Source organism: Natrinema thermotolerans, from assembly GCF_031165565.1.
Classification (GTDB): domain Archaea; phylum Halobacteriota; class Halobacteria; order Halobacteriales; family Natrialbaceae; genus Natrinema; species Natrinema thermotolerans.
Genome location: NZ_CP101873.1, coordinates 3,905,472 through 3,960,765, shown reverse-complemented (window position 1 = coordinate 3,960,765; position 55,294 = coordinate 3,905,472). Strand labels below are relative to the sequence as shown.

Annotated in this window: 52 protein-coding genes, 1 tRNA gene and 3 rRNA genes (1 of these 56 running past the window's edge); 33 read left to right on the top strand and 23 right to left on the bottom strand. The window is 65.8% G+C overall.

Annotated features, from left to right (window positions below):
* Positions 1 to 70 precede the first annotated feature (70 nt).
* The 4 genes from NP511_RS20340 to rrf all read left to right on the top strand — a co-directional run bounded on the left by NP511_RS20340 (position 71) and on the right by rrf (position 5,167).
* A 16S ribosomal RNA gene (locus tag NP511_RS20340) occupies positions 71 to 1,543 on the top strand.
* A gap of 155 nt (positions 1,544 to 1,698) precedes the next feature.
* Positions 1,699 to 1,770 (top strand) — tRNA-Ala (locus tag NP511_RS20335).
* Positions 1,771 to 1,994: 224 nt separating this feature from the next.
* A 23S ribosomal RNA gene (locus NP511_RS20330) occupies positions 1,995 to 4,916 on the top strand.
* 129 nt (positions 4,917 to 5,045) lie between these two features.
* Positions 5,046 to 5,167, top strand: a 5S ribosomal RNA gene (rrf, locus tag NP511_RS20325).
* The 16S, 23S and 5S rRNA genes sit together here with 1 tRNA gene alongside, the layout of an rRNA operon.
* Positions 5,168 to 5,628: 461 nt before the next feature.
* Here the strand turns inward: rrf and coxB are convergent.
* Entirely contained in the window at positions 5,629 to 6,396 is a 768-nt protein-coding gene (gene coxB, locus NP511_RS20320) for a cytochrome c oxidase subunit II (protein ID WP_049966876.1), read from the bottom strand.
* Between the two features lie 219 nt (positions 6,397 to 6,615).
* Here coxB and NP511_RS20315 point away from each other — a divergent pair, with 219 nt between their 5' ends.
* Together NP511_RS20315 and NP511_RS20310 are read left to right on the top strand one after the other, a co-directional pair.
* Positions 6,616 to 8,898: a DUF6789 family protein gene (locus NP511_RS20315; protein WP_049966875.1), complete on the top strand. Its 2,283-nt coding sequence runs from the start codon at positions 6,616 to 6,618 to the stop codon at positions 8,896 to 8,898.
* Positions 8,895 to 9,479, top strand: coding sequence for a DUF7979 domain-containing protein (locus tag NP511_RS20310; protein ID WP_049966874.1), 585 nt, complete (start codon positions 8,895 to 8,897; stop codon positions 9,477 to 9,479). Before NP511_RS20315 ends, NP511_RS20310 begins: the two co-directional genes overlap by 4 nt.
* 42 nt (positions 9,480 to 9,521) lie before the next feature.
* Here NP511_RS20310 and NP511_RS20305 read toward each other — a convergent pair whose 3' ends face one another.
* Entirely contained in the window at positions 9,522 to 10,346 is an 825-nt protein-coding gene (locus NP511_RS20305) for a manganese catalase family protein (RefSeq protein ID WP_049966873.1), read from the bottom strand.
* A gap of 323 nt (positions 10,347 to 10,669) precedes the next feature.
* On the opposite strand from NP511_RS20305, the gene NP511_RS20300 reads away from it, so the two are divergent.
* The gene (locus NP511_RS20300; RefSeq protein ID WP_162834905.1) at positions 10,670 to 10,846 is read left to right on the top strand and encodes a hypothetical protein; all 177 of its coding nucleotides are present in this window, start codon (positions 10,670 to 10,672) and stop codon (positions 10,844 to 10,846) included.
* A gap of 18 nt (positions 10,847 to 10,864) precedes the next feature.
* On the opposite strand, the gene NP511_RS20295 is transcribed toward NP511_RS20300, so the two are convergent.
* The 3 genes from NP511_RS20295 to NP511_RS20285 form a co-directional block, all read right to left on the bottom strand.
* Entirely contained in the window at positions 10,865 to 11,773 is a 909-nt protein-coding gene (locus NP511_RS20295; protein ID WP_049966872.1) for a cytochrome c oxidase subunit 3, read from the bottom strand.
* Between the two features lie 78 nt (positions 11,774 to 11,851).
* Positions 11,852 to 13,243: an NAD(P)/FAD-dependent oxidoreductase gene (locus tag NP511_RS20290; protein ID WP_049966871.1), complete on the bottom strand. Its 1,392-nt coding sequence runs from the start codon at positions 13,241 to 13,243 to the stop codon at positions 11,852 to 11,854.
* 71 nt (positions 13,244 to 13,314) lie between these two features.
* The gene (locus NP511_RS20285) at positions 13,315 to 13,443 is read right to left on the bottom strand and encodes a hypothetical protein (RefSeq protein WP_006180473.1); all 129 of its coding nucleotides are present in this window, start codon (positions 13,441 to 13,443) and stop codon (positions 13,315 to 13,317) included.
* A gap of 155 nt (positions 13,444 to 13,598) precedes the next feature.
* Here NP511_RS20285 and NP511_RS20280 point away from each other — a divergent pair, with 155 nt between their 5' ends.
* Entirely contained in the window at positions 13,599 to 14,567 is a 969-nt protein-coding gene (locus NP511_RS20280) for a D-2-hydroxyacid dehydrogenase (RefSeq protein ID WP_084158328.1), read from the top strand.
* A 132-nt stretch (positions 14,568 to 14,699) separates the two neighbouring features.
* Positions 14,700 to 15,131 (top strand): universal stress protein, encoded by a 432-nt coding sequence (locus tag NP511_RS20275; RefSeq protein ID WP_006651272.1) that lies wholly within the window; start codon positions 14,700 to 14,702, stop codon positions 15,129 to 15,131.
* 18 nt (positions 15,132 to 15,149) lie between these two features.
* Here the strand turns inward: NP511_RS20275 and NP511_RS20270 are convergent, their stop codons facing one another.
* From NP511_RS20270 to asd, 3 genes are all read right to left on the bottom strand, one after another.
* On the bottom strand, positions 15,150 to 15,458 hold the full coding sequence (locus NP511_RS20270; RefSeq protein ID WP_049966869.1) for a HalOD1 output domain-containing protein: 309 nt from the start codon (positions 15,456 to 15,458) through the stop codon (positions 15,150 to 15,152).
* A 53-nt stretch (positions 15,459 to 15,511) separates the two neighbouring features.
* Positions 15,512 to 16,156, bottom strand: coding sequence for a helix-turn-helix domain-containing protein (locus NP511_RS20265; protein ID WP_006651270.1), 645 nt, complete (start codon positions 16,154 to 16,156; stop codon positions 15,512 to 15,514).
* A gap of 124 nt (positions 16,157 to 16,280) precedes the next feature.
* The gene (gene asd, locus NP511_RS20260) at positions 16,281 to 17,315 is read right to left on the bottom strand and encodes an aspartate-semialdehyde dehydrogenase (protein ID WP_006651269.1); all 1,035 of its coding nucleotides are present in this window, start codon (positions 17,313 to 17,315) and stop codon (positions 16,281 to 16,283) included.
* Positions 17,316 to 17,521: 206 nt separating this feature from the next.
* Between asd and NP511_RS20255 the strand changes: the two genes are divergently transcribed.
* Positions 17,522 to 17,803 (top strand): hypothetical protein, encoded by a 282-nt coding sequence (locus NP511_RS20255; RefSeq protein ID WP_006651268.1) that lies wholly within the window; start codon positions 17,522 to 17,524, stop codon positions 17,801 to 17,803.
* A gap of 154 nt (positions 17,804 to 17,957) precedes the next feature.
* Here the strand turns inward: NP511_RS20255 and NP511_RS20250 are convergent, their stop codons facing one another.
* From NP511_RS20250 to NP511_RS20240, 3 genes are all read right to left on the bottom strand, one after another.
* Entirely contained in the window at positions 17,958 to 18,149 is a 192-nt protein-coding gene (locus NP511_RS20250; RefSeq protein ID WP_006651267.1) for a 30S ribosomal protein S17e, read from the bottom strand.
* Between the two features lie 110 nt (positions 18,150 to 18,259).
* Positions 18,260 to 18,856 carry a DUF447 domain-containing protein gene (locus NP511_RS20245; RefSeq protein ID WP_049966868.1) on the bottom strand — a complete coding sequence of 199 codons (597 nt, stop codon included), beginning with the start codon at positions 18,854 to 18,856 and terminating at the stop codon, positions 18,260 to 18,262.
* A complete protein-coding gene (locus NP511_RS20240) occupies positions 18,853 to 19,704 on the bottom strand; it encodes a triphosphoribosyl-dephospho-CoA synthase (protein WP_049966867.1) in 852 nt (283 codons plus the stop codon). Before NP511_RS20240 ends, NP511_RS20245 begins: the two co-directional genes overlap by 4 nt.
* Before the next feature lie 141 nt (positions 19,705 to 19,845).
* Between NP511_RS20240 and NP511_RS20235 the strand changes: the two genes are divergently transcribed.
* A complete protein-coding gene (locus NP511_RS20235; protein ID WP_049966866.1) occupies positions 19,846 to 20,190 on the top strand; it encodes a cupin domain-containing protein in 345 nt (114 codons plus the stop codon).
* Positions 20,191 to 20,196: 6 nt separating this feature from the next.
* Here NP511_RS20235 and NP511_RS20230 read toward each other — a convergent pair whose 3' ends face one another.
* From NP511_RS20230 to NP511_RS20215, 4 genes are all read right to left on the bottom strand, one after another.
* Positions 20,197 to 21,459: an NRAMP family divalent metal transporter gene (locus NP511_RS20230; RefSeq protein ID WP_049966865.1), complete on the bottom strand. Its 1,263-nt coding sequence runs from the start codon at positions 21,457 to 21,459 to the stop codon at positions 20,197 to 20,199.
* A gap of 338 nt (positions 21,460 to 21,797) precedes the next feature.
* Positions 21,798 to 22,559 (bottom strand): tRNA-dihydrouridine synthase, encoded by a 762-nt coding sequence (locus NP511_RS20225; RefSeq protein WP_049966863.1) that lies wholly within the window; start codon positions 22,557 to 22,559, stop codon positions 21,798 to 21,800.
* The gene (gene cofD / locus NP511_RS20220; RefSeq protein ID WP_049966862.1) at positions 22,556 to 23,548 is read right to left on the bottom strand and encodes a 2-phospho-L-lactate transferase; all 993 of its coding nucleotides are present in this window, start codon (positions 23,546 to 23,548) and stop codon (positions 22,556 to 22,558) included. The genes NP511_RS20225 and cofD overlap by 4 nt, the downstream gene beginning before the upstream one ends.
* A gap of 99 nt (positions 23,549 to 23,647) precedes the next feature.
* Entirely contained in the window at positions 23,648 to 26,104 is a 2,457-nt protein-coding gene (locus tag NP511_RS20215; RefSeq protein WP_049966861.1) for a DUF5059 domain-containing protein, read from the bottom strand.
* Positions 26,105 to 26,413: 309 nt separating this feature from the next.
* Here NP511_RS20215 and NP511_RS20210 point away from each other — a divergent pair, with 309 nt between their 5' ends.
* Positions 26,414 to 27,811 carry an FAD-binding oxidoreductase gene (locus tag NP511_RS20210; protein WP_049966860.1) on the top strand — a complete coding sequence of 466 codons (1,398 nt, stop codon included), beginning with the start codon at positions 26,414 to 26,416 and terminating at the stop codon, positions 27,809 to 27,811.
* A 35-nt stretch (positions 27,812 to 27,846) separates the two neighbouring features.
* Here the strand turns inward: NP511_RS20210 and NP511_RS20205 are convergent, their stop codons facing one another.
* Positions 27,847 to 29,400 carry a glutamate-cysteine ligase family protein gene (locus NP511_RS20205; protein ID WP_049966859.1) on the bottom strand — a complete coding sequence of 518 codons (1,554 nt, stop codon included), beginning with the start codon at positions 29,398 to 29,400 and terminating at the stop codon, positions 27,847 to 27,849.
* A gap of 132 nt (positions 29,401 to 29,532) precedes the next feature.
* Between NP511_RS20205 and NP511_RS20200 the strand changes: the two genes are divergently transcribed.
* The 9 genes from NP511_RS20200 to NP511_RS20160 all read left to right on the top strand — a co-directional run bounded on the left by NP511_RS20200 (position 29,533) and on the right by NP511_RS20160 (position 37,929).
* Complete coding sequence (locus NP511_RS20200; protein ID WP_084158327.1) at positions 29,533 to 32,289, top strand: ATP-dependent DNA ligase; 2,757 nt, start codon at positions 29,533 to 29,535, stop codon at positions 32,287 to 32,289.
* Between the two features lie 161 nt (positions 32,290 to 32,450).
* Entirely contained in the window at positions 32,451 to 32,870 is a 420-nt protein-coding gene (locus tag NP511_RS20195) for a hypothetical protein (protein WP_049966858.1), read from the top strand.
* A gap of 116 nt (positions 32,871 to 32,986) precedes the next feature.
* On the top strand, positions 32,987 to 34,132 hold the full coding sequence (gene hisC, locus NP511_RS20190) for a histidinol-phosphate transaminase (protein ID WP_049966857.1): 1,146 nt from the start codon (positions 32,987 to 32,989) through the stop codon (positions 34,130 to 34,132).
* Positions 34,129 to 34,701: an adenylate kinase family protein gene (locus NP511_RS20185; protein ID WP_049966856.1), complete on the top strand. Its 573-nt coding sequence runs from the start codon at positions 34,129 to 34,131 to the stop codon at positions 34,699 to 34,701. Before hisC ends, NP511_RS20185 begins: the two co-directional genes overlap by 4 nt.
* On the top strand, positions 34,698 to 35,312 hold the full coding sequence (locus NP511_RS20180) for a CDP-alcohol phosphatidyltransferase family protein (RefSeq protein WP_006180493.1): 615 nt from the start codon (positions 34,698 to 34,700) through the stop codon (positions 35,310 to 35,312). Before NP511_RS20185 ends, NP511_RS20180 begins: the two co-directional genes overlap by 4 nt.
* Before the next feature lie 84 nt (positions 35,313 to 35,396).
* Positions 35,397 to 35,939 (top strand): multiprotein bridging factor aMBF1, encoded by a 543-nt coding sequence (locus tag NP511_RS20175; protein WP_015299030.1) that lies wholly within the window; start codon positions 35,397 to 35,399, stop codon positions 35,937 to 35,939.
* Between the two features lie 78 nt (positions 35,940 to 36,017).
* Complete coding sequence (gene tpiA / locus NP511_RS20170) at positions 36,018 to 36,662, top strand: triose-phosphate isomerase (RefSeq protein WP_049966855.1); 645 nt, start codon at positions 36,018 to 36,020, stop codon at positions 36,660 to 36,662.
* A gap of 129 nt (positions 36,663 to 36,791) precedes the next feature.
* On the top strand, positions 36,792 to 37,232 hold the full coding sequence (locus NP511_RS20165; protein WP_049966854.1) for a DUF8159 domain-containing protein: 441 nt from the start codon (positions 36,792 to 36,794) through the stop codon (positions 37,230 to 37,232).
* Between the two features lie 58 nt (positions 37,233 to 37,290).
* A complete protein-coding gene (locus NP511_RS20160) occupies positions 37,291 to 37,929 on the top strand; it encodes a toll/interleukin-1 receptor domain-containing protein (RefSeq protein ID WP_006651252.1) in 639 nt (212 codons plus the stop codon).
* On the opposite strand, the gene NP511_RS20155 is transcribed toward NP511_RS20160, so the two are convergent.
* On the bottom strand, positions 37,902 to 38,582 hold the full coding sequence (locus NP511_RS20155) for a J domain-containing protein (protein ID WP_049966853.1): 681 nt from the start codon (positions 38,580 to 38,582) through the stop codon (positions 37,902 to 37,904). The genes NP511_RS20160 and NP511_RS20155 overlap by 28 nt on opposite strands.
* Positions 38,583 to 38,930: 348 nt before the next feature.
* Between NP511_RS20155 and NP511_RS20150 the strand changes: the two genes are divergently transcribed.
* The 3 genes from NP511_RS20150 to NP511_RS20140 all read left to right on the top strand — a co-directional run bounded on the left by NP511_RS20150 (position 38,931) and on the right by NP511_RS20140 (position 40,920).
* Positions 38,931 to 39,356 (top strand): DUF3054 domain-containing protein, encoded by a 426-nt coding sequence (locus NP511_RS20150; protein ID WP_006651250.1) that lies wholly within the window; start codon positions 38,931 to 38,933, stop codon positions 39,354 to 39,356.
* 296 nt (positions 39,357 to 39,652) lie between these two features.
* Positions 39,653 to 39,868, top strand: coding sequence for a DUF8015 family protein (locus NP511_RS20145; protein ID WP_049966852.1), 216 nt, complete (start codon positions 39,653 to 39,655; stop codon positions 39,866 to 39,868).
* 53 nt (positions 39,869 to 39,921) lie between these two features.
* Positions 39,922 to 40,920: an ornithine cyclodeaminase family protein gene (locus tag NP511_RS20140; RefSeq protein ID WP_049966851.1), complete on the top strand. Its 999-nt coding sequence runs from the start codon at positions 39,922 to 39,924 to the stop codon at positions 40,918 to 40,920.
* 428 nt (positions 40,921 to 41,348) lie between these two features.
* On the opposite strand, the gene NP511_RS20135 is transcribed toward NP511_RS20140, so the two are convergent.
* From NP511_RS20135 to NP511_RS20125, 3 genes are all read right to left on the bottom strand, one after another.
* Positions 41,349 to 42,776, bottom strand: a complete 1,428-nt coding sequence (locus NP511_RS20135; protein WP_049966850.1) for a zinc ribbon domain-containing protein — start codon at positions 42,774 to 42,776, stop codon at positions 41,349 to 41,351.
* Positions 42,776 to 43,954 carry a thiolase domain-containing protein gene (locus NP511_RS20130; protein WP_049966849.1) on the bottom strand — a complete coding sequence of 393 codons (1,179 nt, stop codon included), beginning with the start codon at positions 43,952 to 43,954 and terminating at the stop codon, positions 42,776 to 42,778. Before NP511_RS20130 ends, NP511_RS20135 begins: the two co-directional genes overlap by 1 nt.
* Before the next feature lie 78 nt (positions 43,955 to 44,032).
* Entirely contained in the window at positions 44,033 to 44,404 is a 372-nt protein-coding gene (locus NP511_RS20125; protein WP_006180505.1) for a helix-turn-helix domain-containing protein, read from the bottom strand.
* A 425-nt stretch (positions 44,405 to 44,829) separates the two neighbouring features.
* Here NP511_RS20125 and NP511_RS20120 point away from each other — a divergent pair, with 425 nt between their 5' ends.
* Positions 44,830 to 45,828 carry a DHH family phosphoesterase gene (locus NP511_RS20120; protein WP_049966848.1) on the top strand — a complete coding sequence of 333 codons (999 nt, stop codon included), beginning with the start codon at positions 44,830 to 44,832 and terminating at the stop codon, positions 45,826 to 45,828.
* Between the two features lie 182 nt (positions 45,829 to 46,010).
* Here the strand turns inward: NP511_RS20120 and NP511_RS22995 are convergent, their stop codons facing one another.
* Both NP511_RS22995 and NP511_RS20115 read right to left on the bottom strand, forming a co-directional pair.
* Positions 46,011 to 46,376: a DUF8070 family membrane protein gene (locus NP511_RS22995; RefSeq protein WP_084158326.1), complete on the bottom strand. Its 366-nt coding sequence runs from the start codon at positions 46,374 to 46,376 to the stop codon at positions 46,011 to 46,013.
* A gap of 209 nt (positions 46,377 to 46,585) precedes the next feature.
* Positions 46,586 to 47,056, bottom strand: a complete 471-nt coding sequence (locus NP511_RS20115; RefSeq protein WP_049966847.1) for an Hsp20/alpha crystallin family protein — start codon at positions 47,054 to 47,056, stop codon at positions 46,586 to 46,588.
* A gap of 153 nt (positions 47,057 to 47,209) precedes the next feature.
* Here NP511_RS20115 and NP511_RS20110 point away from each other — a divergent pair, with 153 nt between their 5' ends.
* From NP511_RS20110 to NP511_RS20075, 8 genes are all read left to right on the top strand, one after another.
* Positions 47,210 to 47,899 carry a type 1 glutamine amidotransferase domain-containing protein gene (locus tag NP511_RS20110; protein ID WP_006651240.1) on the top strand — a complete coding sequence of 230 codons (690 nt, stop codon included), beginning with the start codon at positions 47,210 to 47,212 and terminating at the stop codon, positions 47,897 to 47,899.
* Between the two features lie 446 nt (positions 47,900 to 48,345).
* The gene (locus tag NP511_RS20105; RefSeq protein ID WP_006651239.1) at positions 48,346 to 48,522 is read left to right on the top strand and encodes a hypothetical protein; all 177 of its coding nucleotides are present in this window, start codon (positions 48,346 to 48,348) and stop codon (positions 48,520 to 48,522) included.
* Positions 48,523 to 48,639: 117 nt separating this feature from the next.
* A complete protein-coding gene (locus NP511_RS20100; RefSeq protein ID WP_006651238.1) occupies positions 48,640 to 48,840 on the top strand; it encodes a hypothetical protein in 201 nt (66 codons plus the stop codon).
* A 90-nt stretch (positions 48,841 to 48,930) separates the two neighbouring features.
* On the top strand, positions 48,931 to 49,383 hold the full coding sequence (locus NP511_RS20095) for an RNA-binding protein (RefSeq protein ID WP_006651237.1): 453 nt from the start codon (positions 48,931 to 48,933) through the stop codon (positions 49,381 to 49,383).
* Positions 49,384 to 49,510: 127 nt separating this feature from the next.
* Positions 49,511 to 50,140 (top strand): TetR/AcrR family transcriptional regulator, encoded by a 630-nt coding sequence (locus tag NP511_RS20090; RefSeq protein ID WP_084158325.1) that lies wholly within the window; start codon positions 49,511 to 49,513, stop codon positions 50,138 to 50,140.
* Positions 50,137 to 51,621, top strand: a complete 1,485-nt coding sequence (locus NP511_RS20085) for an MATE family efflux transporter (protein ID WP_049966844.1) — start codon at positions 50,137 to 50,139, stop codon at positions 51,619 to 51,621. The genes NP511_RS20090 and NP511_RS20085 overlap by 4 nt, the downstream gene beginning before the upstream one ends.
* A gap of 125 nt (positions 51,622 to 51,746) precedes the next feature.
* Complete coding sequence (locus NP511_RS20080; RefSeq protein WP_049966843.1) at positions 51,747 to 52,985, top strand: cation:proton antiporter; 1,239 nt, start codon at positions 51,747 to 51,749, stop codon at positions 52,983 to 52,985.
* Positions 52,986 to 53,049: 64 nt separating this feature from the next.
* Positions 53,050 to 54,813, top strand: coding sequence for a YcaO-like family protein (locus NP511_RS20075; protein ID WP_049966842.1), 1,764 nt, complete (start codon positions 53,050 to 53,052; stop codon positions 54,811 to 54,813).
* 57 nt (positions 54,814 to 54,870) lie between these two features.
* On the opposite strand, the gene NP511_RS20070 is transcribed toward NP511_RS20075, so the two are convergent.
* Positions 54,871 to 55,294, bottom strand: the 3' portion of a protein-coding gene (locus NP511_RS20070; RefSeq protein ID WP_371827953.1) for a hypothetical protein. It continues 110 nt past the right edge of the window; the window shows 424 of its 534 coding nt (coding positions 111-534); its start codon lies off the right edge, out of view — the gene reads right to left on this strand; its stop codon occupies positions 54,871 to 54,873.

Here is a 55,294-nt window from a genome sequence, read left to right as displayed (position 1 = left end):
GACCCATGTGTGAGTGTGTACTAACATTCACCGCCAAACAGACCCTCCCCAACTGGGGAGATCATATAGCATTCCGGTTGATCCTGCCGGAGGTCATTGCTATTGGAGTCCGATTTAGCCATGCTAGTTGCACGAGTTTAGACTCGTAGCAGATAGCTCAGTAACACGTGGCCAAACTACCCTATGGATCCGAATAACCTCGGGAAACTGAGGCTAATTCGGAATACGATTCACCACCTGGAGTGGTGTGAATCCGAAACGCTCCGGCGCCATAGGATGTGGCTGCGGCCGATTAGGTAGACGGTGGGGTAACGGCCCACCGTGCCCATAATCGGTACGGGTTGTGAGAGCAAGAGCCCGGAGACGGTATCTGAGACAAGATACCGGGCCCTACGGGGCGCAGCAGGCGCGAAACCTTTACACTGCACGAAAGTGCGATAAGGGGACTCCAAGTGCGAGGGCATATAGTCCTCGCTTTTTGCGACCGTAAGGTGGTCGCGGAATAAGTGCTGGGCAAGACCGGTGCCAGCCGCCGCGGTAATACCGGCAGCACGAGTGATGACCGCTATTATTGGGCCTAAAGCGTCCGTAGCTGGCCATGCAAGTCCATCGGGAAATCCGCGCGCTTAACGCGCGGGCGTCCGGTGGAAACTGCATGGCTTGGGACCGGAAGACCAGAGGGGTACGTCCGGGGTAGGAGTGAAATCCCGTAATCCTGGACGGACCACCGGTGGCGAAAGCGCCTCTGGAAGACGGATCCGACGGTGAGGGACGAAAGCTCGGGTCACGAACCGGATTAGATACCCGGGTAGTCCGAGCTGTAAACGATGTCTGCTAGGTGTGGCACAGGCTACGAGCCTGTGCTGTGCCGCAGGGAAGCCGTGAAGCAGACCGCCTGGGAAGTACGTCCGCAAGGATGAAACTTAAAGGAATTGGCGGGGGAGCACTACAACCGGAGGAGCCTGCGGTTTAATTGGACTCAACGCCGGACATCTCACCAGCATCGACAATGTGCAGTGAAAGTCAGGTTGATGACCTTACTGGAGCCATTGAGAGGAGGTGCATGGCCGCCGTCAGCTCGTACCGTGAGGCGTCCTGTTAAGTCAGGCAACGAGCGAGACCCGCACTCCTAATTGCCAGCAACACCTAGCGGTGGTTGGGTACATTAGGAGGACTGCCAGTGCCAAACTGGAGGAAGGAACGGGCAACGGTAGGTCAGTATGCCCCGAATGTGCTGGGCGACACGCGGGCTACAATGGCCGAGACAGTGGGATGCAACCCCGAGAGGGGGCGCTAATCTCCGAAACTCGGTCGTAGTTCGGATTGAGGGCTGAAACTCGCCCTCATGAAGCTGGATTCGGTAGTAATCGCGCCTCAGAAGGGCGCGGTGAATACGTCCCTGCTCCTTGCACACACCGCCCGTCAAAGCACCCGAGTGGGGTCCGGATGAGGCCGACGCAACGTCGGTCGAATCTGGGCTCCGCAAGGGGGCTTAAGTCGTAACAAGGTAGCCGTAGGGGAATCTGCGGCTGGATCACCTCCACAGACCGGGACCGGGGCGCTGCCCCGGCCCACCTTAACTCGTGGCGCTTTGCGCCACGTGGTTTCACGTTCGATCGAGCCACGTCGTGGCCGATCGGGCACCTTTGAACTACCAAGGCTAACGTTTCACGCTCTGTCCGCCCTCGTGGCGGACGTGGGCCCATAGCTCAGTGGTAGAGTGCCTCCTTTGCAAGGAGGATGCCCAGGGTTCGAATCCCTGTGGGTCCATGTCTCGGAGGAAATCTCGGATCGTGCCCCTTAAGTGGGAGACGACCCGAGGATTGAATCCGAACGAACCGATGCACCACCCCGCGCAAGTGCGGGTGGGAAGGGTTAATGCAGGCCGGCCGTCTACCGGCGTGCAGATGAGACCGTGTGTACGTGTAGTCCAGGCGTCCACTGGACCCGTTCCCGGGTCACGATGTTGCGACTCTGTCGCAACGCCGATCCGATGAACGTGGCTACTGTGCCAGCTGGTGGATCGCTCGGCTTGAGAGCTGAAGAAGGACGTGCCAAGCTGCGATAAGCCCAAGGGAGCCGCACGGAGGCGAAGAACTTGGGATCTCCGAATGGGAATCCCCACCGCAATTGCTTCGCGCAATGGGGAACGTCGAGAATTGAAACATCTTAGTATCGACAGGAAAAGAAAGCAAACGCGATGTCGTTAGTAATGGCGAATAAACGCGACACAGTCCAAACCGAAGCCCTCACGGGCAATGTGGTGTTCGGACTGACGATCACTTCCCGAACGGCGACGCGAAGTCTCTTGGAATAGAGTACGAGACAGGGTGACAGTCCCGTACCGTCGACAAGTAAGGAACGAGTCAGCTCCAGAGTATCGGGGGTTGGATATCCCTCGTGAATATCGCGGGCATCGACCGCGAAGACTAAACACTCCTCAAGACCGATAGCGAACAAGTAGCGTGAGCGAACGCTGAAAAGCACCCCACGAAGGGAGGTGCAATAGGGCGTGAAATCAGTTGGCGATGGAGCGACAGGGCACACAAGGTCCCGGACAAAATGAATCAGGTGCGAACCTGTAGTAAGAAGTTTGGGAAGCCGGTGTTCTGTCGTACGTTTTGAAAAACGAACCAGGGAGTGTGCCTGTTTGACGAGTCTAACTCGATCATCGAGGAAGGCGAAGGGAAACCGACATGGCCGCAGTGCTTTGCACGAGGGCCGCCGTGTTCAAGCGCGGGGAGTCAAACGGACACGACCCGAAACCGGACGATCTAGGCGTGGGCAAGGCGAAGCGTGCCGAAAGGCACGTGGAGGCCTGTTAGAGTTGGTGTCCTACAATACCCTCTCGTGACCTACGTCTAGGGGTGAAAGGCCCATCGAGTCCGGAAACAGCTGGTTCCAACCGAAACATGTCGAAGCATGACCTCTGCCGAGATAGTTCATGGGGTAGAGCGACGGATTGGGGGACCGCACTCCGAGAGGAGTGTGCCCCCCTGTCCAACTCCGAACCTATGAACGTCGTTTGACGCAGGGAGTCCGGTGCACGGGGTAAGCCTGTGTACCGTGAGGGAGACAACCCAGAGCTGGGTTAAGGTCCCCAAGTGTAGACTAAGTGCGATCGAAGGTGGTCTCAAGCCCTAGACAGCCGGGAGGTGAGCTTAGAAGCAGCTACCCTCTAAGAAAAGCGTAACAGCTTACCGGCCGAGGTTTGAGGCGCCCAAAATGATCGGGGCTCAAGTCTACCACCGAGACCTAGCAGCACCACTCAGACTGGTGATCTCGTAGGTTGGCGTTCTGTTCGGGTGGAAGCACGGTCGAGAGATCGTGTGGACCGTTCAGTAACGAAAATCCTGGTCATAGTAGCAGCGTTAGTCGGGTTAGAACCCCGACGGCCGAACGAGTAAGGGTTCCTCAGCAATGCTGATCAGCTGAGGGTTAGCCGGTCCTAAGTCAGCCCGTAAGTCGAAGCTGACAACAGGGAAATAGGTTAATATTCCTATGCCAGTGTGTACTCAAAGCCAACGCTTTGGGGCCGCCTCTGCCGGGCTTTCGCCCGGTCGAACAGTCGAAGTTCGTGGAAGCCGTAATGGCACGAAGCGACCGAATGGCTGGATAGCGTAAGAGAGGTCAACCTAGAGCCCGTGAAAAGGCAAACACACTGTCCGTACCGAGATCCGACACAGGTACTCGTGGCGGCGAAAGCCAAGGTCTGTCGGGAGCAACCGACGTTAGGGAATTCGGCAAGTTAGTCCCGTACGTTCGCAATAAGGGATGCCTGCCCTGCAATGGGGCAGGTCGCAGTGACTCGGGCGCTCCGACTGTCTAGTAACAACATAGGTGACCGCAAATCCGCAAGGACTCGTACGGTCACTGAATCCTGCCCAGTGCAGGTATCTGAACACCCCGTACAAGGGGACGAAGGACCTGTTAACGGCGGGGGTAACTATGACCCTCTTAAGGTAGCGTAGTACCTTGCCGCTTCAGTAGCGGCTTGCATGAATGGATCAACGAGAGCGCCACTGTCCCAACGTTGGGCCCGGTGAACTGTACGTTCCAGTGCGGAGTCTGGAGACCCCCAAGGGGAAGCGAAGACCCTATAGAGCTTTACTGCAGGCTGTCACTGAGACGTGGTCGCCATTGTGCAGCATAGGTAGGAGGCATTACACAGGTACCCGCGCTAGCGGGCCACCGAGCCAGCATTGAAATACTACCCGATGGTGACTGCGACTCTCACTCCTGGCGGAGGACACTGGTAGCCGGGCAGTTTGACTGGGGCGGTACGCGCCTGAAAAGATATCGGGCGCGCCCCAAGATTTCCTCATCCGCGTCGGAGACGCGGAAAAGAGCGCAAGAGCAAACGGAAGTCTGACAGTGTCCGGCACAACGACGGACGCTGACGCGAAAGCGTGGTCTAGCGAACCAATTAGGCTGCTTGATGCGGCCAATTGCTGACAGAAAAGCTACCTTAGGGATAACAGAGTCGTCACCCGCAAGAGCACATATCGACCGGGTGGCTTGCTACCTCGATGTCGGTTCCCTCCATCCTGCCCGTGCAGAAGCGGGCAAGGGTGAGGTTGTTCGCCTATTAAAGGAGGTCGTGAGCTGGGTTTAGACCGTCGTGAGACAGGTCGGCTGCTATCTATTGGGGGTGTTACGGTATCTGACGGGAACGTTCGTATAGTACGAGAGGAACTACGAATGGGTGCCACTCGTGTACCAGCTGTCCGAAAGGGCACGTGCTGGGCAGCGACGCACCACGGGGTAAGAGCTGAACGCATCTAAGCTCGAAACCCACCTGAAAAAGAGATACCACCGAGGCCACTCGTAGAAGACGAGATCGATAGACTCGGGGTGTACGCACCAAGGCAACGAGGTGTTGAGCCCGCGAGAACTAATCGGCCAAGCCACACACTCATACACTACATCGCATTGGATCCGTGACGCGCGAACGGGTCCGGACGCAAACTGGACTACACGTACACTCGGTCTTGGACACACCACCGATATTGGCATGATCGCGGTTCGATTCCGTGAATCGGCGTTACGGCGGCCATAGCGGCGAGGTGCCTCCCGTACCCATCCCGAACACGGAAGATAAGCTCGCCTGCGTTTCGGTCAGTACTGGAGTGGGCGACCCTCTGGGAAATCTGATTCGCCGCCACCATTCATACTCACTTTCACCCCCGAGCAGCCACTGCTATCCAGTGGCCGTCGGGGGTTTCTGTATTTATCAGAAACCGAGACAGTTCCGATACTTCGATCGGTGCTATTAGAAATCGGGTAGCTACTGCACCGGACTGAGTACCGAAAATTGATTCCCGCCTATTACATGCCCGTTCTTTCCTGCAGTCGGTAGCGAAGGATCTCAGTAGTAGTGGAAATGTCGCCCGGAACACTAACGTCCAGCCTCATCCCGTGGCGGCGTGCCGCGTCGGCTGGCTAACCCTCGTGCCGGGCGGAAGGACTCGAGGAGCCCTCCAGTAACTGACTGTCGCGTGCCCGGGTTCGCCGTGCTGTCATCGCACCCGAAACGGGTTTGCTCGGACGGGGACTGAAGGCACGCACCGGACCTATGCGCGTGGCCCGTTTAACTCTTGTAGCTCAGTCCCGTCCGCGAACGGAGGGTCAACCGGGGTCGGGTGCGTCCGTGATGGTGCCCTCGTTCGCTGCCAGCCATTCGTCGTAGGTGTCGCGCTCGACGACGACGATGGAGCCGTCCATCCGGGAGTGACCGGCCCCACAGAACTCGGCACAGACGGCGTCGTAGCGGCCGGGTTCGGAGACGGTCGTGCGGGCGCGAGTGTAGTCGCCCGGGAAGGCGTCCTGTTTGACACCCAGATCGGGGACGAAAAGCGAGTGGACGACGTCGTCGCTGGTGAGCCAGAACGTGACGTCCGTGTCGGCAGGGATCACGATCTCGGATTCGGTCGTGACGTTGGCCTCTGGGTAGGTGGCCTGCCACTCCCACTGGTAGCCCCGGACGTGAACCTCTTCGTCGTCGGTGTCGGGGAGGTCCGCGAACGAGTCGAACCCGTCCTGACTTGTGTCCTCGCCCTCGAGGGCCTGCGACGGGGAGACGTAGGGGTTGACGAGGACGCTGTAGCCCGAGAGGCCGACGAACAGGAGGATGAGCGCGGTCGCGACGGTCCAGGTGATCTCGAGGGCGGGATCCTCGGTGGTCGGTTGGGGGTCGTCGTTGTCGTGGAACTTGACGGCCGCGTAGACGAGGATCAGGAGGACGAAGAGCGTGAGCGGCAGGGCGACGTAGAGCAGTTGGTACTCGAGGCCGTCGATGAGGTCACGGTTTTCGGACTGGGCGGCGACCGTGCCCATCGCGAGAAGCAGCGAGAGCGCCGCGACGACGAGCGCGACGAGCGTGCGTCGACGGTCCATTGACGGGGCTTCGACGACTGGCGGGATATACGGCCTTCGTGGTTCGGTAAACTGTCACGACCGCGTAGTGGTCGTAAGCGGTGAATACTCCCAAACGGCGTATTACGGGCGGTGACAGTCAGGGAAACGCCGGCCCATATTTATTGGAACCGATGGTGAGGCAACCGCTATGTGCGGCCGAGAGCGGGGCGCTCGAGCGATGGGGGGTGACCGGTGGCGATGAACCGTGCGCTCGCGGAGGTGTCGCTGTTCGGCCTCGTCCTCGCGGGCTGTCTGCTGACGGTCGCGCTCGCCAGCCGGTGGCGAGCGGAGACGTCGCCGGACGGCGGGTACGTCCGGGAGCAGCGGCGACGGATTTCGCTGGCCGACGCGAAGGCGGCGGCCGTTCGTTGGACGACGACGACGAATCATCGCGAGATCGGACTGCTCTACATCGCGTTCGGTACCGTCGCGGCGATCTGGGGCGGGATCGACGGGATGATGATCCGGACCCATCTGCTGACGCCCGAGGCGACTCTCTGGACGGAAGGGACGTACAACGAGCTGTTCACGATGCATGGGCTCACGATGTTGATCTTCTTCGTGACGCCGGTGTTCTTCGGGATCGGGAACTACTTCCTGCCGCTGTTGATCGGGGCAGACGACATGGCGTTTCCGCGGCTCAACGCCGTCGGGTTCTGGCTGTTGCCGCCGTCGCTGTTGCTCGCTCGGTTCGGTATCATCGCCGAGGTGACGGGGGCGCTACTCGCGGTCGTGGTCCCGGCGGATCGGTTGTCGGTCTTGTTCGCGTTCAAGGAGCCGGCGATCGGCTGGACGGTGTATCCGCCCTTGTCGCTGGCACCGAACCCGCAGACGAACTTCCTGCTGCTAGGACTGCATCTGAGCGGGATCGCAACCACGATCGGCGCGCTCAACTTCATCACGACGGTCGTCTACGAGCGCGACGAGTCGATCGGGTGGGCGAACCTCGATATCTTTTCGTGGAATATGCTCGTCACGAGTGCGATCATCATCTTCGCGTTCCCGTTGCTCGGCACCGCCCTGTTGATGCTGTTGTTCGATCGTAACTTCGGGACGACCTTCTTCGCGGTCGAGGGCGGGGGACCGATCCTCTGGCAACACCTATTCTGGTTCTGGGGTCATCCGGAGGTGTACATCATCTTCCTCCCGGCGACTGGGCTGATGAGTCTGATCTTGCCGAAGTTCGTCGGCCGCAAGCTGTTCGGGTTCAAGTTCATCGTCTACTCGACGATCGCCATCGGCGTCCTCTCCTTTGGTGTTTGGGCCCACCACATGTTCGTCACCGGCGTCGACCCTCGAGTCCGGGCGAGTTTCATGGCGACGTCGATCGCCATCGCCGTCCCCAGCGCGATCAAGGTCTTCAACTGGATTACGACGATGTGGAACGGTGACGTTCGACTGGCCGCGCCGACGATCCTCTGTGTCGGCTCGATCGGCCTGTTTATCGTCGGCGGCGTCACCGGTATCTTCCTCGCGGTGATCCCGATCGACGTGGTCTATCACGGCACCTACTACGTCGTCGGTCACTTCCATCTCATCCTCATGGGGATCATCCCGCTCATGATGTTCGCCGCCAGCTACTACTGGTATCCCCTGCTTACGGGTCGGATGTACGACCGCCGACTCGCAATCTTCCAGTCGTCGCTTTTGGTCGTCGGGTCCGCGCTCACGTTCATGACGCTGATGGCGCTCGGTTTCCTCGAGTTACCTCGCCGGTACGCAACCTATCCGGCCGAGTACTCGGGGCTGCAGGTCGTCGCGACGGTCGGTGCCTTCCTCATCGGCATCAGCGTCCTCATGTGGCTGTACAACATGCTCTGGTCGTACTTCCAGGGAACGCCGGTCGAGACGGCGGATCCCTGGGACCTGAAAGCGACCGAGCAGTTCACCCCCGAGTGGCAGTGGTTCGAGGACCGCCTCGAGCGCGAGCGCGGCGTCCCGCCCAGCGAACCCGAGGCGGTCCGGCCATCGTACGTTCCGGCACAGGGGGAGCGCCCGCTGTCGCTGTACGGCCGGATCGTCCCGGTGGCAAAGCGGGTGGCGAACGACGCCGGGACGGGCGCAGCCGGTGGGTTCGTCGGCACGATGTTGTTGACGGGTACCCTTCTCGTGGCAGTAGCCTTGGGATCGTTCGATCTCGAGGCGTTCGCGACGCTGGCGACGTTCGTCGGGCTGCCGGCGAACCTCGCGCTCGGCTACGGCCTGTTCCTCCTCGGGGGGATGACGGTCTGGCCGCTGCTCTTTCTCTCGCTGGGCGAGTACCTGCCCGGCGAGTTGACCCTGGTGACGGGGCTGTGGTACGCGACGGTCATTGCCTCGGGCTTCGCGCTTGCCTTCTACACCGGCCAGTCCGGCCTCGAGCTGGTGACCTACGTCCTGTTCGTGATCGTCGCCCACTGGGTCTACGGGCTGGGTCTGGCCGGGACGATCGCGGTCTTGGGCGGCCGCCAGCGCCGTCCGTCGACGGGGGACGACGGATGAGTGCGGACGACGAGCGGGCGGCCGACGGGACGGAGACCCCTGCCACCGACGAGACGGGGCCGCTCGAGCCCACGGCGGCCGCGGAGTCGCTGGTGTTGACCTACGCTGTGCCCTTTCTCGGTGTCGTCCTGATCGCAGTAGGACTGCCGCTGGCGATCGTCGGCGGCTACGTCGTGGTTCAGGACGGGATCGGACTCTGTGGCGAACCGACGATCTCGGCGACGTCGGTCGACGAACGCGAGGGCTCGCCCTCGACCGTCGAAGAACTGCCCGCCGCGGCGCTTTCAACGGCCGAGCAACGGGCCCTCGAGGAGGCGATCGACAGCCCGCTTCGGGAGGCGAAAGTCGACGGCGAGGTGAGAAACCGGGCGGCGCTGCTCGAGGGGGCGATCGTCGAGTACGAGGGGCAGCGCTACTACGTCCGGATCACGTCCCAAAACAGCTGTCTCGAGGTCGCGCCGCTTTTGTTCCCGATCGGGGCGATCGCGATCCTGATCGGGATCGTGAGCGTGTTGACGCCGCCGATCTATCGGAAGATGGCTGGCTTCGAGGAGCGGGTCGGCCGCGACCGGTCGGACTGAGATGACGCTCGCGTTCGGCGGCGGTCACTCGGCGGGGCGGCGCTACTGATCCGTCCGGTTCGGGTCGTCGTTTGTCATCGGATCCGGATCGGGGGCGGCGACGTCGCCGTCACCCGGCTGCTCGGCGGCATAGGAGAACTGGCCTTTCCCGTCGGGAGCCTCACCCTCCGTCCAGGGGTAGCCGGGGTCGGGCTGTTCCTCACGGCGGGTCGACATGAACGTGTAGTTGACGTCCTGATTCTCCTGTTCTTGCGGGAAGCTTGCGGGAACTGGAACCGGGTCGTCGAGGGTCTCGAGGGCCTGAAGCCACTGGTTCTGGTGCATCGTGTCCCGGGCGATGAGATAGGAGAGCATGTCCTTCATCCCGGGGTCGTCGGTGTAGTTCCAGAGCCGCGTCGCGAGGGTACGGCCGGTCGCCTCGGCCATCACGTTCGCGTAGAGGTCGCCGGCGAGGTTGCCGGAGGCGACGATGTAGTTGCCGGTAAAGGGCGCGCCGTTGCTGTCGGCCGGCATCGCCGACTCGCCCGCCGAGAGGAACTGTCGCGGGCCCTGCGCGGTCATCGACTCGGCCATGTCTGCGGTCTCTCGGACCTCCTCGCTCATGCTCTTGGCGGACCCTCTGAGGTTCTTCGTGACTGCCGTCGCGAGCATCTCGATGTGGCCGAGTTCCTCCGCGGCGGTTTCCATCAGCAGGTTCCGATACTCCTCGTGCTGTTCCGGCACCGCCCACGCCTGAAACATGTACTGGAGCGCGACGCGCATCTCGCCTTCCTGTCCGCCGATCGCTTGCTGGAGGAGCTTCGCGAAGTGGGGGTCCGGTTCTTCGACGGTGACCTCGTACTGGAGTTCCGGTTCTTGGAAGAACATCCACTGGTCCTGCCCACGACCGAGGTGATAAACCACTGTTACGACCGGTGCTGAACGTGTAACCGACTGGTAACTAATCGATACGAACCACTCGGATGGCGTGGCAGACGGATCGAAGGCGGCAATCTCGAGCCACGCCTCGTCGCCGACTCGCCGCGGGGGAGATCGCTCGAGCCTCAGTGTCGGGGGGCGACACGGCCGTGAACTCGCCGGGCCCGAGTCTCGATACGCGTTCGTCGAGACGACGCGGTCCCCCGTTACGGAACGGCGGCCGGGGTTTTTTCAACGGTGGCTGTGGTACGGTTCGCCGCGAGGTGACCCCGGTGGCTAACACCGATGAGAAACACAGAGCCGCCGCGACGTGTCCGCGTTGCGGGGAGATCGGTATCGTGCAGGTCTGGCCCGACGGAACGCTTCAACCGCTCGGCCAGTCGGACTTCTGTGAGTGTCCCTCGTCGACGCTCCGGGTCCTCGAGACCGACGCCGACGAACTCCCGTAGTACGGCAGCTCCTGCCGATCAGACCGACGCCCCGACGTAGAGGACGGCCACGAGGACGAGCCAGACGAGATCGACGAAGTGCCAGTACAGCGAGACGGTCGCGACGGAGGTGTCCCGGTCCGGCCCGTAATGACCCCGCAGCGCCCGCCAACACAGGACCGCGATGGCCCCGACGCCGAGGGCGACGTGAAAACCGTGGAGCCCGGTCAGGCCGTAGAAGGCGGTTCCGAAGACGCCGCTGGTGAGCGAAAAGCCCTCCCCGGCGACGAACTCGTAGTACTCGTAGGCCTGCCCGGCGAGGAAGACGAGCCCGAGGACCAGCGTCGTCCCGAGTAATCCGAGGAAGCGCCGACGGTTCCCCGACTCGAGGGCCGCGTGCGCGTAGTGAACAGTGACGCTGCTGGCGAGCAGGATCGCGGTGTTGACGGCGACGAGCGAGCCCACGAGCGGCGGGAGTTCCGCGGGCGGCCACGCGCCGACTCTGACGAAGGCGTAGTAGACGAACAGCGCCCCGAACGTCGAGACGTCGGTCGCCAGGAAGAGTACGGTCGTCGAGACGTACGACTCGCGGGACTCGGGGGACGCCGTCGCGTCGTGGTCGCGGGCCGGCACCAGAAACGCCTCCCGGAGCCAGCCGCCGACGCCGGACAGCAAGAGGCCCGCCCCGAGGACGGCGAGGGCGACGCCGACGAGCGGTGGCACGAGCCCGGTTTCGGTGCCGAGAACCGCGATCGCGACCCCGCCGTAGAGCCCGGCGGCTCCGGCGGCGGCGATCAGCGGCCACCGGCTTCGATGCTCGTGGTCGTCGCCGTCACCGTGTCCGCGGTGGTCGCCGTACTCCTCGGGTGCCTGCCCCTCGGGGACGTGATGGCCGGAGCCGTCGGCTCGAGGGGGCGGAGTGCGGTCGGAGCCGTCACCGGTTCCCATAGGCGCGCTTCCACGTCGACGCCGAAAAAGGGTCGCTGCGGACGCGTGGGTAGGGTCGGCGTACGGCGACGGTGCCGATCAGTAGAAGTAGTCGTCCTCGGCGAGCTGGACGTAGCCCCCGTCGCGGTACGTGAACTTCGTGCGCTTGTAGGTCGCGGCGATCTTCGCGGCGTCGAACCCGGCAGTGTACTTCCGCGCGATCAGGCCGTCGTCGGTGCCGTTGCCCTGCATGTCGTTGACGGTCGAGAACGCCCAGTCCCAGTCGTCGGGGCCGTAGTCCGCGACGATGTCGGCGAAGGCGACGTTGCGGAGGATCTCGTCGCCGATGGCGTCTTTCCAGATATCGTTGTAGTTCTCGAGCGAGTCCGTTCCGGCGAGCCGGCCGGCGATCTTGCCGGTGCGGACGGCGACGTGGTAACCGCCCTCGTGGAAAGCCGAGGTAGTGCCCATCGCGCCGCCGGCGACGGCGATGTTCGCGCCGACGGGCGAGTCGATCGGCCGCGTCGAGGAGATCGGGTAGGTCTCGGTCCCCTTGGACTTGCCACGGTCCTCGACGCGGGGGATGTCTTCCTCGATATCGTACTCGTCGCCGTACTCCTGCTCGAGTAGGCGGCTGATGTACTCGGCACCGGAGGGGATCCGGTCGTCGTCCGGCCGCAGGAGCTTGTAGGAGCCGGGATCCTCGACGTCCTCGAGCGTCATCCCGATCGGCATCGTCAGCCCGACGCGGGCGACAGTACCGTCGTTGGGGAAGACCCACGGGTAGGCGGTTTCGCCGGGCATGTATCCCCACCAGAACTTGAGTCGGTCCTCGAACTCCGCGAACAGTTCTTCCGGGAACTCCCGGTACTCCTGATAGGCGATGTGATTCGTCTCCGGCGGCGAGAGGTGGTCGGAGACGCTGCGGCCGGGCGCGGTGAACTGATCGAGGGCGTCGAGCGTGATCCGGCGCTGCGGGCCGTCGGCCAGCACGACGTACTGGGCCTCGATCTCGTCGCCGTTCGACAGCGTCAGCGTGTGGGTCGGCCCCTTCGGGCTCGAGGCCCGGAGATCCGTCTCGAGGTCCTTGACGCTGACGCCGACCCGGAGATCGGCCCCGGCGTCGGTCGCACGCTCGTGGAGCCAGTCGTCCATGCGGGCGCGATGGAAGGTGTAGCCGAACTTCGGATAGCTGGCGTCCATCCCGGTCGAGGTCAGTTCGACGGCGCTGTTCGGGCCGATGAACTCGGTGCCCTCGAGTTCCCGGTGGATGACGTTGTCGGGAATCTCGCGGTAGTCGAACTCCATGAGGTCGATCCAGTAGTCGAGCATTCCGGCGGCGTCGGTCGAGTCGGGACCCACTCCTTCCCGATCCTCTCGGGGGACCCCCTGCTCGAAGAGCACGGTTTCCGCGCCGTGGGCTGCCGCTTGCTCGGCCGCGGACGCACCGGCGGGGCCGCCGCCGACGATCGCGACGTCTACGCGTTCCATACGACGTTCGGACTCAGCGCGTCATTATAAAAACTGCGAGGCGGACTGTCCGTCGAACGGACCGGTCGCAGTTAGAAGAGGCCTCTGGCCAGGACGAGCAAGACGCCGGAACCGATGATGAACCCGAGAAAGCCCGCGAAGATGATCGCCGCCTGTCGTCCGGTGAGCGATTCGCCGTCGAGAAACTCGTCTGAAGGCATACTGTCGGCGTTCGTGGCTCGCTCGCTTAAACGTGATGGTCACGTCATTTGATGGGTGGGACGCTGCCAGCGACTCGACCCCTCGAGGGGCGGCCCCGACCACCCGCAGTGCCGCGAGACGAACGCTTTTGATCGCACTGGACGAGGATGGGGACATGAGTGAGCCCGACGCGCCGGACGTGCTGGTCCTCCGGCGTGGCACCCACGGGATGCCGGTCGAACAGTATGCCGACGCGATCCGCGAGCGGCTCCCCGACCGCAGCGTCGAACTCGCGCGGACCCCTGCCGCGGAACGCGAGGCGATCCGGTCGGCGACGTTCGCGACCGGTATGACACTCGAGCGCGATCTCCTCGAGTCGGCCGACGCGCTCGAGGTCTTCGCCTGTGCCTACGCGGGGACGGGCCATCTCCCCCTCGAGGAACTCGAAGAGCGGGCCGTCGCGGTGACCAACGCTTCGGGCGTCCACGGACCGAACATCGGCGAACACGTGCTGGGCGCGATCCTGGGGTTCGTCCGGCGGTTTCACGTCGGTCGGCGGCGACAGGATCGCCGGGAGTGGCGCCACTATCAGGCCCACGAACTGCAGGGGTCGACGGTGACGATCGTCGGTCTCGGCGCGATCGGGGAGGCGGTCGCCGAGCGGCTCGAGCCGTTCGGCGTCGAGACGATCGGGGTTCGATACACCCCCGAGAAGGGTGGGCCGACCGACGAGGTGATCGGGTTCGAGAGCGAGGCGTTCGACGACGCGCTCGCGCGGACGGACTATCTCGTCCTCGCGTGTCCGCTCACCGAAACGACGCGGGGGCTGATCGACCGCGAGGCGCTGGTTACGATCGACCCCGAGGCAGTGCTGGTCAACGTCGCCCGCGGCCCCGTCGTCGACACCGACGCGCTGGTCGCGGCGCTGCGCTCGAACCGGCTCCGCGGGGCCGCGCTGGACGTTACCGACCCCGAACCGCTGCCGGAGGACCACCCGCTGTGGACCTTCGAAAACGTACGGATTACGCCCCACAACGCGGGCCACACGCCCGAGTACTACGAGCGACTCGCGGATATCGTCGCCGAGAACGTCCGTCGGCACGCGAACGGCGACGACGCCCTCGAGAATCAGGTCCGTCCCTGAGACGCGCCGGCCGTGCCGTCCGCCGCCAGTCGATTCGACGCACCTTTTTGCCCCTTTGCGACGAACGGCGCGTATGGACAGCACAGACTGTGTGACTCGAGCGAACGCGTCCGTGTGGACGGGAGGCGGACGATGGTACTGACGTTCGACGGCCGGGTCCTCGTGCCCGTCGCCGACCCCGACGACGGCGAACGAACGGCGGCGGCGCTGGCACCGTATCTCGGCCCCGAGAGTTCGGTACTCTTCGTCAATGTCATCGAGAAGGCGGGCGGTGCGCCGGACAAGGCCTCGGTCGAACAGCGCGAGGACTACGCCGAGGAGATCTTCGAGCGTGCCCGCGGGCCGCTCGCGGATCGAGCGGCCTCGGTCGAAACGGCGATCCTCTTCGGGACGGACGTCGTCGAAACGATCTTCGACGCGGCCGAGGAGCGCGATGTCGAAGCCGTCGTCTTCGAGCCTCGCGAAGGGAACCGGTTCGTGGAGCTACTTACCGGTGACGTGGCTCGGCGACTGGTCAAACAGGCCACGATTCCGGTGGTCGCGCTCCCGCGAACGGACGACTGACGGAGCAACGTGAAACACTCACTCGAGGGCGGCGAGTTCGACGCGGCCGGTCTGGTCGACGCCGACCCGGTAGCCCGCGTACTCGAACGTGACCGACCCGACGCAGCGGTCGGCCCCCACCGTCGACTGGAAGAGCGAATCGAGCGCGGACGGGTCGATCACGTCGTACAGCGGGCCGAACTCGTCGGCGAGTTCGAGGGCGTCGAACGACGAGTCGGCCGCGATCGCGTCGATGACGGCCTCGCTCGGGGGCGTGTCCGGGTCGGCCTGGTGCGTACTGGCAGATTCGTGAAGCGTCAACCGGTCGGTGGTAGGCTCAGTTTCCATACACACGATACCGGCCGGCCGCGGGAAGCAACCACGATTGGAGGGCCAACCCTTCAAGTGGGGGCCGGTCCGCCGATCGTGTTCCGCAGGAGGTTGGCCTGCCCCCGCCGGAGGCGGGCGGACAGCGCCTGATCCGAGATGTCGAGTTTCGCGGCGACCGCGGAGAGCGTCGTCTCGCGGGGTACGTCGAAGTAGCCCTCCTCGAGGGCGACGATCAGTGCCTTCCGCTGGCGTTCGGTGATCCCGTACCGGTCCCCGGCGGCGGCCGATTCCTCGAAGATACGCTGGATCCGGAACGGAATCTCTTTCTCACGACAGACGTCCCGATATGCGAACAGCGCCTCTCGGGTCGGTACGCGGGCCCGAATGCTCGTCTCCTCGGTGACGGTGATCTCCTGATACCCGATGTCGTACTTCGCCGCCGTCGGATACGTCAGATGGGCCTGTCCCCGCTCCGACAGCGTGACGCTGTAGAGACGGCGATCGCCTGGATCCTCGAGCAGCGAGACGGCCGCGACGGTGGTGTCGTCGGCGAGCGCGGGTTCGACGCTCTCGAGGTCGTCGCCGTACATCCAGCAGACGAGTTTCGTCGACCCCGTCTCCGACTGATAGATCTCCTCGACGTCGATCCGGGAGACGGCGTCGACGGTCCGTCGGAGGATCGGCGTCCCGATTTCGAACTCGACGATGAGTACCATGGGGCCTTCGCTCGAGGTACGTCGCCGGGACTGTTATACTACGGCACTAACTGGGTTGGTGCGTGTCGACGAGAGAATCGATCGGCCACTCGGCGGACGATCGAGGGGGAACGGCGTGTGCCGTTCAGATGTAGCCGTGTTCGAGCAGCAGTTCGCCGTTGAGAACGCTCGCGCCGGCGGCACCGCGGATCGTATTGTGGGCCAGACAGTTGTACTGCAGGCCGAAGGGCGACTCCTGCAGCCCGCCCGCGGCGATGGCCATGCCGTCGCCCAGCGTGCGGTCCATCCGGGGCTGGGGTCGGTCGGGCTCCTCGAAGACGTGGATGAGCGGCTCGGGGGAGGAGCGGAGATCGAGCGACGGATACTCCCGCATGGCCTCGGCGGCCGCGTCGGCGGTCAGGTCGTCCGCGGTCTCGACCCACACGTTCTCGAGGTGGCCGTCGATGGTCGGGATGCGGTTGCAGGAGGCCGCGACCGACATGTCGTTGTGCGATAGTTCGGCCCCGTCGAACTCGCCCAGCAGTTTGCGGGACTCGGTCTCGAGTTTGTCCTCCTCGCCGCCGATGTAGGGGATGGCGTTGTCGATGATCTCCATCGAGGACACGCCGTCGTAGCCCGCGCCGGAGACCGCCTGCAGCGTCGAGACGTGAACCTTCTCGAGGCCGAAGTCGGTCAGGGCGGCGAGCGTGGGGACGAAGGTGATCGTCGAGCAGTTGGGGTTTTTGACCATTGCGCCGTCCCAGCCGCGCTCGTCGCGCTGGACCTCGAGCAAGTCGAGGTGGTCGGCGTTGACCTCCGGAATCACGAGGGGGATGTCGTCGTCCATCCGGCCGTTCGAAGAGTTCGAGGAGACGACGTAGCCGGCCTCACAGAAGCCGGGTTCGACTTCCGCACCGACGCTCGACGGGAGCGACGAGAAGATCAGGTCGACGTCGTTGGGGACCTCGTCGGGGTCGGTCGCCGTGACGGTCGTCTCGGCGACGTCCTCGGGAATGGGGCTGTCGACGCGCCACTTCGATGCCTGTCGATACGTCTTGCCGGCGCTTGCGTCGCTCGCGGTCAGGGCCGCGATCTCGAACTCCGGATGGGGGTCGAGCAATTGAATCAGTCGCTGTCCAACCGCACCGGTCGCACCGAGTACGCCTACTCGTACTGCCATTTTCCGGCACTCCGAGTCGTGTCCGCAAAACCGTTTGGGTTTTCGGTAGCGAGTGTCAATCGTCGAAGTTGCACACGTCGCCAACGCCGGCCGCCGACCGGCCGCGAGGATGGCGCTCCGAACGGATAGAAGATATTAAGAAAACGGAGCGGTACCTATCGATCGATGTACGACCGACAGGACCGACTCGAGGCGGCAGGCCAGAGGTGGTTCCGATGACGAGTTCGACCGCGAGTACCGGCGGGCTGTTCGACACGCCCTTTAGTATCGGTGCGACGGTGCTTGCGGCCGTCGCGGCGCTGGTCGGCGTCCTCTTCGCGTGGACGGGCTACTCCGCCGCGGGCACCGACGAGGCGACGGCGGCGCTCCCGCTTTTGGGCTTCGAACTGAACATTCTGACCGGCTTCGTCGGGCTGCTGTTCGCCTTCGGCATCGCCTTGGTGGCGCTTGTCGCCGCGCTCTACATGGAACCCGGCTTCGGCGAGTAACTCGGGTTTGCCGGCCCGGCCGTCGACCACCGAGCGGCCCGGTCACAACGCGCGACGACAGCGTTACGATGACTCACAGTAGCCGCGACAGCGGTCGCGGCGGAGACGCGTTGCTTCTCGGCTTGTGCGATCGATCTCGAGGTGAGAAAGCGAGTTATGCGGGGACTTCCGAGCCCTTCTTCCGGGTGACGTAGCCGGCGATCCGGTTGCGAACGCCCTTGGACTCGACGTTGGTGAGCTTTGCGACGCTTTCCTTGTTCTGTTCGAAGTCGGTCGTGAACGCCTCCGGGTACCGCTCGAGGAGGAGGGTCCCCGTCTTCTTGACGTAGGCCGGCTTGATTGCCATATCGAGTGGTTCATGGAGCGCGCCCTAAAGCCATTCGTTCTGCGGCGGCGACCGGTCGCCCACGGCCCCGCCACGACCGCGGTCGTCCGCATCGGTTCCACACCGTACCCTCACCACTGCGACTGGTCGCGAACCTGTTTGAGAGCCTCCCGCTCTCGGGGGCCGCCGGCCCGCTCGACGACCGCGGCACAGTACTCGAGGCGGTCGCGTAACTCGCCCTCGTCGTATTCGTCGACCCCGAGCCGCGAGGCGGCGACGGTCGCCTCGACGACGGCCCCGAACCCGCGGTCGATCGTCGGGACCGTCTCGCGCTCGATCGCCGACTCGACGGGGCGAAGCGTCCACTCCTCCCACTCGGTGCCGCCTTCGCTGCCCGCGTCGATCCGCTCGACGGTGACCCGCGCCCAGGCGCTGGCCGACTCGAGGATCGGGTCCTCGCGCTCGAGGATCGAGCAGGCGGCGTCGGCGAAGACGACGGGGTCGTCGACGAACTGGACGTAGGCCTCGCCTTGTCGGTGGAAGTTCCGCCGGGTGCGGGTGTTCCCCCACGTCCGCGCGGTGACGGGATCGCCCGCGTGGAGCCCGAGCGCTGCGGCGTTCCACAGCCCGTTCGGGCCGAGCGTGGTCACGACGGTTTCGGTGACGCCGGCGAGGTCGACGGGCCACGTCGCGGCGTCGCCGCTCTCTGATCCGCGCTCGCCGCTCATACCGTGATCGACCCCCGCTCGAGCGCGACGAACAGTCCCGCGGCCGTGATATCGGCCGTGGTCCCGGGGTTGATTCCCCGCTCGACCAGGTCGTCGGCGAACCGGTCGACGGTCCGGCGATCGGTCTCGAGGGCGCCGTCGGCGACCAGTGCCGCGGCCCGGTCGGTGACCTCGCGGGCGGTCGCCTCGCCGTGACGCGTCGCGACGAGGGTATCGGGTCGCCCGGCGAGCAGGGAGAGAAAGACCGCGGCGGTCCGGCCCGAAAGCGGGCCCTCGGCCGCGGCGAGTCGGTCGGCGGCCGCGAACGACCGCTCGAACCCCTCGACCCACTCGCGGGCGACGCCGTCGCCGGGAACGCTGCGTTCCATGATCTCCAGCAGCGTCAGCCCGCGTTCCTCGAGGGCCGGCACCGCGTCCGATCCGCGACGTACGTCGAGGGCGTCCATGTCCGCCGGCGGGTCGTCGACGGCGACGTCGACGCGGTCGAACGCCCGGTAGAACCCCGCCGCGTCGGCGACGGTCGTCTCGCGGACGACGGCCTCGGCGGCCGATCGATCGAGGTCGTCGCCGGCGGCCCGGACCAGCGGCACGAGCAACAGCAGGGCCCCGAACTGCGTGTTCCCGCCCTCCTGTGTGGCCATCCCCTCGACGGCTCGCTCGAAGGCGGGCCCGATCGCCGCGCCCGATGCCGCCCGCTCGAGTCCGTCCCGAGCGCCGACGGCCCCGGCGAGGAAGTGTTCGAACCGCAGGTCCGCGAGGTCGCGCTCGCGGTCGACGTTGCCCGGCTTGGGCGTCCCCGCGACCTCGAGGAGCAAGGCCAGTTCCGCGTTCTGGGCCGACGTTCGCATACGGATCGCTGTGTGCCGAGGCGGCTTAGGGGTGGGGGTTCGCGGCGACTCGAGTCGCGTCGATCGACGGGGCGAGGGCCGTTCCCTGCAACGGGTTCGCCGTCCCATCGATTTAAGCCTCGAGGCAAGCATTCATCGCGTATGGGCTACGACACCGTCGCCAAGACCGATCCGGACTCAGTCATCGACGAGGAGTGGGGCGGCATGTGGTTCCTCAAGGAGCCACTCGCCACCGAGGAGCTGGGGATCTCGATCCTCGAACTCGAGCCCGGCGGCAAGGGGATGGAACACGCCGAGGCGGAGTCGGGACAGGAGGAAGTCTACTACGTTGTCGAGGGACGGGTCGACGTCGACCTGACCGACGCGGGCGAGACCGTGCCCCTCGAGACAGACGAGGCGATCCGGCTCGACCCCGAGGAGTCGCGCCAGATCCTGAACCAGTACGACGAGCGAGCGAAGCTCGTGTTGGTCGGCGCGCCGCTGTAGTCCCCGTCAGAAACCGCCGCCGGTGAACAGGTCGAGGAATCCCTGCATGGCGAGCGCGCCCAGAGTGATCGCCAGCACCACCAGCGAGGCGTTGACGACGTTCAGCCACCGGGAGTTCCGGTACTCGCCCATGGTCTCGCGGTCGTTGACCGCCCAGAACAGCAGGGTGGCCGCGACCGGGAGGCCGAAGATGCCGTTGACCGTCGGGAACAGGATCGCCATATCGATGACCGAGAGATCGAGCACTCGACTGAATACCGGCGAGAAGACGCCGATCCCCGTTAGGGTCACGAAGACAATCGTGAATCGCCGGTCGCCCTTGTTGACTTCGTAGCCGGCGGCCTGCGGAATCATGTAGGCGGGCGTCCACATAATCGGGATGATACTGTTGAACGCGGCCACGATGACGCCGATGACGAAAAGAACCATCGCCCACACGCCGAGGACCTCGACCAGCGCCTTTCCGGGGGTGATGAACGTGTCGAGTTGCGTAAAGCCCATCGGACGCAGCAGCGCCGCGGCGGTGATCAGGATCGCGAGCGTCGTCAGCCCGCCGACGGCGTAGCCGATCGCCAGATCGGCCCGCGCGCCGGGCAGGTCGCTCTGGTCGGTCCACCCCTTCTCGTGGACGAGGATCGACTCGAGGAAGAAGTTGGGCCACAGCGCGGTCGTGCCGAGCAAGCCGGCGGCCATCGGGAGCGCGCCGAACGTTTCCGTCGTCGGGATGAACCCGAGGGCGACGGCATTCAAATCCGCGCCGCTGGGAACGGCGACGATGACGTACATGACCATCAACGAGAGCATCATGGCGATCATCAGGGTCTCGACGGTGTCGTAGTTCAGCAGTCCGACGCCGATCGCCGCCAGCGTCGCCACGACGGCGATCGGTTGCCAGCCGATCGCGCCGCCGACCAGGAACGAGAAGCCGGCCCCAACGGCCGCGACCAGTCCGATCGTCCACGCCACACAGCCGATCGACAGGAACAGTGCGATCGCCATCGCCGCGGGCCGGCCGACCTTTTCGCGGACGAACACCATCAGCGAGGTCCCGTGAATGCCCAGTCTGGCGCTCATATCCTGTGCCATGAACCCGAGCAGTGCAGCGCCGACGACGGCCCACAGCAGGGTGTAGCCGTGGATGACCCCCGCCTGACTGGCGATGAATATCGACCCGGAGCCGAAGTAGCTCGCGACCATCACGAACGCCAACCCGTACTGCTGTGCCTGCCCGGCAAGATAGTCGACTGCGGACAGGTTCCGGATACTCATTCGTGCGCCTCCGTTTTCAGGCGGTCGATTCGGCGGAGTGGCCGAACCCTGACGGACGACCAGATGCGTTCGAACGGCTGTGCGTCGGGCGGTGTCGTGATCGTGCTAGTACTGATCGGTAACTCGGTTCTGTCGCGGCCACTGTTCGACGGCGAAACGACGCCCGGCGTTCGGTTCAGCGCCCCCATAATAGTCCGGCTACAGACAACGCTCCCATCGGGGAGAGGGCAGCGCCGGATACTTCAACCCGCTTTATCCATCGGGCCTCGCAGCGACCCGTTCACCGGGACCTGCAGAGCGGGCTCACGCGGCCCCGGCGCTCGGCGGCCGCGCCGTCGCTATCGGCTCGCCTCGAGCCCCAGTCGCCGGTCCACGGCGTCGTTGACCCGCTCGAGGACGGCGGGGGTGTCGCTTGGGCGGCCGACGCTGACCGCGTCCGCGCCGTAGTCGACGTACTCGCGGACGGTCTCGTCGTCGCGGACGCCGTTGTTGGCGATGACGAACAGATCGGTGGCGTCGACCACGTCGGCGACGACGGACTCGCTGTCCATCGCATCGACGTGGACGAAAGCTGCCCCGGCGTCCTCGAGTCGGGCGGCGAGCTCCGGGAGGTCGACGGCGGGGACTTCCGCACGGACCTTCACGCCGACGGTCGCGCCGGTGTCGGCCGCCCGGTCGACGTAGGTCGCGAGGCGCTCGCCGTCTTTCAGCAGCGTCTCGCCGCAGCCGACGGCACACAGCTCGTCCTGTCGGCAGTGGGCGTTGATCTCGAGGTACGCGTCCCGATCGCGACAGCGCCGGGCGGCGTCGACGACCGGTTCGATCGTGGTGCTGCGGACGTTGAACGCCGGCCGGATCGGGACGTCCGCGAGCGCGTCGAGTTCGCCCTCGAGAAAGGCGAGCGGATCGTCGGGGAGGAACTCCGTCCGATCGCGGGCGACGAGTTCGCGCGCGGCCGCACGCGAGTCGTCGTCGAGTGCGATCCCGCCGAGGAACGCGGCCCCCGCGTACTCGGCCCCGGCCCGCGCCCAGTCGGCGTCGGCCTCGCCGCTGAGGCTGGCCAGCGCGAGCGGCGGTGTGAACGATAGCTCGTGGCTCATGCCACGCGCTCGATCGCCGCCTCGATCGCGCGGATCACGCGGGCGGCGTCCTCTCGGGAGTCGATCCCGATGTCGGTCCTGACCGCCGGAGCTTCGAAGGTGGCGTCGTCGCCCTCGTCGATCACGAAGGCGTCGGCGAAGGGATAGGCGGTCGCCAACCCCGCAGTGCTTGGCTTTGCGTTGACCGCCGCCATGAGGTCGCCGGCGGGCCCGGAGAACGCGTCGTCCCCGAGGAACGGCGAGACGGCGACGACCGTGGTCTCGGCGAGCGCCTCGGCGACGCCCGGCAACGCGAGCATCGGTCCGATACTGGTGACCGGATTCGAGGGGCCGATGACGACGGTGTCGTCGAGCGCCTCGAGGACGCCCGGTGCGGGCTCGGCCTGTGAGGAGCCCCGAAACTCGACGGTGTCGACGGTCGGCTCGCCCCGGTGGGCGACCCAGTACTCCTGAAAGTGCATCAGCCCCTCGTCCGTGTGGACGAGGCTGGCGACGGGATCGTCGCTCATCGGGAACAGGTCGATCGTGAGTCCGAACCCGTCGGCGAGTTGCCGGGTCGCCTCGCTCAGCGTGTACCCCTCGTCAAGGAGGCTGGTCCGCGTGATGTGGACGGCCCGGTCGCGATCGCCGATCGTCATGAACTCGGCGACCCCCGAAAAGCGCCGCCAGTTCGCGAGGTCGCGGCCGTCGGTCTGTTTCTCCCCGGGGAGGTACTGCGGGCCGTCGGGGAGGTCCGCGGCCGACGCGATGTCTTTCAGCGCCGAGTTCGTTCGATGCGTATCGCCCTCGATGCCCCACCACGTCTCCCGGTCGAGGATCCCACCGCCCTGAAACAACAGCGTATCGACGTCCGGCGAGACGAAGAGTCCGCCGAGTTCGATGTCGTCGCCCGTGTTGGCGACGACCGTGGTCTCCTCCGGCGAGAACGCGGCGGCAGCGCCGTCTAACAGCTTCGGCGTGCCGGTGCCCCCGGAGAGGAAGGTTACCATACCCGCAACTCTCGAGCGAGGGTACTTAATCGCTTTCGGCCGACCGCGGGCGTGGCCGGTGACGGAGTGTACGTGGTCGGATCGACGCGACTCGGCCAGTCACTCGACGACGACGGTCCCGACCATCCCGGCCTTCTCGTGAGGAACACAGACGTACTCGTGTTCGCCGGTCGTCTCAAAGGTGTGGACGTAGGACTCGCCCGACTGAACCGCGCCCTTGCCGTTCTCCCAGCCCTCGCGGGCGGCGTCCTCGCCATCGAACCCACCCGAGGCCCAGTAGTCGGCGTCGTCCGGAATCCGGTCCTCGTAGGCCGTGACGGAGTGGGGTTCGCCGGCCGCGTGTTTCCAGGCGACGGTGTCGCCCTGTGCGACGGTAAGCGTCTCCGGCTCGAACGCGACGGCCTGCATATCGACGACGTGGTCGGCGTCGTCCGGAACGCCTTCGACGACGTTCGGCCCGCCCCCGAGGTCGGTCTCCGAACCGGACCCCTCGCCGGAGTCGCCCGTTCCGTCGCCGCTCGGGGCGGCGTCGGGCGCGCCGGCGACCGCGAACTGCGCTCGCAGTGCCGCCGTCGCGAACGTCTCGGCGGCCGCCTCGACGTCCGACCCGTCCTCGAGCGCACCGATGTAGTCCTCGAGCGCCGCCTCGAAGCCCTCGTAGATATCGCGGTCAGCCTCCTCGAGGAGTTCGTGGGCCCGTGCTTCCTCGAACGCCGCGAACACGTCCGATGCGAGCGACGCGGCGGCGTCACCGAACGAGCCGCCCGCGTCCGCGACGACGGTATAGGTCGCTTCGATCGCCTGCTCGTTGAACGCCCGGGCCGCCGCGCTCACGTCCCCGCCCTCGGCGGCGGCGTTTCTGGCATCGCCGAGGGCCGCTTCGAACGATTCGTAGCGATCGTGGTCGGCCTCCTCGAGCGCCTCGTGGAAGCCGCCGGCACCGCGTTCGAAGTCCTCGAAGATCTCTTGCAGCACGGTTTCCGCACGATCCGCCGCACCGAGGACGTCCAGTGCGCCCGCGTCGAACGCCCGAGCTGCCATCGCGGCGCTCTCGACGGCGCTGACCTGTGCGGTCGTCCCCGCCGTCGTCTCGAACTCGAGCAGCGTCGCCGCGAGGCCGTCGGCGTGGTCGGCGACGGCCGCGTCGTCCTCGTTCTCGAACGCGTCGATCAGTCCGTTCAGGTGTTCGTCCTCGAACGTCTCGTAGAGGTCGTGGTCGGTCTCCTCGAGCGTCTCGTGGAAGTCGGCCTCGTTCGCTTCGAAGGTCTCGAACAGCCCGCTGGCGATTTCGGCGGCGACCTCGCTCTCGCCGAGCCGGTACCGTTCGACGGCGTCGCCGAGCCGGGCCCTGAAGAAGCTCGCCTCGAGCAGGGCGGGTTCGACGCCGGTTCCCAGCGCCTCGATCCCGGTCACGAGCCCCTCGTCGACGGCGGTGACGGCACTCTCGACGCCTTCGGGGTCGTCGTTTTCGATAGCCGTCGCGAGCGCGTCGAGTCCGTCCTCCTCGAACCGGTGGTAGGCGTCCTCGCTGGCTTCCTCGAGGGCCTCGTGTGCGCGAGCGCCCTCGAAGTGGGCGAAGGCGTTCTCGACGACTCGCCCGGCCGCGTCTCCGTGTCCGCGCTCGAAGAGCCAGACGGCGTCGTGGGCCCGTGCCCGATAGCCGGTCAGTGCGGCCGCGTGTGCGAACGCCGTCGACGGCCCGCCCAGACCCGAAAGCGCCGCGGCGTCCCAGCCACGGGCCTGATAGGTAGCGATCTGACCGGCACCCGCTGCCGACTCGGACGGTGCGAGGGCGTACGCGCCCTCGTTGGCCGCCGCGAGCGTGTCCGTCGCGCTCGAGCGGACGCCCTCGAGGTCTTCTTCTCCCGCGGCCGCCGCGACAGCCTCGAGGGCGCTCTCGAACCGCTCGTAGATCTCGCTGTCGGCCTCCTCGATCGCGTCGTGGACCGCGGCCTCCTCGAACCGCTCGAGCGCGTCGGTCGCGACCGTTTCGGCGGCGTCGAAGGCACCGGCCTCGGCGGCGACGACGGCGTCAGCCGTCGACGTACCGATCGACTGGAGGTCGAGCGCCTGTGCCGTCTCCTCGCCGACGAGCGCCGTTTGGGCCTGGCCGAGTTCGTCACTGCCGATGACGGTCTCCTCGCGTGCCCGGCCGATGTCCCCGCGATCGAGGCCCTCCGTCCGGAGTTCGCCGAGGGCTTCCTCGAACGCCTCGTAGCGGTCGTGATCCGTCTCCTCGAGGAGTTCGTGGGCGTTGTACTCGCCGCTTGCGGTCTCGAACCGTTCGAACGTGTCGCCGGCGATGGCGGCCCCGGTCCCCGACTTCCCGGCTTCGCCCGCCGCGAGCGCGTCCCACAGGCGCGCCCGCATCGCGTTCCACTCGGCGGCGACGGCCCGCTCGGCCGGCTCGACCGTCACCGACTCCTCGTCGCTGCTCGGGCCCTCGTCGTCCGTCGACCCGTCGTCCCCGTCGCCGTCGCCGGAACAACCGGCGAGACCGAGAGTTACGAGTGCAGCGCCGCTCCCCTTCAACCACGTCCGTCGTGTCTGTCGCATATTTTTAGGCTGGCCTAAAAGTATAAATGGTCTTCGATACTTTCCGGACAGAGAGGCAGAATAATAGTGCAGGCGGCGCTCTCAATTCCTCGTCCGCGATCGGGACGGCGGATCCTTCTCCGAATATTTAGGTCTACCTAAATAACCTATCGGAAGAATTGCCGGTAGCAACATGAACGTTTTCCCGAATATGTTGTGAGAATCGCGTCGTCGGGGTCATGTACGAGTCTCTCCCGCCGGCGGACTTACCTTAATTATTAATAATGCACAACCACATGTCCAAGCGAGGCGTATAGATACCGAGGGACAATGGCAGTAACAACCACTCCCGTAGACGACGGTGCAATAGACGGATTCAGCGAGGGGCTTCACGGCGAGTTGCTCCGTCCCGGGGATCCGAACTACGACGAGACTCGAGCGATCTGGAACGGCATGATCGACAGGCGGCCAGCGCTCATCCTCCGCGCGATGGGCGTATCGGACGTGATCGCGGCGGTGAACTTCGCCCGCGACCACGACGTGGTACTCGCGGTCCGCGGCGGCGGACACAACATCGCGGGGAACGCGGTCTGTGACGACGGACTAATGCTCGACCTCTCGGTGATGCGGTCGGTTCGCGTAGATCCGACAGAGCGGACGGCTCGAGTCGAGGCGGGGGCGACCCTCGCGGACGTCGATCACGAGACGCAAGCGTTCGGACTGGCGACGCCGTTTGGGATCAATTCGACGACCGGCGTCGCGGGGCTCACGCTCGGCGGCGGCTTCGGCTGGCTGACTCGCAGGTACGGAATGACGGTGGATAACCTGCGGTCCGTGGACATCGTCACTGCCGACGGCGAACTGCGTCACGCAAGCGAGACGGAAAACGCGGATCTCTTCTGGGGGATTCGGGGCGGTGGCGGCAACTTCGGCGTCGTCACCTCCTTCGAGTTCGACCTCCACGAAGTCGGTCCCGAGATTCTGTCGGGACCGATCGTCTACGCGGGCGAGGACGCACGGGACGTCATCCGGCACGTCCGGGATTTCAACGAGGACGCACCGGAGGAAGCCGCTGTCTGGATCGTCCTCCGGAAGGCACCGCCCCTGCCGTTCCTCCCCGAAGACGTCCACGGCGTCGGCGTCGTCCTCGTCGTGACGTTCTACGCCGGTGACATGGCGGAGGGAGCGGCGGTCTTGGCCCCGCTCCGGGAGTACGGCGACCCGATCGCGGACGCCGTCGGGCCACACCAGTACGCGGCCTTCCAGCAGGCGTTCGATCCGCTACTCACCGAGGGGTCCCGGAACTACTGGAAGTCACACAACTTCAGTGAACTCTCCGACGACGCCATCGATACAGCAGTCGAGTACGCAGCCGATCTCCCGTCGCCCCTGTCCGAGATCTTCTTCGCACAGCTCGGCGGCGCGATGGCCCGCGTCCCGTCGGACGCGACGGCGTACCCCCACCGGGACGCCGAGTACGCGATGAACGTCCACACGCGCTGGGAGGATCCGGCGATGGACGACGAGTGCATCGCCTGGTCGCGGGCGTTCTTCGACGCGATGGCACCGCACGCGACCGGCGGCGTCTACGCGAACTTCATCAGCGAGGCGACGGGCGAAGAGGACCTCGCTTACGGGCGGAACGGGGACCGGCTGGCCGAGGTCAAGGCCGAGTACGATCCGGAGAACCTGTTCCGGCTGAACCAGAACGTCGAACCGGCCCGGTAACCCTTTTTCGTCCGCGACCACCGCGCTTCGAGTCGCTACTCGCCGATCCAGTCCGCGAAGCTCCCCTCGAGCAGCGTCTCCGACTGGCGGGCGACGTACGTCTGCTGCATCGTCTCGATCGCCGCCTCGAGGTCGGCTCCGTCCGCGAGCGCGGTCTCGACCTGCTCGCGCTTCCAACTGGCCGGGGTCACGCCCTGTCGGACGCGTCGCCGGAGCGGGTAGAGGTACTTGGCGGCGTCTTCCTCGCTCAGCCCGCGGTTGGTCAGCCCGTCCTCGGCGTGAGCCAGCAGGTCCTCGTAGAGTGCGAGGCTATCCGACGTTTCCTTGCCGTCGTTCGTGATCCAGGTGAGATCGGCCTCGAGCCCGTCGACCATCGCGGCGTAGAAGTTTTCCCGGGCGAGCTGCCAGTCGAGTTCGACGACGGGATGCTCGAGTCGGGTGAGACTCTCCATCAGGCCGGCGAAGGCCGCGAGGAACGCGACCGAATCGCGGACCGTCGGCTGGGCGGGAATGGGGCGGAACTCGATGCGGGCGTTGGCCGCCGAGCGCGTCGGACCGCCGAAGACCGGGCGGATCCACCGCCAGTAGGTGCCGTGTTTCCGGCTGAAGTGGGGGAACTGGTCGTCGAAGCGTTCGCCGGGCTCGACCGGCATCGGGACCATGGTGTCGTCGGCGGCGATCCGATCGATCGCCTCGTCGACGGACGCGAGATCGCGCGGGAACCGGACCTTCCCCTCGCCCGTCGTCGGATCGTTGAGGACGGTCTCGAAGACGCTGATACGGTGTTCCATCCAGCCGTCCCGGAGGATCGCCTCGGGGCTCGCGTCCTCGTCGTAGAGATCGGCGGGGAAAAACGGCGAGTTGACTCCCAGCGCGAGCAGCGGGCCCGCGACTCGCAGCGCGTAGTTGAAGTAGTCGGGCAGGTCGGGGGCGTGGGGTACCTGGTAGTGGGGCTGGATCGACGTGATCAGGCTCTCGGGCATGACGGTGTCGCCCTGCAGCGAGACGTGGGGCGCTTCGATTCGCATCCCCGCGGCCTCGGCTCGGTCCGTGTTCGCCATCGCGTGATACCGGGCCGAGTCGCTCATGTTCGTCGCGACCCGGACCGCGCGTTCGGTTCCATCGTCGTCCGTCGTCGTCCGCTCGACGCTGTCGGTGAGATAGGTCGCCGCGTCTTCGCCTTCCGGCGGGAGCGTCCAGAGCGCGTCGCTGACCAATCGCATCCGCTCGGACTGGGTCACGTCGAGTGCCGTCCGCAGACGGGCCTTGACCTCCGCCTCCTGGGCCGTCAGCCCGTCGGCGTTCAGCGGCTGCGGGCTCGTCGTCATCTCGGCGTTGTGCAGCCCCAACTCCTTCTCGAAGCCGATCAACTCGAGCAGCCGGCGCGGAACCCGCCGTAGGGCGCAATCGTCGGCCTTGACCGCGTAAAACTCGTACTCGAGGCCGACGATCGCCTGCGGATTGTCGAAGACTCCCTCCTCGACGCCCTCTTTGATCACCTCGGCGTCCGCTTCGGCCGACCGGCGGAAGTCGTCGGCATCGACCGACAGGACGTCCGCGACCCGCGCGGCGAGTTCCTCCTCTGACATACCACCGAGTGCGTACCCGATCACCTTTAAAGGCGGCCATCGGGCTCCTCTCCGCTGCCGCGCGTCGGTCCGGTCCCGACGCTCCGTCCGGTCTCAGAACCGTTTTACTCCCCCCGGCGATACACACCGCCGATGGAGTTCGCCACGTTCGCCGACCGTGCCGGGACGATCGACGCCGAACCCGCCGACCTCGAGATCGTCGCCCACGTCAGGGACCTGCTCGCGGCGGCTGACGACGAGATCGAGGTCGTCGCGCGGTTCGTCCAGGGGCGGGTATTCCCCGCCTGGGACTCGACGACGCTCGATATCGGCCCGAGCGCGTGTTACGAGGCGATCGCCCGCGCAGCGGGACAAAACGTCAGCGGCGACGACGTCGAGGAGCGACTCGCCGACGTGGGCGAGATCGGCGACGTGGCGGCCAGCTACGAGTTCGGCGGTCAGCAGGGCCTCGGTGCGTTCACGGACGACGCCGGCGGCACCGATGACGATCTCACTGTCCGCGAGGTCGCCGATACTCTCACCGAACTGGCCGCCGCCGAGGGATCGGGCAGCCACGACCGGAAGGTCGACCTCCTCTTTGGCCTGTTCAACCGCGCCTCGAGCGAGGAAGCCCGATATCTCGCTCGGCTCGTCCTCTCGGAGATGCGCATCGGCGTCGGCGAGGGGACGGTCCGAGACGCCATCGCCGCGGCCTTCGAGGTCCCCGAGGACCGCGTCGAACGCGCCCTGCAGGTGTCGAACGACTACGGACGGGTCGCCCGAATCGCACGAGACGAGGGCGTCGCGGGGCTCGACGCCATGGACCTCGCGGTCGGCCGCCCCGTCCAGGCGATGCTCGCACAGGCCGGGACCGTGACCGACGCCCTCGAGGAGTGGGACGAGGCGGCGGTCGAGTGGAAATACGACGGCGCTCGTTGCATTTCTGGGTATACGCCGATTTACACTCGCGAACGAGGACAAATCGCCGTTCGTGACGTCGAAGTCGGGGACAGCGTTCTCACACACGAGGGTCGCTTCAGGGAGATCGTAGCAAAAAATAGACGAAGCATAGATAGCAAGGAGAAAGTGTTTGAGTTCTCAACGTATTTCGGTACAGAGTTTAAAATAACAGAGGGACACGAGATGTTGGTTTATGATTCAGGTGATACCGAGTGGGTTCCGATCGAAGATGTTTCCGAGAATGAGACTCTCGCCTTTCCGGTCCCTACCATCCGTCCTACTTCGACACCTCCCGACCGCCTGCAACTCAGTACCATCGATAATTACACGAAGGAGTTCGAACTATCGCCGTCTTTCTACCGGTTTCTCGGCTATTGGGTCGGCGACGGCTCTACGAACGACTACAACGGCAACAACCGAATCGGATTGATGTTTAGTAACACCGATGCGGATTTATTAGAAGAATACCGGTCGATTGTCGTCGATGCTCTCGGAATCTCTCCTGAGAACGTCCACACCTATGACCACGGTAGTGCGACAGATATATATTGGACAGACGGTCCGCTATTTAAATGGCTATGCGAAAATTTCAGAAAAAATTACCAAGATGGATGGAGAGACAAAACAGTACCTGACTGGTTTTGGAACTTGTCGGAGGACCAGTTTGATGCATTTCTCACGGGTTGGGAGGAAGCAGACGGATACGAAGACCCACAAGGGAGACGGTATATCACCACGAAGGAGCGATATCTCGCGTCCGTAATACAGCTTATCGGATTGACGTTCGGACGAATTTTCGGAATTCGACGAGTGAGAAAGAACGACAAAACGTACTATCGACTGACGATATCTCAGTCCGACCGGTATGCACGAATCGAGGACGACTTCGTTGTCGTCGATATACTCTCTAAAACGGAACTCTCTCGAAAGAACCCACGAGAGGTAGACCCGCGCCAAAAGGTATACAATCTACAGGTCGCAGAAGACGAAAGTTACTGCGTTCCGCTCACCGCGGTACACAACTGTCAACTCCATTTCGATGGTGAGTCGGTCAGCGTCTTCTCGAGAAACATGGAGGAGGTCACCGACGCCCTCCCCGAGGTCGTCGAGTTCGCCGACGAGACGCTCGAGGCCCCCGCAATCCTCGACGGCGAGGTCGTCGCCGTCGACGACGACGGCTCACCGCTGCCGTTCCAGGAAGTCCTCAAGCGGTTCCGCCGGAAACACGACGTCGCGAAGGCCCGCGAGGACGTCTCGGTGCGCCCGGTCTTTTTCGACTGCCTGCACGCCGGTGGCGAGGACCTGCTCGCGGAACCCCTGACGACCCGCCACGACCGGCTCCGGTCGGTACTCGCGGCCGCCGATTCCGACGGCGACGACGGCACCGATGGGACGGCAGACGCCGACATCGAGGGCCTCTCCCTGCTCCGACTGACCGACGATCCCGACGAGATCGAGTCGATCGACGCCGACGCCCTCGAGGCCGGCCACGAGGGGATCATGCTCAAGGATCCCGAGTCGACCTACTCGCCGGGCCGACGGGGGAAACACTGGCGCAAGCGCAAGCCGGACGTGGAGACGATCGACTGCGTCGTCACTGGTGCCGAGTGGGGCGAGGGGCGACGGGCGACCTTCCTCGGGACCTTCGAACTCGCCGTGCGCGCGGGCGACGAGTTCGAGACCGTCGGTAAGGTTGCGACCGGAATCACCGACGAGAAATTAGAAGAGCTGACCGAGTTGCTCGAGCCCCACATCGCCGCCGAGGACGGCCAGGCGGTCGACCTCGAGCCGGCGGTCGTCTTCGAGGTCGGCTACGAGGAGATCCAGTCCTCGCCCACCTACTCGTCGGGCTACGCCTTGCGGTTCCCGCGGTTCCAGGGCGTACGGTCTGACAAGGACCCCGAGGGCGCGGACTCGCTCGAGCGACTCGAGCGGCTCCGTGATCAGTGACCGCTGCCCTCGGCTCGATCGTTCGGTTCCGCCGGTCGACAGCCCTTCTACTCACCGCGATCGAGGCCGGTTCGGTACCGGTGAGTCCGGCAACCGTTCAGGGCCCCCTCCAATTCGTGTCGAACCTGAAATAATTTAACCGTATCCGTATTCTTTCGAGTATGTGTGGCGTGGAAGTCGTCCGAATCCTCCCGGCGACGCGGTCAGCCGTAACGGCGCTTTTGACTCCCGAGACCGTCGTCCGACTCGAGGGGTCGCACGAGCCCGGGCACGTCATCGAGTCGGACGGACGGACCGTCGTAACGGCCCGTCCGTCCGGTCGTCTCCTCCCTCTGCAGTATACCTTCGAGTCAACCGATACCGGATTTCACTACCGACGGGACGCCGACGGACGACCGCTCATCACCGTCGAAACGGCGGTAGAACTGACCGCCGCGAACGGCGAGACCGAGATTCGACTGCGTTCGTCGGTCGATCCGGCCATTCCCCTTCCGCTCCTCGGCTGGTACGCCGAACGGCGACGACGAAAGCGGCTCGAACGGTTCTGTGACCGTCTCACCGCTGCCCTCCGCCGCCGTTGAGTCGACCGTCCGGTTTTCGCGACGGACCGGAGCCGTCGCGGCAGCGTAGACGGTCAGTCCCGAGCCACTGACCACATGTAAGCACCCTTAAGAGCCGTGGGAAACTGGAATCGCGTATGCAACCGCGCGACCTGTCCGATCACGTCGCTTACGAGGCGGGTCGAGGCATCGAGGAGGTCGCCCGCGAACTCGACCGGGACCCCTCGGAGTTCATCAAACTCGCCTCGAACGAGAACCCCCACGGCCCCTCGCCGGCCGCCGCCGTCGCCATCCGGGAGACGGCCTCGAGCGTGAGTTCCTACCCCAAAGCCGCCCACGCCGATCTCACGACCGCCGTCGCCGGCCGCTGGAACGTCACCGACGACCAGGTCTGGCTGGCAAACGGCGGCGACGGGGCGATAGATTACCTCCACCGGACGGCGCTGGAACCGGCCGATGACGTCCTCGTTCCCACGCCCGGCTTCGCCTACTACGGGATGAGTGCCCGATTTCACCACGGCGGCGTCCGTGAGTACGCTCTCTCGAAAGCCGACGACTTCACGCAGGACGCCGACACTGTCCTCGAGGCTTACGACGGCGAGCGCGTGATCTGGGTCACGAGCCCCCACAACCCGACGGGCTCGACGATGCCCCTCGCGGAGATCGAACGCCTCGCCGACGAGACCGACGAGGAGACCCTGATCGCCGTCGACGAGGCCTACGGCGAGTTCGCCGACGGCGAAAGCGCCATCGCGCTGCTCGAGGGCTGGGACGAGTTCGAGGCCCGCGACGACATCGCGGTCCTCCGGACGTTCTCGAAGGCCTACGGGCTGGCCGGCGTTCGTCTCGGCTACGCCGTCGTGCCCGACGAGTGGGCCGACGCCTACGCCCGCGTGAACACGCCCTTCGCGGCGAGCGAACTCGCCTGTCGGGCCGGGCTCGCGGCCATCGACGACGAGGAACACGTCGTCCGGACCGTCGAAACTACCCGCGAATCTCGCGCGTACATGCGCGACAACGTCGACGCCCACGTCTGGGAGAGTCAGGGCAACTTCGTCCTCGTCGACGTCGGCGACGCTTCGGCCGTCGCCGCCGAGATGCAGGAACGCGGCGTCATCGTTCGTGACTGCTCGAGTTTCGGGCTCCCTGGCTGTGTCCGCATCACCTGCGGAACCGAGGACGAAACGGAACGGGCCGTCGCAACGCTCAACGAGGTCCTCGCCGATCTCGACGTCGAATCGTCCCCGGCGGACGAGTCGGACACGGAGGTCGCCGACACATGAAAGTCGCCGTCACTGGCACGCCCGGCACCGGGAAGACGACCGCGACGGAACTGCTCGCATCGCGGCTGGCCGACGAGGAGGCCGCTCCGAACGCGGCGACGGACACCGACGGCGAATCGGCTCCCGATCTCGAGGTGATCCATCTCAACCGCGTCCTCGAAGAAGAGGGCCTCTACACCGAGGTCGACGCCGACCGCGAGAGCAAGGTCGCCGATCTCGAGGCCCTCTCCGAGTGGCTCGCCGGCCGGGACGACGCCGTCGTCGAGTCCCACCTCGCGCATCACTTCGACGCCGACCGTGTGGTCGTCCTGCGGTGTCACCCCGAGACGCTCGAGAAGCGCCTGCTCGAGCGCGGCGAGACCGCCGCGAAGGCCGAGGAGAACGCCGAGAGCGAGGCGCTGGACGTGATCCTCTCCGAGGCGGTCGAGGAACACGGCCTCGAGTCGGTCTACGAGGTCGACACGACCGATCGCGACCCCGAAGCGGTCGCGGCAGCACTCGAGGCGGTCGTCGCGGGCGAGCGCGAGCCAAGCGCCGGCGAGGTCGACTTTATGGGGTATCTGACATGACGCTCGACAAGTTCCGGCCGTACGTCTCGCGGTTTCTCGACCCCTTCGTCAAGGGGTTCGACCGCGTCGGCATGACGCCAAACGGCGTGAGCGTCGTCGCCTTCGGGATGGCGATCCTCGCCGCGGTCGCGTTCGCACTGGGCGGGCTCGAGGACCCGGTCTGGTACGCCGTGGCGGCCGCGCTGGTCTTTCTCAATGGCTGGCTCGACATCGTCGACGGCGCGCTCGCGCGCGAACAGGAGGTCGCGTCGGCCGGCGGCGACCTGCTGGATCACGTCCTCGACCGCTACGCCGACATCGTCGTCATCGCGGGGCTGGCCGCGGGCGTCGAGGACTATCTGCTCGGCTTCGCGGCCGTGACCGGCGTCGTGATGACCTCGTATCTCGGCACGCAGGCACAGGCCGTCGGCCTCGATCGGGTCTACGGCGGACTCGTCGGTCGCGCCGATCGGCTGGCGATCATCGGGATCGTCGGCTTTCTGGCCTATCCGATCACGGGGCCGATCGTCGGCGGGTTCACGCTCGTTGGGCTCCTGTTGGTCTTCCTCGCGGTCGTCGGCCACCTGACCGCACTCCAGCGCTTCTATTACTCCTGGCAAGCCCTCGAGTGAGCGCCGCTGTGGCCCGCTTCCGCCCTTTTTGACGGGCGGGAGCGCGCCGCATGCTTTATCCCTGATCACGATATAGGAACGGACATGGTTCAGTGTGAGATGTGTGGGGCCGAGACGTCGTCCCCGAAGACGATCAAAGTCGAGGGCGCGAAGCTAGACGTGTGTTCCGACTGTACGGACTTCGGCACCGAGGTCAAACAGCCCTCGAGTTCGAGTTCGTCGACGAAGTACTCGACCGGCTCGAGTTCGTCGTCCTCGAGCGGGGGTGGCCAGTCGTCCGGCTCCACGAGTTCGTCGAGTTCGGGTGGCTCGAGCCAGCGCCGCTCGGACATGTTCGACGACATGGACGAGCTGGCGACCGACTACGACGACCGGGTTCGCAACGCCCGCGAGAGCAAGGGTCTCAGCCAGTCCGAACTCGCGAACGAACTCAACGAGAAGGCGAGCCTGATCCGCAAGATCGAACGCGGCGACACCCTCCCGAGCGACCGAGTGCAGTCCGAACTCGAGAGCTTCCTCGAGATCAACCTGAACGCCGAAGGGGCGTCCGGCGAGGACTCGGAGTGGTCCGGCGGCTCCTCGACCGGCAGTTACACGCTCGGCGACGTCGTCAAGCGCAAGGACTAACGGCGACGTCCGGTCCGCCCTCGGTTCCCGTACCGCCGACTCGCAAGCTATTTCTTTCGTGCGGGTGGGGTTGCGGATATGTTCGTCCTCGTCAACCTGAAGACGTATCCGTGTGATCCGGTCGCGGTTGCGGAAGCCGTCCGCGATGTCGACGAAACGACCGACGCACGCCTGGCGGTCGCACCCGCGGCGACCCACATCGAACGGGTCGCCGAGACCGGAGCCGAGACGTGGGCCCAGCACGTCGATCCGATCGATCACGGGAGCAACACCGGCCACGCCCTCGCGGAACACGTCGCCGACGCGGGCGCGGTCGGGACCCTGGTCAACCACTCCGAGCGGCGACTGAAACTGGCCGACATCGACGGGACGGTCCGTGCGGCCCAGCGGGCCGACCTCGAGACGATCGTCTGTGCGAACAACCCGGCCCAGATCGGTGCCGCGGCGGCGCTCGGCCCCTACGCCGTCGCCGTCGAGCCCCCCGAACTCATCGGAACGGGAACGCCGGTCAGTCAGGCCGACCCGGACGTCGTCGAGGACGCGGTCGCGGCCGCGGCCGACGTCGACCCCGACGTGTCGGTCCTCTGTGGGGCCGGCATCAGTACGGGCGACGATGTCGTCGCCGCGGGCGATCTCGGTGCCGGCGGGGTCTTGCTGGCAAGCGGCGTCGCGAAAGCCGACGACCCGAAGGCTGCCCTCGAGGATCTCGTCGCCCCGCTGTAATACGGTCTGCTGTACCGATTTGCCGGCGTGACCGCGACTCGTCCCGCGGTCGCGCCGGAAATGACTTACAGCAGTCCGTATAACGCGCCCGCCGTCCCACTTTTCTCCCTGTCGCTCGAAGGTGTGTGTATGAGTGACAACAACTCCGCGTCCGACGGCGGGACGGAGACGGCGACGCATCCGGTCTCGGTCGCGCTCGAGAACCGACTGATGAGCCACGGCTACTACGTGACGTCGTTCGAGTGGCTGGACGGCGAGGGCGAGACCACGTCCCCCGACGACGGCATCGGGATCGCCCTCGAGTACGAGGCCGTTTCCGACGCGCCCGCGGTCACGCGCGACGAGGTCGGGGCCGTCCTGCGGACGCTGCTGTCGATCGGCGAGGAGCGTTCGTGGACGCCCGGTCGTCTCGAGGTGACCTCGTTCGCGACCGACGGGGCGGTCCGGGGGCGCTGGCACGTCGAGCGCGAGTGGTTCGACCGGCTCGGGGCCGACCTCTCGCAGGTGGAGTTCTCGGGGTTGGTCCTCAGGACGGTCCGGGACCGGCCCAGCGGACGTGACACCGATTAAATACGTCCCGGAGATAGATTAATAATGGTTCGCGTCAGTCCTTGTCGTAGACGATTCCATGACCGGAGAGCAGGTGTACGTCTCCCACGCGCCCGACGATCTCGACCTCGTGCAGGACCTGTTCTCGACGGTCAAGAACTTCCCCTTCGGCGTCCACATTGCACACGAGGAAGTCGAGTCCGGCCGCTCGCGAACGCGACTCGAGGGACGACTCGCCAACAGCGACCTCGTCGTCGCGGTACTGACCGAGGCGGCGGCCGACGACGAGTGGATCAATCAGGAAATCGGCTACGCGGTGGCCAAGGGAATTCCCGTACTGCCGCTGTTCGACGAGGGGATCGACCGGCGAGGGTTCGTGGGCGACGTCGACGGCGTGACGATCGACCGCGGTGATCTCTCCGCGACGATCTTCAACCTGCTGTGTCGGCTCCGAAGCGAACTCGCACCGCTGGGCGCGCTGTCGGTTCCGAACTGGTATATCCGGTTCCCGTGTACGATCCCCGACTGCAGGGGGCCGGTCACGCTCGAACTCGAACACGATCAGTCCAAGCTCTGGAAGCTCCATGCACACGGCAAGTTCCTGACGGCCTCGTGTGCGGACTGTGGGATCACGTACTACTTCGAGCCGGCGACGATCGGCTTCATGGGTCGTGAGAACGTGCCGGCGTCTCAGTCCTCGTCCCGAAGCCGGTCGTAGGCGTCCCGAACGAGTTTGAACGCCGACTCGCTGCCGCTTTTGCGATCTGGGTGGGCGCGTTTGACCTGCTCGTGAAACGCCTCCCGCAGCCGCTCGTCGCTGACGGCCCGCTCGAGGCCCAGTACGTCGCGGGCCTCGGTCTTTCGCATGGCGACGTCGGCGACGATGCCGCGCTCCTCGGCATCGGCTTTGCAGTCCGAACACAGCCGTTCGGTCCGCTCGTCGATCGTGGTCACGCGAAACCGCTCCTCGTCGACCCACTCCCGGCACTGTGTGCATCGGGTTCGCTCGTCGGTGTCGCCGGTATCGGTCGCGTCGGCGTTCCCGTCGGTCGCCGGGCCATCTCCTTCGGCCCCAGCATCGGGACCGGGGGCCTCGGCCGCACACGACGGACAGCAGGTCAACACGGTGCCGTCCGACAGCACGACGTCCTCGAGTTCGGTCGCGAGGAACGTGCCGGTACACCCGTCACAGGCGGCCCGCCGCTGATCGAGCGACGCGCCCTTTCGGGCGGCTGCCCTGGCGTGTGGCTCACACTCCGGACAGCACGCCACCCGTTCGCCGTCCGGCATCGTCACTGTCGTGAGATCCTCGAGCGCGACCGTCCGGCCACATCCGTCGCAGCCGGCCTGTCGTTCACCGACCACTGCCATTACCCGGGCGGTTCGGGTTCGTCCCATATTAGTTCTTCTGCTGACAGTCACGGGTTCGGACGGCTCGGTTCGCCCGGAGGGAGGCCCCGACCGTCGGTCGGGGCCGGTGTGTAGGCTCCGACTACGTGGTGAAACGAGACCGGGCGGACGGCCGACCGGTCCGAACGGAACGGATAACGAAGTAGTCGGCCGGCTATGGATCGGGCGTGCGAGGGTCCCCTCGCACGGAGACGCGCTGTCCGTTGGACGGCACTCGGTGGCCGACGGCCGCCGAGTTCCTCCTCTCCTGTCAGGTATTTCGACGATCGAACCGGGACACCAATGGGCTCGCAGTCGTGAGTATCGCGTATGGACACAGCAGTTCGGACGGATACGCACGATGGCGCGGCCGACCGCGACCGCCTCGTCGCCGGAATCGTCGACGTCCTCTGTATCGTCGGGATCGTCCTCCTCGGCCGCATCAGTCACAGCGGCAATCCGATCGCCGAACCGATCGCCTCGCTCGAGACGGTGACGCCGTTCGTGGTCGGCTGGCTCGCCGTCGCGGCGCTGGCGGGGGTCTACGCGACCGAACGGGCGGGAGCGAGCCGCGAGTTCCGACTGCCGGCCGTCGCGTGGATCGCGGCGGCGAACGTCGGGCTCATGCTCCGTGGCTCGCCGCTGTTCGATGGCGGGACGACGTGGCCGTTTCCGGTCGTCATCACCGCGACCGGGCTGGCCGTGTTGCTCGGTTGGCGACTGGTCTATACCCTCTATCTATCAGCGACGAGGTAAATTGTCGACGCGCCGGTTCGCGATCGATATCGGTTCGAGAGTATAGTCATCCGAAATTCGATACGTTATTCGGGACCGCGTTTCTGACGGCCTGTCTCTCGAGAACGTAATCGATCAGAGACTGTGTCTGTCCGTCACGTCTCTCGAGCGAGCGGTGATCCGATCCTTCGCCCGTTCCGTACCTTCGATATAACTTATGCAGATTCACTCCCGATAATGCAAATCAGAAACTCATCCACCATGAGCTAATTATGGGAAACACTTATATGGCTATTCCTCATACTATAGGATAGATTATGACTGGATATTACGACATTGTTCTCGGCCTCATCCCAGTCGCACTGCTCGGTATCACCGCGGCCCTGACGTTCGTGGGGGTGTCGCTGACCGCGGCAGTGCCGCTCGGGGCAGTCGTCGCGATGGGGATCATCGGCCACGCAATGTTCGTCAATACGCCAGCTGACACCGCCGACGAGACCCGGTCGGCGCGTCCGCCGATCAACGCGGACTGATCCGTTCTTCCGCTTTCGGTTCCTTTTCCCATCTCCGCCGCGTTCGATCGTCTATGACTGAGACGCTGTTTCTGACCAGCGACGCCGTCGATGACCTCGCAACGCCGGCCGAATACGTCGACGCCGTTCGTGAGGGGTATCGACAGCGCGGCGAGGGCGCACCGGCCCACCCACGGTCGAAGTTCCTCCGTGCGGATCCCGCCGGGATGTTCACGAGCTACGCTGCCATCCTCCCGGAGACGGGCGCGATGGGGGGCTACATGTACAGCGCGGGGTTCGGTGCCGGCGACGGCTGGTTCATGACGCCGCTTTTCGACGCCGACAGCGGCGCGCCGCTGGCCCTGCTCGACGGCGCGAGCATGAACCCGTTCAAGACCGGCGCGGCCGGTGCCGTCGGCGTCGACGAACTCGCCCGCGACGACGCCGACACCCTCGCGATCATCGGGAGCGGCGCACAGGCCCGCGGCCAGCTCCATGCGACCGCCACGGTCCGTGACTTCACCGAGGTGCGGGTCTACTCGCCGACTCCCGAGAACCGCGAGGCGTTTGCCGCCGACTTCGACGACACGCTCGCGGCCGACGTCCACGCGGTCGACTCGAGTACGGCCGCCGTCGCCGATGCGGACGTCGTGATCACGGCGACGCAAGCCAGCGAGCCGGTCGTCGACGGCGACGATATCGCACCCGGGACCCACATCACCGCGATGGGCCAGTACTCGGCGGACGCACGCGAACTGGACACGGACACGATCGCGAACGCGACCTACGTTCCGGACCTCCGCGAGCGGGCGACGTTCGACGCCGGCTCGTTTATCCAGGCTCTCGAGGCGGGCGCGATCACCGAGGACCACGTCCACGCCGAACTGGGCGAGGTCGTCGCCGGCAACGCACCGGGCCGGACGAGCGACGACGAGATCACGGTCTTCGACAGCGGCGGCACCGGCATCGAGACGGTCGCCGCGGCGTATCTCCTCTACGAGCGCGCCAGCGAACGGGGACTCGGACAGACGATCGAGTTCGCCCCGGCGAGCGAGGCGCTGACGGGGAACTAGGGACTCGAGGGACGCGGGGGACTGGAGTGTGACATCCTCCCCACGCTAAAGGGCGGGGCTTCCCGAACCGCACAAGTGGCGGTTCCCGTCAATTCGGAAGGTTGGGAATCTAAGGTTTGCGACCGACGGCGCTGGCTCTGCCACGAAGCCGTTACTCCTACCGTGTTGACGGCTTGGAGGTATCTTGTTTTGTGTCGGTCGGCGCGGTCGGCTCACTTGTTTGATTTCGGCTCTCGTCGTGGCAAACACCGAGTCAACTGCCAGTTTCCCGCGCACAGTCCACAATACACCGCGTGGGACTGTGAAACTGCCGATTCACACGAAAGACAGACGATGACGGCGCTGTATCCCCGCCCTGAAAGACGGGGTTTTAGCGCCTGCAATTCAGATAAATAACTGTTTTCGAGCCGACGGGCGACTCGAGCCGGTTACTGCTCGGCCGGTCGCACTTTGAACCCGTAGCGAGTGACGCCCTCCTGCGTGTAGACCCGGCGGATCGTCGTCTCGATGCGATCACCGACTCCGAACGCGTCGGGGTCAGCGTCGGTACCCATCGCCGGGGCACTGACGGTTTCGTCGCCGCCATCGGTCTCGAGCGCGACGATCGCGGCCGCGTAGTCGCCCGACTGGGCCTGCTGTTCGGCGAACTCCGGCGGTGCGCCGCCCTGGGAGATGGTCGTAACGGCCTCGATGGTCCCCTCGCCAGCAAGTTCGATGGGGTCGTACTCGGCGAGCGCCCCGCAGTCGTCACACGCGCCCTCCGGCGGGAACGACAGCGCACCGCACTCCGAACAGCGGCCGGCCTCGAGCCGGTAGCGCTGGGGGAGCGAGCGCCGCCACGAGGGGACGCTGACGTAGGCCCCGCCGCCCGACGGCGGGCCGGTGGTCACGACGCCGCGCTGGCGCAGGTACTCGGCGTAGGAAAGCGGCTCCGCCCCCTCGAGCGCGGTGACGGCCGGCACGTCGCCGTCGGCCGAGACGACGACCGCGTCGGCCCCCGCGCCGCTGCCGTGGGAGACGCCGAGGACGGAGTCGTCGCCGTCCGCGAGCGCGGTGGCGAGCGACAGGGGCACGCTCGCCGCGCCGGTATCGCCCAGCTCGTGGACCGTCGCGGCGGCCTGGATCTCGTCGGTGCCGACGCCGGCCGCGCCGGCCGCGCGGTAGGGGAGCTTCCCGTCGGGGGCCTGGATCGCGGCCGCGTCGGGCTCGGGGTCGACCTCGAGGCCATCGACCGCCCCGCCGATCGTTTCGGTGAAGGACTGCCGGTCGTACTGGGTGATGCCCAGCCCCTGGGTCTCGTCCTCGCCGGTATCGCGGAACCGGGTACCGGGATAGGGCGCGGCGTATTCCGCGCGATCGACGATTTCGGCGGGACCCTCGCGCTCGAGGACGAACGCGGCGCTGCCGGCTCCGGCGGCGTGATCGATCCCGTCGTCGGGGTCGCCCTGCGGTGCGTCGGCGGCGACGACGAGCGCGGTCGTTGCGTCGGCCTCGAGGGCGTCCAGACCGGCCCAGAGCGCGCGGGTTCCCGCTCGAGTACTCCCGGAAAAGAGCTGACGGGTCGCCGATTCGGAGAGGGCCAGCATCGCGCCCAGTCGGGCGGTCAGGTCCTCCTCGGCCGCTGGCGGCCGCGAGGCGGCGAATGCCAGCCAGTCGATGCTCTCCGCGTCGACGTCGGCCGCCTCGAGCGCGCGGGTCGCGGCCTCGTAGCCCATGGTGAGGGCGTCCTCGTCGGCCGCGGGGACGGCCTTCTCGGTGACGCCGGCGGCGTGGAACTGCCCCCAGGCCTCCTCGAAGGCCTCGGCACTGATTCGGAATCGCGGTGCGTACGCACCGACACCGGTGATCGCGCTCATCAGGCGCTCACCTCCTGTTCCTTCTCGAAGACGTGAACGACGGCAGCACCACCGCTGCCGCCGACGTTGTGGGTCAGTCCGCGAGCGGGGTTCTCGACCTGTCGCTCGCCCGCCTTCCCGGAGAGCTGTTTGTAGGCCTCGACGACCTGTCCGGCACCCGTCGCGCCGATCGGGTGGCCCTTGGACTTGAGGCCGCCGGAGGTATTCACGGGAAGGTCGCCACCGATCTCGGTCGCCCCGGATTCGATCAGTCGGCCGGCCTCGCCGGTCTCACAGAAGCCGAGATCCTCGTAGGCCAGCAGTTCGGCGATGGCGAAGCAGTCGTGAACCTCCGCGAAGTCGAGGTCGTCGGGGTCGACATCGGCCATCTCGTAGGCCTGCTCGCCGGCCCGCTGGCTCGCCGGAATGCCGGTATAGGTGTCGCGCTGGAAGAGCCCGACGGTGTCGCTGCCGGCACCGACGCCGGCCACCCGGATCGGATCGTCCGTGTACTCGTCGACCACGTCCTCGCTGACGATCAGCGCACAGGCCGCCCCGTCCGAGGTCGGACAGCAGTGATAGAGGTTCAGCGGGTCCGCGACGACCGGCGCCGACTGGGCGTCCTCGAGCGAACACTCGAAGCCTAACTGGGCGTGGGGGTTTTTCGCGCCGTTGGCGTGGTTCTTGACGGCGACCCGCGAGAGGTGTTCGCGCGTGGTGCCGTACTGCTCCATGTGGACCGACGCCATCTGGGCGTAGACGCCCGAGAAGGTGGTTCCCGAGAGTCGCTCCCACTCGGTTTCCCCGGAGACGCCGAGCCAGTACTTCGTCGCGTCCGAACTCATGTCGGACATGATCTCGAAGCCGCCGGCGAGGACGACGTCTGCCATCCCCGACTTGACGGCCTGGACGGCCTGTCGCACCGCGAAACCGCTCGCCGCACAGGCGTTTTCGACCCGCGTCGTCGGCACCCCGTCGAGGCCGACGTGTTCGGTCACGGCCGGCCCGGAGAGGCCCAGCTGCCGGCCGCCGACGCCGAGATTGCCGATGACGGCCTCGTCGATGTCGTCCGCCTCGAGGCCCTTCGGTACGCTGTCCGTCGCCGCGTCGAACGCCGTGCGGAACAGGGACCGGTAGCTCTCCGAGGGAAAGGCTCCGTAGTCCGACTGCCCCGCGCCGACGAGGTAGGCGTCTCGCATACCGGCCCCTCGGTCGTCCGGTGTGAAATAAGTACACACTTACCTACGGTCTTCGGGACCGATCGTGGCTGGACCCCGCTACCGCTCGGTCGGCTCTCGCGACGCGTCGAGGACCGCCCGGATCAGCGTCGACTCGGCCGCACGGAGCCGCTGGGAGACCGCCGACTTCGAGATCGCCAGCTCATCGGCCAGCGTCTCGAGATCGACTCCTCGTGGCCGGTCGAAATAGCCTCGCTTGCCGGCCAGCTCGAGGGCCTCCCACTGTTTCGGCGTGAGTTCGCGGACGTCGAGCTGGAGCGACTCCGGACGACCCTGCTGGTCGGTGGTCCGGTCGTCGACGGTGCGTGCGTCGACGACGTCGTCGACGCAATCAATCAGTTGTTCGATCGATTCGTCGTCGGTGACCGTTACCGTCACGCGTATTCGATTGCTCTCGGCGTTGTCAGTCATGGGTGGACACCGTCGTCCGCGCCGGAGTGGTGGGTCAGTCGTTCAGTCACGAGTCCGCCGTCGCCCGTCTTACCCTTTGTTATCGTTCTAACCAACTGGGTCTCGATCACAGCGGCCCGCTTACGGGCCCCCGTCGTAGTTGACATCGAACCCTCGACCTGTGAAGGTATTGAATAGGAGTCCAGATTTCTCCCCGACGAGAACCGTACTGCAGGGGTACAGACCTCTTACTTCCCGCTGAGAACATTCCCAAATGTGTTCGAATATCATATGTAAGTCGACTTGACAGTGGACCGTACCGTCCCAGTGGGCGTTCGCCCGACCTCGAGCGGCGTCACTCACGCGGCACCCCTATCGCCGATCGATCGTTCGTCCGCACTGAGAGGCGACGCGGGTTTCAAACGTCTCGTCGCCGTATCTCACGTATGCCTCGCGCGGCCGACCTCGTCTCCGTCCTCGAGGCGACCGAGTCGCTGGCGATCGTCTGTCACGACAATCCCGACCCGGACTGTCTCGCCAGCGCGCTCGCCCTCGAGGCGATCGCACGCGACCACGACATCGCGCCCGTGACGATCGCCTACGGCGGTGAGATCTCCCACCAACAGAACCGCGCGTTCGTCAATCTCCTCGACATCAGCCTCCAGACGATCGAGTCGACGACGCTGTCGGAGTACGAGAGCATCGGGTACGTCGATCACAGCAGTCCGGGCGCGAACACGGAGGTGCCGGAACGTATCACACCGGACATCGTCATCGACCATCATCCCGGCGAGGCGAGCGGGGCCGACTTCGAGGACGTCCGCACCGAGTACGGCGCGACGGCGACGATCTTCGTGGAGTACCTCGGGGAACTCGAGGTCGAACTGACCGCCCGGCTCGCCTCGGCGTTGCTCTTTGCGCTCCACCGCGAGCGGCTGGACTTCGTCCGCGAGCCGACGCGCCGCGAGTACGAGGCCGCGCTAGCGGTCTATCCCGACGCGGATCTCGAGACGCTCGAGCAACTGTACGGCAGCGCCTTCTCCCCGGGGACTCTCGACGCGATCGGGCGGGCCATCGCCAGCCGGGAGCGACGCGGCTCGTCGCTGGTCGCCAGCGCCGGCAAGACCGGCGAGACGGACGCGCTGCCACAGGCCGCGGACTACCTGCTCAACCTCGAGGGAGTCGATACGGTGTTGGTCTACGGGATCGTCGGCGACGCGATCCGGCTGAGCGGCCGGTCGATCGATCCGCGGGTCCACATCGGCGAGGCGCTCGAGGAGGGGTTCGACGAACTCGGGGCGGCGGGCGGCCACCACGACATGGCCGGCGGGCGGATCGAACTCGGGCTGTTCGCGGACGAAGACGGCGACGACGACGCGCTACTCGAGTTCGTCGGCGGACGGCTCGCCCGACGGTTCTTCGACGCGTTGAACCTCGACGATTGAGACGAGCTGCCGTAGCAGCGGTTGATAGTACGATTTTCATTCGGAATCGAATGTGAACTTGCGGTAAGTACGGGGTAACGATGTAACGGTGCGGGTCACAATTTAGCCATCGTCTATTAAGACCGGTGTGCTGAATACAGAGCGTGAATTGAACGGTAGGATAGAGAACGTCGAGCGCGGGGTCAATGGAGGCGCGACGAAAACAGTCCAAGAACTGTGAGGCTCCAGAAAAGGAGTCCAAGCCCATAGAAGAGGAGACGCACCCGAACTGGCATGTCGGAGGATACCCCCGGCCAGAGTTCCATATGTCTGGTCATATTTCTTACCTCACTACTCTCATCGTGCCCAGTCCTCCCCAAAGCAGCAAATCCAGAAGTACCACCATGTCCAGTAGTACCACCACCCACCCCAATACAGAGGATGCCAAGACCAGCCAGTCCTACGATTACTGCCCCCGAATGGGTGAGACCGTACACAAGACCGACGGTTACGCCACCTATCACGCCAGTGTCCCGCACCAGTGGTTTCAACAATCGTGTCAAATTCATATCCAGTACGTGCAGACAATCAACCGGAGGTTATCAACTTTTGGTACCCTATGAGCCGACTGTTTAGTTTGCATCTGTAGTTACCGAATCACCTGATTGTGTTTCAGAATCACATCTAACTGCAGGACATGTACTCTCATCTCCTGATCACGATGTATCGATGGAACACAGACCGGCCCAATTGTACCGAAAACGACTGATAGTAGTCTTCAGTCGATGTCGATCGAGCGCGCCTCCTCGTCCGGTTCGCGCTTGGGGAGCCGCACCGTCAGCACTCCGTTGTTGACGCTTGCCTGCACCGCATCGGCGTCGACCGACGCCGGCAGGCGCACCTGCCGGCTGAACGACTGGGTCGTCCGTTCGTGTCGGATGTAGTTCGCCGCCTCGTCGTCGGTCTCCCGTTCGCGTTCGCGCCGGCCCGAGATCGCGAGGGTCCGGTCCCGGTCGGTGAGTCGCAACTCGAGGTCGGCGCTCTCGTAGCCGGGGACGTCGACGGTGGCGACGAACGCCTCGCCCTCGTCGGCGAGGTCCAGGCTCGTCTCCGCACCGCCCATCGAGAGGTCGAGCTGGCTCCGGTCGTCCACCTGCCGCTCCCACGATCGGGCCGCCGTCTCGACTTGGCGGTTCAGTCGCTCGAGGAGGTCGTCGATACCGTCGAACGGGCGGGGTCGGTCTGCCATGATTTCACCTACCGTAGGTAGGGGGCCGATAGCGAAAAAGGTCACCCTCGGCTAGTGAAACGGTCACGCAGGCTAACCTATCGACGCGGTGACTTGCGGCAGAACCGAGGGGTGGGCTGGTCGTTTTTACGCTCCCCGTCTTAGGGGAGATGCATGACCGACGCACTATTCGTCGTCAGCGAAGAAGGGTACTGGGGAGAGGAATGTGTCGAGCCGCTCGAGACGCTGTCGGACGCGGGCGTCGAGGTCACGGTCGCGACGCCGTCGGGGAGTCCGCCGGTAATCGACGAGCGATCGCTCGATCCCGACGAGGTCGGCGAGGAAACCGCCGAACACGTTCGCGAGGTCCACGAGACCGACGAGCGACTGAACGATCCGATCCCGGTCGCACAGGCCGACGCCGAGGGGTACGACGCCGTCGTCTTCCCCGGCGGGCACGGAACCGCATGGGACATCAACCAGGACAAACACGCACGGCAGCTCCTGCGGGACGCCGTCGAGGGCAACGGGAAGGCGCTCGTGGTCTGTCACGCCGTCGGCATTCTCGGGTTCGCCCGCGACAGCCACGGCGCGTTCATCGTCAACGGCCGTGACGTAACCGGCTTCCCCAACGCGTGGGAGGAGGGCATCGTCGACGAACAGGACCGCATGCCCGACGGCCGCAAGCTGCCCTACTGGACCGAGGACGAAGTGAAAGCCGCCGGCGGTAACTGGGACGCCGAACTCGATTCCGACACCAGCGTCACCGTCGACGGCGACCTCATCACCGCCCGCGGCCCCGGCTCTTCGAGCGCCGCGGCCGATACGCTGCTCGAGGAACTCGACGTCGAACTCGAGGCCTGAGCGACCCGCGATCGCCGGCCCGTACTGGACGACGAAACCGGCCACAGCGACTCTCGTTCCGTCGTTCTGCTATCCCCCTGAACTGTTTTCTACCCGTTCGTGTAGCGCCGTTCATATGCCGGCGATACGAACGCAGGGGACTCACGAAACGGTACGGGGCTGGCGACGAGGCCGTCGTCGCGCTCGAGGGTCTCGAGCGCGAGTCGCGTCGCCGGGACGGTGCTGCTCTCCCTGTCGGAGTGGGTCGCACCCGTCGTCTTGCTCGCGTGGTTCGCCATCCCGATCGCGATCGGCTACCGGCGGTTCGAGCGAGCCGATCCGAACTGATCGCCGGCCGGCGTCGCGGTCGGTCGGGGCTCGGTCGCCGCCTCCCTCGAGCCGGCGGGCGATCGGCGGCGAGAGGGGCGGACCGAGCGAGTTATGGGCGCTGACCCCCGAGGACGCCCGTGGAGCCAGCCCGATCGGAGACGACCGAACGGACCGATTCGCTACGGAGTCGCAGCTTCCGGATCACCGTCGACGACGGCCGCGACTCGTTTTTCGCACTCAGCATCGAGGACGTCTCGAGCGACGACGCGTGGCTCATGTCCGACACCGTCGTCGCCCTCGAGAACGAGCGCTGACCGCCCCCGCGACCGCCGGCTGCCGACAGTGGTCGCGATCGATAGCGACGACGGGTCACGCAGGCTGCCCAGTGGCGAATCAGTCCCTTTTTACGCGACCGCGGGGAAATATCGGCTATGAGCTTCGAGGAAGACGATCGCGTCGTGCTGCACGACGAGCACAGCGAGTTCGACGGCGAAACCGGGACCATCACCCAGACGATGGAGTCGATGTTCGGTGACGTCACCTACACCATCAGCTTCGAGGACGGCCAGGAGGCCGGCGTTCCCGAGGACGACCTCGAGGCGGCCGACGACGAAGACGCAGACGAGGAGTAACGCCGCTCGAGGGCCGGTCCCGCGAGGCGACGTCGCACCTGCTACCGCCGTGCCGGCCGAACACTACCACACTACCCATTCGAATCGTCGATGCCACAGATCCCGCTTCACTACGTCGATTTACGGACGTTCTGCTACGCCACCGAGGACGAGAAACGCGTCGAGGAAGCGCTGCGAACGTTCCTCCCCGACGGTGACGATGACGACCCCTTCGAGATCGAACGCACCGAAAGCGAGGGCCACTACGGCGACCGTATCCTCGTCCTCTCGGCCCGCGTCGAGAACGCCGACGACGTTCGGCACGTCCTCTCGCGGCTCGCCGACCTCGAGACCTTCGACGACCTGATCGCCGAACTCGACGAGCGGGTCACGGAAAACACCGAACTCTTCCTGCGACTCGACAAACAGGCCGCCTTCGCGGGCGACGTTCGCCTCGGCGACGGCATCACCTTCCGCGGGAAGGTCGAGGCCTACCCCGCCAAGAAGGAGAAGGCCGTCGAAAACGCCGAGGACGTCCTCGAGCGCCTCCGCGAGCAGGACTGAGTCGCCGTTTCGCTGACGCTGCCGCGTCCCGCTTCGTTTCGTGACGCCGGCCGAACCCGAACGTGATCGTCCGGTTACGAAGCGCTTTTGACTGGCCAGTCAGTAAGTTAGTGTAGGAATCTTCTACATGACTGACGAGACGATCGACGATCTCATGGATGCGACGTACCGGGCGCTCTGCAAGCATGGGTATGCGGAGTTGACGATGCAGGACATCGCCGCGGAGTCGGACAAAAGCAAGGGAACGATTCACTACCACTTCGACGGCAAACAGGACCTTCTCGAGTCGTTTCTGGAGTTTTTGCTGGACGACTTCGAAGAACGAACCGAGACGATCCCCGGCGAGACGCCGAGCGAGCGACTGCACGAGTTTCTCGACCAGTTGCTGACTCCCAGCGACGAGGAGTCGTCCGAGGAGTTCCGAACGGCGATCCTCGAGATCAAGGCCCAGTCGCCCTACAATGAGGCCTACCGGGAGCGACTGCGTGGGTTCGACCGTGCCACCAGGGACCGCATCGCCGGTCTCGTCACTGATGGAGTCGAGGCCGAGGAGTTCCGCTCGGACATCGATCCCGAGGCGACCGCCGACTTTCTGGTCACCCTGTTTCACGGCGCACAGACGCGGGCGGCCGCGGTGGATCGACCGCCGGAACGGACGCTGGAGTACATCCATGCGTACATCGACGACACGCTGTGTCTCGAGTCGGCCGACCGGAACGGGTCGTCGCCCGAGGTTGACACGGGGGCCGAAAGATGAGCCTGCTGGCTCGACTCGTCGGCTGGATCAAACGGCGGTTGGCTCCAGTCTCCGGGCTGTTCAAGGGTCGCGAGGAGTTCGACCTGACCGAAGGCGGGATCGCGAAGCCGCTGTTCTATCTCTCGCTGCCGATCATCGTGACGAACCTGTTGCAGACCGCCTACAACCTCATCGACACGTTCTGGTTAGGTCAGTACAGCACCGAGGCGCTGGCGGCGATCAGTTTCGCGTTCCCGATGGTCTTTCTGCTCATCTCGGTCGGGATGGGGCTCTCGGTGGCCGGGAGCGTTCTCGTCGCCCAGTACATCGGTGCTGACGAGGAGTCCGAGGCGGAGTACGCCGCCTCCCAGACCGTCGCGCTGTCCCTGCTCGCGGCGTTGCTACTCGGCGTCGTCGGCTACGTCTTCGTCGAGGAACTGCTCGGACTGCTCGGTGCCTCCGAGGCCGTGTTGCCGCTGGCGACCGACTACATGCAGGTCATCTCGCTCGGGATGCCGTTCATGTTCGGCTTCTTCGTGTTCATCGCCTTGATGCGCGGGTACGGCGACACGATCACGCCGATGCTCGTGATGTTCGGTTCGGTCCTGCTCAACGTGATCCTCGACCCGTTCATGATCTTCGGGTGGGGGCCGTTTCCCGAACTCGGGATCGAGGGTGCGGCGATCGCGACGGTCTTCTCGCGCTCGCTCGCGCTCGTGGTCGGGCTGGCGATCATGTTCAGCGGCGTCCGGGGCGTCCGGATCCGACTGGCCCAGATGCGGCCCGACCTCTCGTTCGCGAAGCGGCTCGTGAGCATCGGCTTCCCCGCTTCGATCGAGGGGATGGGCCGGGCACTGTCGATCAACCTGTTGCTGGTGATCGTCGCGTTCTTCCCGGACACGGTCGTGGCGGCCTACGGAATCGGGACTCGCGTCTTCTCGGTCATCTTCCTGCCGGCGATCGCGGTCGCCCGCGGTGTCGAGACGATGACCGGGCAGAACGTCGGCGCGGGCAAACCCGAGCGGGCGAAAGCCGCGGCGGACTTTGCCGCCCGGACGATGTTCGTCATCCTCGGGGCGATGGGTATCGTGGCGTGGTTCGCCGCGGAGCCGATCACCGACGCGTTCACCGACAACACCGAAGTCATCGAGATCGGGACGACGTTCATTCGGTACGTCGCCCCCTCCTTTGGCTTCATCGGCGTGATGCGGGCCTACAACGGCAGCTTCCGAGGGACCGGCAAGACCCTGACTGCGGCCGCGATCGTCATCGTGATCTACGCGCTCGTGCGGCTCCCGATCGCCTACGGCCTCGCGACGACCTACGACTACCGGGGGATCTGGGTCGCCTTCGCCGTCTCGAACGTCGTCGGTGCGGTGCTGGCCTACGGCTGGTACCGCCGTGGCACGTGGCGGGACGCCGACGTCACCGACGATCCGATGGCTGCCGGTTCGGGCGACGACCTCGAGGTCGGCGAGGTAGACGCGAGTACCGACGACTAGCGATGCAACCCGAGACGTAATCTCGCTCTGGCACGTCGACCGATACCGTGACTGATCCGCTCCGGTGCGTCGCTCGCGGCGAACAGCTTCCCGGCCGTCCGGGCCGCCGAACGGTGGTGTGACCGATGGTCGACGCCGTCGGTATCGACATCCTGAGTCTCCTGCTCGTCCTCTCGGTCGCGTGGGTGTTCGGCGCGGTCGCCGAGCGCTTTGGCTATCCGACGATGATGGGCGAACTGTTCGCCGGCATCGCCTTCGGCCCCGCGCTGCTCGGGCTCTTGCGCCCCTCCGAACTGCTCACGGTTCTCTCGGAGCTGGGCGTGTTCCTGTTGATGGTCTACGTCGGGATGGAGGTCGACCTGCGGGAACTGTTCGAACTCGGTCCCCAGTCGCTGTTGATCGCCTTCGGGGCATTCGTCATCCCCTTCGGACTCGGCTACGCTGCCGGCGTCTGGCTCGGCGTCTCCGTCGGCGCGGCGCTCTTTTTGGGCCTCGCGATGGCCGCCACGTCGCTGGCCACGAAATCGCGCATCCTCGCCGACCTCGAGTTGCTCGATACGCGGATCGCGAACGTGTTGCTCGGCGGGGCGCTGGCCTCGGACGTTGGCGTGTTGATCGCGTTCGCCGGCGTCGACAGCTACGTGACGGCGGGCGCGCTCGAGCCGTCCGAGATCGGCGTCATCCTGCTGCAGGCGGCGGGCTTTTTCGCGGCGACGCTGCTGATCGGCTACCGGTTTCTCCCGTACGCCTGGCGCTCCATCGAGCGCCAGCGCGAACGCTACGGGTTCGTCGACCGGACCACCGCCTTCACCTTCGCGCTGTTGGTCTCCCTACTCTTCGCCCAGCTGGCGACGCTGGCGGACCTCCACATGATAATCGGCGGCTTCATGTCTGGGATGTTCCTCCGGCAGGCCGACGTCGAGCCCGGGCTCTACGAACACATGCACACCGTCATGTACGACCTCGCGATGGGGCTGTTCGCGCCGATCTTCTTCGTCACGGTCGGCTTCCAGATCACCTTCGACGTCTTCGCCGACTCCCTCGCCGTCCTCGCCGCGCTGGTGGCCATCGCCTTCCTCGGCAAGATCGTCGGCTCGTGGCTGTTCTCGCTGCCCACCTCGCTGACCTCTCGGGAGGGACTGGTCGTCGGCTTCGGCATGAACGGCCGCGGCACCGTCGAGATCATCATCGCCGAAGTCGCCTTTCAGGCCGGCGTTATCGACCAGTCGATGTTCTCGATTCTCGTGTTCATCGCCGTCTTCACGACTGCGCTCGTCCCCGTCACCGTCACCTGGGGCGTGCGGCTGCTCGAGTCCCGCGACGAACTCGTTTACGTCGATTCGGCGACGCCGGCCGAAGACTGACCCTCGCGGGTTCCCGCGATGCTCGAGCGGGGCGTTTTTCCCGGCCGCGCGAGCAGCTAGGGGTATGCAAATCCACGTCGTGGGCGACGACCCGGTCCGCGAGGCGGTCGTCACCGCGCTCGAAGACGTCGACGTCGGCGTCCGGGAGGCAGAGGCGTCGGCGATCGGCGACGCTCGGTTCGCGGTCGTCAGCGATGTTGCCGGCGCGGCGACGTTCGAACGGGCCAACGAGGCCGCACGGGCGGGGGATACCCCCTGGATCGCCGTCGAGATCGGCGGCGTCGGTGGCTACCCGATCCCGACGGTCGACGCCGCGATTTCGGGGTTCGCCCCCGCGACCGCCTGCTTCGACTGTCTGCGCGCCCGCGTCGCGTCCCAACTCGAGGAGCGGGCCGACGGCCCGCAGGCGGATCGGAGCGCGGCTCGGCTGGCCGGGGCCGTCGCCGGCCGAGAGTGTGTGCGCGTCCTCTCGGGCGACGAGCGCTCGATTATGGGCGCGGTCCGGGAGCTGCCCTACGCCCGCCGCGAACTGCTGCCGGCCCCCGGTTGTGGGTGTGCCGACGGCCACCAGGACCGGTCCCTCGACCGCGAGGACGCGGACACGCTCGGTCTCGAGGCGGCCGTCGAGGCCGCCGAGCGGGCGATCGACGACCGGATCGGCCCGGTCGGGAGCATCGCCGAGGTGGAGTCGTTCCCGTCGCCGTACTACCTCGCGACGGTCGCGGACACGACCGCCTACAGCGACGCGAGCGCGCCGCGACAGGCCGCTGGCGTCGCCGACGATTGGAACGCCGCGTTGATGAAGGCCGTCGGCGAGGGCCTCGAGCGCTACTGCGCCGGCGTCTACCGCGAGCCGGACTTCGTCCGCGCGAGCGAGGGCGACCTCGAGAACCCGGTCCCGCCGACGGAGCTGGTCCGGCCGGACGACGGCCCCGCCTACGATCCCGCCGCCGAACACCGCTGGGTTCCCGGCGAGGACCTCGTGAGCGGCGAGCAGGTCCACCTACCGGCGGCCGCGGTCCAGTTTCCCCAGCCCGGCCCGGCGCTGGTCCCGGCGATCACGACCGGGCTGGGACTCGGCTCCTCGACGGTCGACGCGCTCGTCTCCGGACTGACCGAAGTCGTCGAGCGCGATGCGACGATGCTCGCGTGGTACTCGACGTTCGACCCGCTCGGGCTGGCCGTCGACGCCCCGGTGTTCGATCGCCTCGAGCGCCGTGCGGAGAGTCAAGGCCTGTCGGTGACGCCGCTGCTCGTGACACAGGACGTCGACGTCCCCGTGGTGGCCGTCGCCGTCCACCGGAATCCGGCGGCCCTCGGGGACGGTCCGGTCGCGCCCGACGACGACGCGTGGCCGGCGTTCGCCGTCGGCTCGGCGGCCGGCCTCGACGCCGCGGCGGCCGCGACGGCAGCCCTCGAGGAGGCGCTCCAGAACTGGATGGAACTGCGGAGCCTCGGCTCCGACGAGGCCGATTCGGCGGGCGGCGATATCGGCACCTACGCCGCCTTCCCGGAGCGAGCGCGATCGTTCGTCGACGTCGAGTCGACCGTCCCCGCCGAGAGCGTCGGCCCCGACCCCGTCCCGACCGGTCGCGACCGACTCGAGGCGTTGGTCGATCGGGTGGCCGACGCGGGGCTGACGCCCCACGCGGCGCGGCTGACGACCCGGGACGTCGAGGCGATCGGGTTCGAGGCCGCCCGGGTCGTCGTCCCCGGTGCGCAACCGCTGTTCACCGACGAGCCCTACTTCGGCGAGCGCGCCGAGACGGTTCCAACGGACCTCGGCTTCGAGCCGCGCCTCGAGCGGGCGTTTCATCCCTATCCCTGACGCGTCGCTGTTCGGCCGTTCTCTCCTCGAAAAGCGGTCCCGGGCCGCGTCAGCGAGTTATGTCGACCCGTCCGAGTCGGGAGTCGTCTCGTTCGTTTCGGTCGCGTTCGTCGAGTCCCCGTCACTCACGTTCGATTCGTTCCCGACGGGGCTGTCCGGCGGTTCGGACGGCGGTGTCGGCTCCCCGCCGGCCTCCTCACCGCGTTCGATATCCAGTATCAGGTCGTCATCGGTAATCCGAACGGTCACGAGTTCGGTCTCGGGCCTGAGCGTCGTCTCCCTGCTCGTTCGCTCGCCGTCCGCGTCCACGAACTTGGTCACTCGGAAGCTCTGCTCGATTGCATCGAGATGCGGTGCCGACACCGTCTGGTCGGGCGTGACGGTGTAGCTCTCGTCGTAGGTCTGTCGGTCGGTCCCGGACTCGTAGGCCTCGAGGACGATGTTGTAGTGACGGTCGGCCTCGCTTTTGATTTCGAGCGGG

Excerpts from the sequence above, each read along its gene's own strand:
- NP511_RS20245 (WP_049966868.1), bottom strand. The coding sequence starts at position 18,856 with ATGAGCGGCGAGCGCGGATCAGAGAGCGGCGACGCCGCGACGTGGCCC.
- NP511_RS20305 (WP_049966873.1), bottom strand. The coding sequence starts at position 10,346 with ATGTTCTTCCAAGAACCGGAACTCCAGTACGAGGTCACCGTCGAAGAA.
- NP511_RS20115 (WP_049966847.1), bottom strand. The coding sequence starts at position 47,056 with ATGGCAGACCGACCCCGCCCGTTCGACGGTATCGACGACCTCCTCGAG.
- NP511_RS20075 (WP_049966842.1), top strand. The coding sequence starts at position 53,050 with ATGCAAATCCACGTCGTGGGCGACGACCCGGTCCGCGAGGCGGTCGTC.
- NP511_RS20090 (WP_084158325.1), top strand. The coding sequence starts at position 49,511 with ATGACTGACGAGACGATCGACGATCTCATGGATGCGACGTACCGGGCG.
- NP511_RS20310 (WP_049966874.1), top strand. The coding sequence starts at position 8,895 with ATGAGTGCGGACGACGAGCGGGCGGCCGACGGGACGGAGACCCCTGCC.
- NP511_RS20110 (WP_006651240.1), top strand. The coding sequence starts at position 47,210 with ATGACCGACGCACTATTCGTCGTCAGCGAAGAAGGGTACTGGGGAGAG.
- NP511_RS20295 (WP_049966872.1), bottom strand. The coding sequence starts at position 11,773 with ATGGGAACCGGTGACGGCTCCGACCGCACTCCGCCCCCTCGAGCCGAC.
- NP511_RS20200 (WP_084158327.1), top strand. The coding sequence starts at position 29,533 with ATGGAGTTCGCCACGTTCGCCGACCGTGCCGGGACGATCGACGCCGAA.
- coxB (WP_049966876.1), bottom strand. The coding sequence starts at position 6,396 with ATGGACCGTCGACGCACGCTCGTCGCGCTCGTCGTCGCGGCGCTCTCG.
- NP511_RS20145 (WP_049966852.1), top strand. The coding sequence starts at position 39,653 with ATGACTGGATATTACGACATTGTTCTCGGCCTCATCCCAGTCGCACTG.
- NP511_RS20215 (WP_049966861.1), bottom strand. The coding sequence starts at position 26,104 with ATGCGACAGACACGACGGACGTGGTTGAAGGGGAGCGGCGCTGCACTC.
- NP511_RS20265 (WP_006651270.1), bottom strand. The coding sequence starts at position 16,156 with ATGGTACTCATCGTCGAGTTCGAAATCGGGACGCCGATCCTCCGACGG.
- NP511_RS20285 (WP_006180473.1), bottom strand. The coding sequence starts at position 13,443 with ATGCCTTCAGACGAGTTTCTCGACGGCGAATCGCTCACCGGACGACAG.
- NP511_RS20130 (WP_049966849.1), bottom strand. The coding sequence starts at position 43,954 with ATGCGAGACGCCTACCTCGTCGGCGCGGGGCAGTCGGACTACGGAGCC.
- NP511_RS20235 (WP_049966866.1), top strand. The coding sequence starts at position 19,846 with ATGGGCTACGACACCGTCGCCAAGACCGATCCGGACTCAGTCATCGAC.
- asd (WP_006651269.1), bottom strand. The coding sequence starts at position 17,315 with ATGGCAGTACGAGTAGGCGTACTCGGTGCGACCGGTGCGGTTGGACAG.
- NP511_RS20205 (WP_049966859.1), bottom strand. The coding sequence starts at position 29,400 with ATGTCAGAGGAGGAACTCGCCGCGCGGGTCGCGGACGTCCTGTCGGTC.
- NP511_RS20270 (WP_049966869.1), bottom strand. The coding sequence starts at position 15,458 with ATGGAAACTGAGCCTACCACCGACCGGTTGACGCTTCACGAATCTGCC.
- NP511_RS20290 (WP_049966871.1), bottom strand. The coding sequence starts at position 13,243 with ATGGAACGCGTAGACGTCGCGATCGTCGGCGGCGGCCCCGCCGGTGCG.
- NP511_RS20280 (WP_084158328.1), top strand. The coding sequence starts at position 13,599 with ATGAGTGAGCCCGACGCGCCGGACGTGCTGGTCCTCCGGCGTGGCACC.
- NP511_RS20155 (WP_049966853.1), bottom strand. The coding sequence starts at position 38,582 with ATGGCAGTGGTCGGTGAACGACAGGCCGGCTGCGACGGATGTGGCCGG.
- NP511_RS20150 (WP_006651250.1), top strand. The coding sequence starts at position 38,931 with ATGGACACAGCAGTTCGGACGGATACGCACGATGGCGCGGCCGACCGC.
- NP511_RS20210 (WP_049966860.1), top strand. The coding sequence starts at position 26,414 with ATGGCAGTAACAACCACTCCCGTAGACGACGGTGCAATAGACGGATTC.
- NP511_RS20315 (WP_049966875.1), top strand. The coding sequence starts at position 6,616 with ATGAACCGTGCGCTCGCGGAGGTGTCGCTGTTCGGCCTCGTCCTCGCG.
- NP511_RS20240 (WP_049966867.1), bottom strand. The coding sequence starts at position 19,704 with ATGCGAACGTCGGCCCAGAACGCGGAACTGGCCTTGCTCCTCGAGGTC.
- NP511_RS20165 (WP_049966854.1), top strand. The coding sequence starts at position 36,792 with ATGAGTGACAACAACTCCGCGTCCGACGGCGGGACGGAGACGGCGACG.
- NP511_RS20230 (WP_049966865.1), bottom strand. The coding sequence starts at position 21,459 with ATGAGTATCCGGAACCTGTCCGCAGTCGACTATCTTGCCGGGCAGGCA.
- cofD (WP_049966862.1), bottom strand. The coding sequence starts at position 23,548 with ATGGTAACCTTCCTCTCCGGGGGCACCGGCACGCCGAAGCTGTTAGAC.
- NP511_RS20195 (WP_049966858.1), top strand. The coding sequence starts at position 32,451 with ATGTGTGGCGTGGAAGTCGTCCGAATCCTCCCGGCGACGCGGTCAGCC.
- NP511_RS20125 (WP_006180505.1), bottom strand. The coding sequence starts at position 44,404 with ATGACTGACAACGCCGAGAGCAATCGAATACGCGTGACGGTAACGGTC.
- NP511_RS20185 (WP_049966856.1), top strand. The coding sequence starts at position 34,129 with ATGAAAGTCGCCGTCACTGGCACGCCCGGCACCGGGAAGACGACCGCG.
- NP511_RS20180 (WP_006180493.1), top strand. The coding sequence starts at position 34,698 with ATGACGCTCGACAAGTTCCGGCCGTACGTCTCGCGGTTTCTCGACCCC.
- NP511_RS20275 (WP_006651272.1), top strand. The coding sequence starts at position 14,700 with ATGGTACTGACGTTCGACGGCCGGGTCCTCGTGCCCGTCGCCGACCCC.
- NP511_RS20250 (WP_006651267.1), bottom strand. The coding sequence starts at position 18,149 with ATGGCAATCAAGCCGGCCTACGTCAAGAAGACGGGGACCCTCCTCCTC.
- NP511_RS20135 (WP_049966850.1), bottom strand. The coding sequence starts at position 42,776 with ATGAGCGCGATCACCGGTGTCGGTGCGTACGCACCGCGATTCCGAATC.
- NP511_RS20160 (WP_006651252.1), top strand. The coding sequence starts at position 37,291 with ATGACCGGAGAGCAGGTGTACGTCTCCCACGCGCCCGACGATCTCGAC.
- NP511_RS20085 (WP_049966844.1), top strand. The coding sequence starts at position 50,137 with ATGAGCCTGCTGGCTCGACTCGTCGGCTGGATCAAACGGCGGTTGGCT.
- NP511_RS20100 (WP_006651238.1), top strand. The coding sequence starts at position 48,640 with ATGAGCTTCGAGGAAGACGATCGCGTCGTGCTGCACGACGAGCACAGC.
- NP511_RS20120 (WP_049966848.1), top strand. The coding sequence starts at position 44,830 with ATGCCTCGCGCGGCCGACCTCGTCTCCGTCCTCGAGGCGACCGAGTCG.
- NP511_RS20095 (WP_006651237.1), top strand. The coding sequence starts at position 48,931 with ATGCCACAGATCCCGCTTCACTACGTCGATTTACGGACGTTCTGCTAC.
- NP511_RS20080 (WP_049966843.1), top strand. The coding sequence starts at position 51,747 with ATGGTCGACGCCGTCGGTATCGACATCCTGAGTCTCCTGCTCGTCCTC.
- NP511_RS20225 (WP_049966863.1), bottom strand. The coding sequence starts at position 22,559 with ATGAGCCACGAGCTATCGTTCACACCGCCGCTCGCGCTGGCCAGCCTC.
- hisC (WP_049966857.1), top strand. The coding sequence starts at position 32,987 with ATGCAACCGCGCGACCTGTCCGATCACGTCGCTTACGAGGCGGGTCGA.
- NP511_RS20140 (WP_049966851.1), top strand. The coding sequence starts at position 39,922 with ATGACTGAGACGCTGTTTCTGACCAGCGACGCCGTCGATGACCTCGCA.
- NP511_RS22995 (WP_084158326.1), bottom strand. The coding sequence starts at position 46,376 with ATGAATTTGACACGATTGTTGAAACCACTGGTGCGGGACACTGGCGTG.
- tpiA (WP_049966855.1), top strand. The coding sequence starts at position 36,018 with ATGTTCGTCCTCGTCAACCTGAAGACGTATCCGTGTGATCCGGTCGCG.
- NP511_RS20175 (WP_015299030.1), top strand. The coding sequence starts at position 35,397 with ATGGTTCAGTGTGAGATGTGTGGGGCCGAGACGTCGTCCCCGAAGACG.